General features: G+C 58.1%; 55 protein-coding genes and 1 tRNA gene (1 of these 56 only partly in view). 31 read left to right on the forward strand and 25 right to left on the reverse strand.

The genetic code is table 11. From position 1 onward, the window contains the following. Positions 1–259 precede the first annotated feature (259 nt). The 4 genes from BM155_RS07300 to BM155_RS07315 form a co-directional block, all read right to left on the reverse strand. On the reverse strand, positions 260–490 hold the full coding sequence (locus BM155_RS07300; RefSeq protein WP_074902124.1) for a helix-turn-helix transcriptional regulator: 231 nt from the start codon (positions 488–490) through the stop codon (positions 260–262). A 172-nt stretch (positions 491–662) separates the two neighbouring features. Then, complete coding sequence (locus BM155_RS07305) at positions 663–1,508, reverse strand: hypothetical protein (protein ID WP_074902127.1); 846 nt, start codon at positions 1,506–1,508, stop codon at positions 663–665. A 99-nt stretch (positions 1,509–1,607) separates the two neighbouring features. After that, the gene (locus tag BM155_RS07310; protein ID WP_254773149.1) at positions 1,608–2,900 is read right to left on the reverse strand and encodes a tyrosine-type recombinase/integrase; all 1,293 of its coding nucleotides are present in this window, start codon (positions 2,898–2,900) and stop codon (positions 1,608–1,610) included. Between the two features lie 146 nt (positions 2,901–3,046). After that, positions 3,047–3,123, reverse strand: a tRNA-Arg gene (locus BM155_RS07315). 178 nt (positions 3,124–3,301) lie between these two features. Here BM155_RS07315 and BM155_RS07320 point away from each other — a divergent pair. Beyond that, positions 3,302–3,715, forward strand: a complete 414-nt coding sequence (locus BM155_RS07320; protein WP_067150185.1) for a c-type cytochrome — start codon at positions 3,302–3,304, stop codon at positions 3,713–3,715. Between the two features lie 95 nt (positions 3,716–3,810). On the opposite strand, the gene rep is transcribed toward BM155_RS07320, so the two are convergent. Beyond that, the gene (rep, locus tag BM155_RS07325) at positions 3,811–5,844 is read right to left on the reverse strand and encodes a DNA helicase Rep (protein WP_074902130.1); all 2,034 of its coding nucleotides are present in this window, start codon (positions 5,842–5,844) and stop codon (positions 3,811–3,813) included. 142 nt (positions 5,845–5,986) lie between these two features. Here rep and BM155_RS07330 point away from each other — a divergent pair, with 142 nt between their 5' ends. From BM155_RS07330 to BM155_RS07340, 3 genes are all read left to right on the forward strand, one after another. Beyond that, positions 5,987–6,226, forward strand: coding sequence for a DUF3565 domain-containing protein (locus BM155_RS07330; RefSeq protein WP_074902133.1), 240 nt, complete (start codon positions 5,987–5,989; stop codon positions 6,224–6,226). Continuing rightward, positions 6,223–6,681, forward strand: coding sequence for a YaiI/YqxD family protein (locus tag BM155_RS07335; protein WP_074902134.1), 459 nt, complete (start codon positions 6,223–6,225; stop codon positions 6,679–6,681). Before BM155_RS07330 ends, BM155_RS07335 begins: the two co-directional genes overlap by 4 nt. A 324-nt stretch (positions 6,682–7,005) precedes the next feature. Beyond that, on the forward strand, positions 7,006–7,575 hold the full coding sequence (locus tag BM155_RS07340) for a GNAT family N-acetyltransferase (RefSeq protein WP_074902137.1): 570 nt from the start codon (positions 7,006–7,008) through the stop codon (positions 7,573–7,575). Positions 7,576–7,785: 210 nt separating this feature from the next. On the opposite strand, the gene BM155_RS07345 is transcribed toward BM155_RS07340, so the two are convergent. Then, a complete protein-coding gene (locus BM155_RS07345; RefSeq protein WP_067150198.1) occupies positions 7,786–9,279 on the reverse strand; it encodes a YifB family Mg chelatase-like AAA ATPase in 1,494 nt (497 codons plus the stop codon). Positions 9,280–9,306: 27 nt separating this feature from the next. Further along, on the reverse strand, positions 9,307–9,558 hold the full coding sequence (locus BM155_RS07350; RefSeq protein WP_067150202.1) for an accessory factor UbiK family protein: 252 nt from the start codon (positions 9,556–9,558) through the stop codon (positions 9,307–9,309). 469 nt (positions 9,559–10,027) lie between these two features. Between BM155_RS07350 and BM155_RS07355 the strand changes: the two genes are divergently transcribed. The 5 genes from BM155_RS07355 to BM155_RS07375 all read left to right on the forward strand — a co-directional run bounded on the left by BM155_RS07355 (position 10,028) and on the right by BM155_RS07375 (position 13,512). Then, positions 10,028–10,741, forward strand: a complete 714-nt coding sequence (locus tag BM155_RS07355) for a TorF family putative porin (protein WP_067150205.1) — start codon at positions 10,028–10,030, stop codon at positions 10,739–10,741. A gap of 50 nt (positions 10,742–10,791) precedes the next feature. Next, the gene (locus BM155_RS07360) at positions 10,792–11,130 is read left to right on the forward strand and encodes a P-II family nitrogen regulator (RefSeq protein WP_067150208.1); all 339 of its coding nucleotides are present in this window, start codon (positions 10,792–10,794) and stop codon (positions 11,128–11,130) included. 71 nt (positions 11,131–11,201) lie between these two features. Continuing rightward, entirely contained in the window at positions 11,202–12,461 is a 1,260-nt protein-coding gene (locus tag BM155_RS07365; RefSeq protein ID WP_067150211.1) for an ammonium transporter, read from the forward strand. 85 nt (positions 12,462–12,546) lie between these two features. Continuing rightward, positions 12,547–12,885: a P-II family nitrogen regulator gene (locus tag BM155_RS07370; RefSeq protein WP_043319767.1), complete on the forward strand. Its 339-nt coding sequence runs from the start codon at positions 12,547–12,549 to the stop codon at positions 12,883–12,885. A 402-nt stretch (positions 12,886–13,287) separates the two neighbouring features. Next, positions 13,288–13,512 (forward strand): hypothetical protein, encoded by a 225-nt coding sequence (locus tag BM155_RS07375; protein ID WP_067150214.1) that lies wholly within the window; start codon positions 13,288–13,290, stop codon positions 13,510–13,512. 103 nt (positions 13,513–13,615) lie between these two features. Here the strand turns inward: BM155_RS07375 and xerC are convergent, their stop codons facing one another. The 5 genes from xerC to lptM form a co-directional block, all read right to left on the reverse strand. Next, entirely contained in the window at positions 13,616–14,503 is an 888-nt protein-coding gene (gene xerC, locus BM155_RS07380) for a tyrosine recombinase XerC (RefSeq protein ID WP_083421118.1), read from the reverse strand. 14 nt (positions 14,504–14,517) lie between these two features. Further along, positions 14,518–15,252 carry a DUF484 family protein gene (locus BM155_RS07385; protein WP_074902140.1) on the reverse strand — a complete coding sequence of 245 codons (735 nt, stop codon included), beginning with the start codon at positions 15,250–15,252 and terminating at the stop codon, positions 14,518–14,520. 112 nt (positions 15,253–15,364) lie between these two features. Then, on the reverse strand, positions 15,365–16,195 hold the full coding sequence (dapF, locus tag BM155_RS07390) for a diaminopimelate epimerase (RefSeq protein ID WP_067150217.1): 831 nt from the start codon (positions 16,193–16,195) through the stop codon (positions 15,365–15,367). Positions 16,196–16,206: 11 nt separating this feature from the next. Next, positions 16,207–17,478, reverse strand: coding sequence for a diaminopimelate decarboxylase (gene lysA, locus BM155_RS07395; protein ID WP_074902142.1), 1,272 nt, complete (start codon positions 17,476–17,478; stop codon positions 16,207–16,209). Further along, on the reverse strand, positions 17,475–17,687 hold the full coding sequence (gene lptM, locus BM155_RS17790) for an LPS translocon maturation chaperone LptM (RefSeq protein WP_067150223.1): 213 nt from the start codon (positions 17,685–17,687) through the stop codon (positions 17,475–17,477). Before lptM ends, lysA begins: the two co-directional genes overlap by 4 nt. 89 nt (positions 17,688–17,776) lie before the next feature. Here lptM and cyaY point away from each other — a divergent pair, with 89 nt between their 5' ends. Continuing rightward, a complete protein-coding gene (gene cyaY, locus BM155_RS07405) occupies positions 17,777–18,106 on the forward strand; it encodes an iron donor protein CyaY (RefSeq protein ID WP_074902145.1) in 330 nt (109 codons plus the stop codon). 16 nt (positions 18,107–18,122) lie between these two features. On the opposite strand, the gene argH is transcribed toward cyaY, so the two are convergent. Continuing rightward, a complete protein-coding gene (gene argH, locus BM155_RS07410) occupies positions 18,123–19,532 on the reverse strand; it encodes an argininosuccinate lyase (protein ID WP_074902148.1) in 1,410 nt (469 codons plus the stop codon). 90 nt (positions 19,533–19,622) lie between these two features. On the opposite strand from argH, the gene BM155_RS07415 reads away from it, so the two are divergent. Then, positions 19,623–20,753, forward strand: a complete 1,131-nt coding sequence (locus BM155_RS07415) for a sensor histidine kinase (RefSeq protein ID WP_083421119.1) — start codon at positions 19,623–19,625, stop codon at positions 20,751–20,753. After that, positions 20,750–21,490 (forward strand): LytR/AlgR family response regulator transcription factor, encoded by a 741-nt coding sequence (locus BM155_RS07420; protein WP_437180637.1) that lies wholly within the window; start codon positions 20,750–20,752, stop codon positions 21,488–21,490. The genes BM155_RS07415 and BM155_RS07420 overlap by 4 nt, the downstream gene beginning before the upstream one ends. A gap of 86 nt (positions 21,491–21,576) precedes the next feature. Here the strand turns inward: BM155_RS07420 and BM155_RS07425 are convergent, their stop codons facing one another. Then, positions 21,577–22,728, reverse strand: a complete 1,152-nt coding sequence (locus BM155_RS07425) for a PilT/PilU family type 4a pilus ATPase (protein WP_067150236.1) — start codon at positions 22,726–22,728, stop codon at positions 21,577–21,579. A gap of 144 nt (positions 22,729–22,872) precedes the next feature. Then, positions 22,873–23,907 (reverse strand): type IV pilus twitching motility protein PilT, encoded by a 1,035-nt coding sequence (locus BM155_RS07430; protein ID WP_074902150.1) that lies wholly within the window; start codon positions 23,905–23,907, stop codon positions 22,873–22,875. Between the two features lie 109 nt (positions 23,908–24,016). On the opposite strand from BM155_RS07430, the gene BM155_RS07435 reads away from it, so the two are divergent. The 14 genes from BM155_RS07435 (at position 24,017) to BM155_RS07500 (ending at position 40,315) form a co-directional block, all read left to right on the forward strand. Continuing rightward, positions 24,017–24,712: a YggS family pyridoxal phosphate-dependent enzyme gene (locus tag BM155_RS07435; RefSeq protein ID WP_067150242.1), complete on the forward strand. Its 696-nt coding sequence runs from the start codon at positions 24,017–24,019 to the stop codon at positions 24,710–24,712. A gap of 16 nt (positions 24,713–24,728) precedes the next feature. Continuing rightward, complete coding sequence (gene proC / locus BM155_RS07440; protein WP_231902426.1) at positions 24,729–25,556, forward strand: pyrroline-5-carboxylate reductase; 828 nt, start codon at positions 24,729–24,731, stop codon at positions 25,554–25,556. Positions 25,557–25,695: 139 nt separating this feature from the next. Further along, positions 25,696–26,304, forward strand: coding sequence for a YggT family protein (locus BM155_RS07445; protein ID WP_067150245.1), 609 nt, complete (start codon positions 25,696–25,698; stop codon positions 26,302–26,304). Between the two features lie 329 nt (positions 26,305–26,633). Next, complete coding sequence (locus BM155_RS07450) at positions 26,634–28,604, forward strand: dynamin family protein (protein WP_067150248.1); 1,971 nt, start codon at positions 26,634–26,636, stop codon at positions 28,602–28,604. Positions 28,605–28,737: 133 nt separating this feature from the next. After that, positions 28,738–29,937, forward strand: coding sequence for a homoserine O-succinyltransferase MetX (gene metX / locus BM155_RS07455; protein ID WP_074902152.1), 1,200 nt, complete (start codon positions 28,738–28,740; stop codon positions 29,935–29,937). Further along, positions 29,938–30,528 carry a methionine biosynthesis protein MetW gene (metW, locus tag BM155_RS07460; RefSeq protein ID WP_074902154.1) on the forward strand — a complete coding sequence of 197 codons (591 nt, stop codon included), beginning with the start codon at positions 29,938–29,940 and terminating at the stop codon, positions 30,526–30,528. Positions 30,529–30,710: 182 nt separating this feature from the next. Next, the gene (locus BM155_RS07465) at positions 30,711–31,157 is read left to right on the forward strand and encodes a DUF4426 domain-containing protein (RefSeq protein WP_067150258.1); all 447 of its coding nucleotides are present in this window, start codon (positions 30,711–30,713) and stop codon (positions 31,155–31,157) included. Positions 31,158–31,223: 66 nt separating this feature from the next. After that, positions 31,224–31,844, forward strand: coding sequence for an RdgB/HAM1 family non-canonical purine NTP pyrophosphatase (gene rdgB, locus BM155_RS07470; RefSeq protein ID WP_074902156.1), 621 nt, complete (start codon positions 31,224–31,226; stop codon positions 31,842–31,844). Beyond that, on the forward strand, positions 31,825–33,060 hold the full coding sequence (hemW, locus tag BM155_RS07475) for a radical SAM family heme chaperone HemW (RefSeq protein WP_074902158.1): 1,236 nt from the start codon (positions 31,825–31,827) through the stop codon (positions 33,058–33,060). Before rdgB ends, hemW begins: the two co-directional genes overlap by 20 nt. A gap of 158 nt (positions 33,061–33,218) precedes the next feature. Continuing rightward, on the forward strand, positions 33,219–33,542 hold the full coding sequence (gene trxA, locus BM155_RS07480) for a thioredoxin TrxA (RefSeq protein ID WP_067150267.1): 324 nt from the start codon (positions 33,219–33,221) through the stop codon (positions 33,540–33,542). Between the two features lie 392 nt (positions 33,543–33,934). Beyond that, a complete protein-coding gene (gene rho / locus BM155_RS07485; protein ID WP_067150270.1) occupies positions 33,935–35,194 on the forward strand; it encodes a transcription termination factor Rho in 1,260 nt (419 codons plus the stop codon). Between the two features lie 274 nt (positions 35,195–35,468). After that, complete coding sequence (rbp, locus tag BM155_RS07490) at positions 35,469–35,738, forward strand: RNA-binding regulator (RefSeq protein ID WP_067150273.1); 270 nt, start codon at positions 35,469–35,471, stop codon at positions 35,736–35,738. A 161-nt stretch (positions 35,739–35,899) separates the two neighbouring features. After that, entirely contained in the window at positions 35,900–37,363 is a 1,464-nt protein-coding gene (gene ubiD / locus BM155_RS07495) for a 4-hydroxy-3-polyprenylbenzoate decarboxylase (protein WP_074902161.1), read from the forward strand. A gap of 339 nt (positions 37,364–37,702) precedes the next feature. Then, complete coding sequence (locus BM155_RS07500) at positions 37,703–40,315, forward strand: polysaccharide lyase 6 family protein (RefSeq protein ID WP_175487771.1); 2,613 nt, start codon at positions 37,703–37,705, stop codon at positions 40,313–40,315. Between the two features lie 302 nt (positions 40,316–40,617). On the opposite strand, the gene BM155_RS07505 is transcribed toward BM155_RS07500, so the two are convergent. From BM155_RS07505 to gshB, 10 genes are all read right to left on the reverse strand, one after another. Beyond that, a complete protein-coding gene (locus BM155_RS07505; protein ID WP_074902166.1) occupies positions 40,618–41,343 on the reverse strand; it encodes a FadR/GntR family transcriptional regulator in 726 nt (241 codons plus the stop codon). Between the two features lie 485 nt (positions 41,344–41,828). Further along, positions 41,829–42,833 carry an alpha/beta fold hydrolase gene (locus BM155_RS07510; RefSeq protein WP_067150284.1) on the reverse strand — a complete coding sequence of 335 codons (1,005 nt, stop codon included), beginning with the start codon at positions 42,831–42,833 and terminating at the stop codon, positions 41,829–41,831. Positions 42,834–42,847: 14 nt separating this feature from the next. Then, positions 42,848–44,122 (reverse strand): heme biosynthesis HemY N-terminal domain-containing protein, encoded by a 1,275-nt coding sequence (locus BM155_RS07515; RefSeq protein WP_074902169.1) that lies wholly within the window; start codon positions 44,120–44,122, stop codon positions 42,848–42,850. Next, positions 44,119–45,405 (reverse strand): uroporphyrinogen-III C-methyltransferase, encoded by a 1,287-nt coding sequence (locus BM155_RS07520; RefSeq protein WP_074902172.1) that lies wholly within the window; start codon positions 45,403–45,405, stop codon positions 44,119–44,121. Before BM155_RS07520 ends, BM155_RS07515 begins: the two co-directional genes overlap by 4 nt. A gap of 119 nt (positions 45,406–45,524) precedes the next feature. Then, positions 45,525–46,310 carry a uroporphyrinogen-III synthase gene (locus BM155_RS07525; RefSeq protein WP_083421122.1) on the reverse strand — a complete coding sequence of 262 codons (786 nt, stop codon included), beginning with the start codon at positions 46,308–46,310 and terminating at the stop codon, positions 45,525–45,527. A 5-nt stretch (positions 46,311–46,315) separates the two neighbouring features. Then, positions 46,316–47,233 carry a hydroxymethylbilane synthase gene (hemC, locus tag BM155_RS07530; protein WP_074902175.1) on the reverse strand — a complete coding sequence of 306 codons (918 nt, stop codon included), beginning with the start codon at positions 47,231–47,233 and terminating at the stop codon, positions 46,316–46,318. Positions 47,234–47,299: 66 nt separating this feature from the next. Beyond that, entirely contained in the window at positions 47,300–47,728 is a 429-nt protein-coding gene (ruvX, locus tag BM155_RS07535) for a Holliday junction resolvase RuvX (RefSeq protein WP_067150300.1), read from the reverse strand. Next, complete coding sequence (locus BM155_RS07540; protein WP_067150302.1) at positions 47,729–48,313, reverse strand: YqgE/AlgH family protein; 585 nt, start codon at positions 48,311–48,313, stop codon at positions 47,729–47,731. Positions 48,314–48,352: 39 nt separating this feature from the next. After that, positions 48,353–49,261 (reverse strand): energy transducer TonB, encoded by a 909-nt coding sequence (locus tag BM155_RS07545; protein ID WP_082817340.1) that lies wholly within the window; start codon positions 49,259–49,261, stop codon positions 48,353–48,355. Positions 49,262–49,310: 49 nt separating this feature from the next. Next, a complete protein-coding gene (gene gshB, locus BM155_RS07550; protein WP_067150305.1) occupies positions 49,311–50,267 on the reverse strand; it encodes a glutathione synthase in 957 nt (318 codons plus the stop codon). 284 nt (positions 50,268–50,551) lie between these two features. Between gshB and pilG the strand changes: the two genes are divergently transcribed. The 5 genes from pilG to BM155_RS07575 form a co-directional block, all read left to right on the forward strand. Next, a complete protein-coding gene (pilG, locus tag BM155_RS07555; RefSeq protein ID WP_067084389.1) occupies positions 50,552–50,947 on the forward strand; it encodes a twitching motility response regulator PilG in 396 nt (131 codons plus the stop codon). A 237-nt stretch (positions 50,948–51,184) separates the two neighbouring features. Beyond that, on the forward strand, positions 51,185–51,547 hold the full coding sequence (pilH, locus tag BM155_RS07560) for a twitching motility response regulator PilH (protein WP_067150308.1): 363 nt from the start codon (positions 51,185–51,187) through the stop codon (positions 51,545–51,547). Positions 51,548–51,563: 16 nt separating this feature from the next. Beyond that, positions 51,564–52,103, forward strand: coding sequence for a chemotaxis protein CheW (locus BM155_RS07565; protein ID WP_067150311.1), 540 nt, complete (start codon positions 51,564–51,566; stop codon positions 52,101–52,103). Between the two features lie 164 nt (positions 52,104–52,267). Beyond that, on the forward strand, positions 52,268–54,412 hold the full coding sequence (locus BM155_RS07570; protein ID WP_067150313.1) for a methyl-accepting chemotaxis protein: 2,145 nt from the start codon (positions 52,268–52,270) through the stop codon (positions 54,410–54,412). A 134-nt stretch (positions 54,413–54,546) separates the two neighbouring features. Continuing rightward, on the forward strand, positions 54,547–57,671 hold the beginning of the coding sequence (locus tag BM155_RS07575) for a hybrid sensor histidine kinase/response regulator (protein WP_074902178.1). Its footprint extends 3,127 nt past the window's final position; 3,125 of the gene's 6,252 nt are visible here — the first part of the coding sequence; its start codon is at positions 54,547–54,549; its stop codon lies beyond the right edge, outside the window.

Genomic DNA, 57,671 nt, shown 5'->3' on the forward strand with positions numbered 1-57,671 from the left:
ACGCCGTCCCTGTCGATGTGGCTTACCCGTTCGCACAGAATGGTGATTCCCCTTTGGCGTAGTTGCCTTATGAGTTCGGGGCTGTTGCTGGCTCCGGCTATCCTGTCCAGCTCCTCGCGGCTGCGGGGGCGCTTCAATAGGGCGGATAGTACCCGCCATTGGCGGGGGCTAAGGTGAAGCTGTTCGAGGGTGTTATAATTGGCTGCGCCTACCATTTCGGGGCCGCTCTTTGCTGGGGCGGTTCTGATTCCCTCCATGCTTACACCTCCCCGCTTTGTGCTTCCGCCATTAATTTTTGCTTCAGTTCCAGCAGGTAGGAACCCTCCCAAACGGTAATTTTGGGGCCTAGCTTGGTGCCGCGTTTTGCCTTACCGGTTTTGGTCCAGTGCCACCAGGTGGATAGGCCGATGGAGTAAAAGCGGGCACATTCTTTGGCCCGGTACATGGCGGAGGGGTTGATGGTCTGGGGGTGGGTTGCGTTGTCTTGCATGGTTCAGCACTCCTATAGGTTGTTTGAGGCTGATGCGTAAGATATTTGTGGTGGTGAGGTGGTTGTCCAGCGGTAGTGATTGAGGGCTGCGGTGCTAGCGCTAGGGTAGCACCGGCGGTCTATCAGGCTTTCAGGGGTGAAACTGGGCTTAAAAATTTTTGCGGTGCTACCGCTATTTTTCCTGAAAGCGACCAGAATTTTTATTGCTCTTAGTATTGGTGACCGGAGCTAAGCGTTTTGTTATGGCCGTTGCCGACAGTTCTGACCAATTATCTTTGAACCATGCTTTTACCGCTGTCGTGTGGTCTAAGTGCTCTGGTTTTTTGCCATTCAGATAGAGGGATTCCCATACTTCAATGGCGGCGTGTAGCTCCGGGGCATAGCAGGGGTGGTCTGGATTTTTTGCTGGATGGTCGCGTTGCTCGGTGGCTTTAGCCGTTGTGGCTCCTATAGCGGCTTCTAGGTGAGATGTTTCCTCATCAGCTTGAAGAAGTGCTTCCACGTCTGAGACTAGAACTACAATTTCGCTAAGTTTGGGATACCGCACTGAAGAAGAGTAACCCTTCGGAGCAAGTGCGTCTCCATCCTCGCTTCCCGCGCGGCGGAGCAAGCGCCACCAGGAGCCTTCATTGTCCACGACATAGGCTTCATATGCTGGAGTAAAAAATGGCTTATTAAATAGTTTGTTATGGATATTCGTGATTATGTCTTGGTTCAACCCTGGGAGGTCGTTAGCCACTAACCTATAGGGGCCGGAAAGCTCATCGATGCTATGTCTTGGGGATGGGAGGAAATCCAGAAATGCATCCTTTCTGTGGTAGCCATGGTTATAGAAGAGAGTGAGCGGAGCCGTTTGTGCTGCGGGGTGATTGTGAAGATACCAATACATCGGCAGGGTACCTTCGGAAAGGAGTGCAAGCATATCCGTTTCTCCGAATGGTTCTCCCAGCTGGTTGGATAAGCGCTCTGCGGCTTCTTCCAGAAACATCCACGCGCGGAATTTGAATTTCTTGTTCATGCTCTCCCCCTTTCAGAGAATCCCCTTGTATAGATTCAGCGCCAGGCCGCCAAGGGTCGCGGCTTTTCGGGAGCTACCCTAGGCGCTGAAACCCGGTTGTTACTGAGTGCCGAATTTCACAGTAACCACATTTTCCGCTTTTGCCTGCTCGCGCAGGGCGTCCAGGTAATCCGCCCATCTTTGCATCATGGCCGTGCGCTGGGCTAGGTGCTTGGTGCGGTTGTAGGCGGTGCCGTTGGCGTCTTTCACGGTGTGCGCCAATTGGTGCTCGATATACTCCACCCGCTCATTCAATACTTCATCCAGCAGAGTGCGGGCCATAGCGCGGAAGCCGTGGCCGGTCATTTCTTCGTTGGTGTAACCCATATTGCGCAGGGCTACCCTGATAGCGTTTTCAGACATGCAGCGGCTGGCACCTCTCTCAGAAGGGAAGACATAGCGGAAGCGTCCGGTCAGCGGCTCCAGGTCGCGCAGAATGGCTACTGCTTGGCGGGCCAGGGGGATAATGTGGGGTTCCCGCATTTTCATTTTTTCGGCGGGTATCTCGATTCTCTGTTCCTCCCAGTTGATTTCTTCCCACTCCAGGGCGCGCAGCTCGCCGGGGCGGCAGAACAGCAGCGGGGCCAGCTTCAGGGCCGCGCGCACTGTGGGGGTGCCTTGGTAGTTGTCGATGTTCACTAGCAGCTTGCCCACGTCTGCGGGGTTGGTAATTGCGGCATAGTGCTTTTTCTTCGCCGGTTGCAATTGGTCGCCGACCACTGCGGCGGGGTCATTGGTGGCCCGCCCCCCTGCAATGGCGAAGCGGAAAACGCGGCTTGCGGTTTGCTTGGCGTCTTTGGCGGTGTCTATCGCGCCGCGCTCCTCGATGCGCCTTAGCACCGTCAGCAGTTCCGGTGGGGTTATCTCGGTAATGGGACGCCTGCCCAGGTAGGGAAACAAATCGCGCTCCAGCACGCGCATAATGCGGTAGCGGTAGCTTTCCGACTTGTCGCGCATTTTGATGGTGTACCACTCGCGGGCCAGTGCTTCAAAGGTGTTGGTGGCCGCTTCGTAGTTATCGGCCCGGCGGGCCTTGCGGTGGTCGCTGGGGTCTATGCCGTCCAGCAGTAGCTGGCGGGCTGCGTCGCGCTTCTGGCGCGCTTTCTTGAGGCCGGTTTCTGGATACACCCCCAGGGCCAAAAGGCGCTCCCGCTTGGTGTGGGGGTGGCGGTACTTAAGCCGCCAGTATTTTGCCCCTGCTTTGGTCACTAGCAGGAACAACCCCTTACCATCCCCTAGCTTGTAATCCTTCTCTTTTGGCTTGGCTTGCTTTACCTGAACTTCCGTCAATGGCATGGCGCTATCCCAGTAATGACGGGGGCTGCGGCCAATTTTGGGGGTATCTACTGTCATACCCCCGCCAGATACCCCCAAATGTACCCCCAGATACCCCCGGATTTGGGGGTATCAGCTTAGATTGACTGAGACTTAGGATAACGCGGAAACCTAGGTGTGTCGCGGGGTTGGGGGGCTTTTGGGGATTGCGTTAGAGAGGGGAATGGCCCGCCCCAGAGGATTCGAACCTCTGACCTTTGCCTCCGGAGGGCAACGCTCTATCCAGCTGAGCTAGGGGCGGGAAGGAGGCGGATTATACAGAAGGACGCCCCTAGGGCAAAGTGGGGTGGGCTTGGGGCGGGGCAAAAACGGGCGCCCTTCGCAGTGGAGGCCGCAGCGCTTATAATGCGCGGCTGGTATAGGTACGCGACGGCGTGCCGCTGATCTATGGGTCGCGATTCGGCCCTCTGGGGGATGAGATGAAGATGATTTTCGGTTTTGTGGCGATTTTGGCCGCTGGCGCGGCCACTGCTGTGGCGCAGTCTGTGGACGAGGAGATCGCCCAGCGTATCGCACCGGTAGGCAGCACCTGCATGCAGGGCGACGAGTGTGCGGCGGCAGCTGCGGCGCCGGCAGCGGCTGGCGGCGGCGCCCGCAGCGGTGAGGATATCTTTAACGCCTCCTGTAATACTTGTCACGGTGCAGGTATTGCCGGTGCGCCGAAATTTGGCGATGCGGGTGCCTGGGCTCCGCGGATCGCCCAGGGGATGGATACGCTCTACACCCACGCGCTGAATGGCTTCAATGCAATGCCGGCCAAAGGGCTGTGCATGGATTGCAGTGAGGACGAGGTCAAGGCCGCAGTGGACTATATGGTGGAAAACAGCAAGTAAGCTTGCTTTTCGTCCTTATAAAAAGGCCGCTCATTGAGCGGCCTTTTTTGTAGGTGCCCCTGCAGCAATAAAGGCATACGGGTTGGGGCGGTTTTCTAGTCGAACATGCTGAGCAGCGAGCCAAGGGTTTCCTCGCCCTTGGCTTGGTTTTGCTCGGGCGTAGCTTTGCCGAAACCTTCGAAGACGCAGTCATCCTGCGGCAGTTCATCCAGGAAGCGGCTTGGGGTGGTGTCCTGGGTTTCACCGAACTGTTTGCGTTTGCCGGCCAGGGTCATGGTGAGTGTGCGCTGTGCGCGGGTAATGCCCACGTAGGTGAGGCGGCGCTCTTCCTCGATATTGTCATCCTCGATGCTGTTGCGGTGCGGGAGCAGGTTTTCCTCCATGCCAATCATAAACACGTGAGGGAATTCCAGGCCCTTGGCCGCGTGCAGGGTCATCAGGCTGACTTTGTCGGTGGCCTCTTCCTCTTCCTGGCGCTCGAGCATATCCCGCAGGATCAACTTGGAGATGGCCTGTTCCAGGCGGATATCCTGCTCCAGTTCGTCATCCGTGCCTTCCATGATTTTGTTCAGGGATTCCAGCAGCCAGTAGACGTTCTCCATCCGCTTTTCGGCCACTTTCTCGTTGCTGGCGTTTTGGCTGAGCCAGCCGGCGTAGTCGATATCGTCCAGCATTTCCCGCAGTGCGGCATCCGGACTCTTTTCGCGGCAGTTGCGGCGTACCCCTTCCAGCCACAGGGCAAAACGGTTCAGACGCTCGTAACCCTGCTCGTTCAGGAATTCTTTCAGACCCAGTTCTGTGGAGGCACTGAACATGGAGATTTCGCGCCCTTTGGCATAGTTGCCCAGTGCCTCCAGGGTGCTGGTGCCTATCTGCCGGCGCGGGGTATTGATGATGCGCAGAAAGGCGTTGTCGTCATCCGGGTTCACCAGCAGGCGCAGGTAGGCCATCACGTCCTTGATTTCCGCGCGGGCGAAAAAGCTGGTGCCGCCGGACATCTGGTAGGGGATCTGGTGTTCCTGCAGTTTCATCTCGATAAGGCGCGCCTGGTGGTTGCCGCGGTAGAGCACGGCGAAATCCATAAATTTGCAGCCCCGGCGCACCTTCTGCAGAAAGATCTCGTTGGCCACCCGCTCCGCTTCCTCGTTCTCGTTGGCGACTTTGATGACCCGTATTTCCTCCCCCAGGCCCCGGTCGGACCAGAGCGCCTTGTCAAATTCGTGGGGGTTGTGGGCGATCAGGTGGTTGGCCACTTTCAGAATGCGGCTGGTAGAGCGATAGTTTTGCTCCAGTTTGATCAGCTTCAGGTTGGGGAAATCGACTTTCAGCTGACTCATATTTTCCGGGCGGGCGCCGCGCCAGGCATAGATGGACTGGTCGTCGTCGCCGACTACTGTCAGCCCGCCGCGTCCACCGACCAATTGTTTGACCAGCAGGTACTGGGCGTTGTTGGTGTCCTGATATTCGTCCACCAGTAGATAGCGGATTTTTTTACGCCAGCGCTGCAGCAGCTCCGGGTCCGAGTCGAACAGCTGTACGGGCAGCAGGATCAGATCGTCGAAATCCACGGCGTTGTAGGCCTTGAGCGCGTCGCAGTAGCGGCCATAGGCGATGGCCATGGCCTGCTCCCCGGCACTTTGCGCCAGTTCCAGGGCGCGCCTGGGGGCCAGCATGTCGTTCTTCCAGTTGGAGATCTGGTGCTGTACCCGGTCGAGCAGGTCGGTGTCCAAGTCGCCATCGCGCAGCATCAGTTCCTTGATCAGGGCGCGGGCGTCCTCGGCATCGAAGATGGAAAAACCCGGCTTGAAGCCGGCAGCCCGGTACTCCTTGCGCAGTATGTTCAGCCCCAGGTTGTGGAAGGTGGAAACGGTCAGTCCTCGGCCGGCTGCGGACTTGCCGCCGCCGGGCGCGCTGAGCAGCTTGCCCACCCGCTCTTTCATTTCCCGCGCGGCCTTGTTGGTAAAAGTTAATGCGGCGATATTGCGCGCGCTGTAGCCGCACTCCTCAATCAGGTAGGCGATCTTGCGCGTGATCACGCTGGTTTTTCCGGAGCCGGCACCGGCGAGGACCAGGCAGGGGCCGTCGACGTATTTCACCGCCTCCGCCTGGCGGGGGTTCAGCTTGGTCATTCTGGGTTGATATCTTCGGTTGGCGTTGAGGCGGGGATTCTACCAGTGTTGAAGGCCGAAGCTTGCGGTTGCCGTATTTCGTGTACATATCGGCGTCCTTTGGCTATAACAGCGCCAGAGCATTCAGGGCGGAGCCCACTTCATGCAACAGCCCATCTGCGGTTACCACCGCGACGAAGAAGACCATTGGGTCGCCGAATTGACCTGTGGCCACAACCAGCATGTGCGCCACGATCCGCCCTGGCAGAATCGCCCCTGGGTCACGAGTAGAGCCGGGCGCGATTCCATGCTCGGCCATCTGCTGAACTGCAAGAAGTGCGATGAGGGTGCTCCTCGGGACTGGTTCGACGGGGCGCGCACCGAAGAGGGAAAAGATCAATGACGAAAATCTGGGTCGATGCGGATGCCTGCCCGGTGGCCATCAAGGAAATCCTCTTCCGCGCCGCTGAGCGCACCCATACCGAAATGACCCTGGTGGCCAATCAGCCGTTGCGGGTGCCGCCGTCGCGCTTTATCCGGTCGATGCAGGTGACTGCCGGTTTCGACGTGGCCGACAACGAAATCGTTAAACGCTGTGCCGCCGGTGATCTGGTGATCACCAGCGATATTCCCCTGGCGTCTGAGGTGATCGATAAAGGCGCCGATGCGCTGAATCCCCGCGGCGAGCGCTACACAAAGGCAAATATCCGCGCGCGCCTGAATATGCGCGACTTTATGGATACCATGCGCGCCAGCGGCCTGCACACCGGCGGTCCGCCGCCACTGGGGCAGCAGGAGCGCAAAGCCTTCGCCGATCAGTTGGATCGCTGGCTGGTGGCGGCGCGCAGAAAACGGTGAATGGGGCCAGGCAGGTGAGATAGCCGGCGAAGCGCGAGCAGCAGGGCGCCTCTCTGATTAACTTGGGGCAGCCATTGATTCCGGATGCTCGGCAATGGGGGCTATTTCGAAAATGCACCAGTACTTCTCTGCAGCTCTGCCGGATACGTCCATGTATCTGACGATTTCGAACGATCCATTCCATCGCCTGAGTCCCTCAATTTAGGGGCGGTATCTCTTTGTCGTCAGGCCGTGAATTAATCAGAGGTTTCCTGAGCGCCCGGAACGTTGTAGGTGACGGTAGCGATATGATCGCGCCGACGAGAAATATTATGGTGGTGGAGATTGGTTAGGATTATTCAACCGCAGACAGAGCGTCTGCGACTGCGCCAGTGGCGCGATGAAGACAGTGCACCATTTGCCGCGCTCAATGCAGATCCCCGGGTGATGGAATACTTTCCGGAAACCCTGGACCGGGCCGCCAGTGATGCGGCAATGCGTCGCAACCGCACACATATTGCCGAACGCGGATGGGGGTTCTGGGCGGTAGAGCGCAAGGAGGGCGGCGAGTTTATCGGCTTTGTCGGTATCAAACAGGCGCCCGAAGTGCTGCCCTTTGCTCCCTGTGTTGAAATCGGCTGGCGCCTCGCGGCGGAATTCTGGGGCTGTGGTTATGCCAGTGAAGCGGCACGGGCTTCGTTGGAGGTTGCGTTCGAGATATTGCGCTTATCTGAAATCGTCTCCTTTACTGCGCTACAAAATTACCGTTCACAGCGGGTGATGCAGCGCCTGGGCATGTGCGCGGAACCGCACGCTTTCGATCACCCGCTGCTGCCGGAGAGCAGCCCACTGCGGCGCCACTGCCTCTACCGACTGTCCGCTGCCCAGTGGCGATGCAACAGTGAGCCGGGTTGAAACAACATTAATGGCGTCTAACCGTGTCTTTGATGCATTCGTGTGGGTGCTGTGCGAATTCTGGGGGCTCAGGCAGCGGGGTGGACATTTCGAAACCACACGAGTAGTCCCTCGCTCCCGTTGGTTTTGAAATGTCCATCTCACCAGCTGAGTGCTGCATCCAGGGGTGGAAAAGCATTAAATTTTTGGCGCGAACTAAACCGAGTTTCCCTAGATTTCTGCGGTGAGTTGTCGCCGATCTAGATTTCGGTAGGCCAGCGCTTCGGCAATTTGGCCTGCGCCGATGTGCGCCTCTCCAGCGAGATCTGCCAGGGTGCGCGCGACTCTTAATACCCGGTGGTAACTGCGCGCGGACAGCCCCAGTCTTTCCACCGAGTGCCGCAGCAGTGCTTGCTCGCTTTGTCCCAGTGCACAGAAGCGGTCCAGCTCGGACCCGTTGAGCTGCGCGTTGATTTTTCCCTGTCTGTGCAGCTGCCGCTCCCGGGCGGCAATCACCCGTTTGCGCACCGCCGCCGAGCATTCGCCGGGCGGACTGTCCTGCAGCTGACTGGCCGACATCGCCGCCACTTCCACCTGCATATCGATGCGGTCGAGCAGAGGGCCGGAGAGCTTGTTGCGGTAGCGGTCTATCTGGTCCGGGGTACAGCGGCAGCGGGGCTCGCCCAGGTAGCCGCAGGGACAGGGGTTCATGGCGGCCACCAGCTGAAAGTTGGCGGGATAGGTGACCTGGGCACGGGCGCGGGCGATATGCACCTGCCCGGTTTCCAGCGGTTCGCGCAAGATTTCCAGCGCGTGGCGGGGGAACTCCGGCATTTCGTCCAGAAACAATACCCCGCGATGGGCTAGGGAAATTTCCCCCGGTTTCGGCTGAGTGCCGCCCCCGGCCAGAGCGGTTGCCGAGGCGCTGTGATGGGGCGCGCGGAAAGGGCGCTGTTGTGGCCGCGCCAGACCGGCGCTGGAGTAGACGGCGGCCACTTCGATCAGCTCGTCACCGCCGGGCGGCGGCAGTATGCCCGGCAGGCGGCTGGCGAGCATGGTTTTGCCGGTGCCGGGTGGACCGTAAAAAAGCAAATGGTGGCCGCCGGCCGCGGCCACTTCCAGGGCGCGCCGCGCCTTGAGCTGGCCGCGCACATCGGCGAGATCAGCACAGGCTGGTGCATTGTCTTCCGCCTCGCGCTGCGCTTCCGAGAGCTGTTCGCGCCCGTGCAATTCGGCACAGACCTGTAGCAGGGAGGCGGCGACCTTTACATCTGTTTCCGCCAGCGCCGCCTCGCCGCCGGACTCCCGCGGCAATACCAGCCGGCGCCCGGCGGCACCGCAAGCGATGGCTGCAGGCAGGGCGCCGGGGACTTCCCGCAGTGCCCCGGTGAGTGCCAGTTCGCCGATGAACTCATAGTTATCCAGGGGATCGCGGGGGATTTGGCCGGATGCGGCGAGAATGCCCACGGCGATGGCGAGGTCGTAGCGGCCGCCTTCCTTGGGCAGGTCCGCGGGGGCCAGGTTGACGGTGATGCGCCGCTGGGGAAATTCGAAGTGGCTGTTGATCAGTGCGCTGCGGACCCGGTCGCGGCTTTCGCGCACCGCGGCCTCGGGCAGGCCTACGATATGAAAGGCCGGTAGGCCGTTGGCCAAATGGGTTTCGACGGTGACCAGTGGTGCGGAGACGCCCAGTTGCGCGCGGCTGTAGGTGATCGAGAGGCTCAAAATTTCATCCTTGAAATTCTGTTTGTTCTATTGGCGAGAAGTGGGGCTGTCTTTTTCCTGTTCCGCCAGCTTTTGCTCCAGGAGTTCAACCTGTGCCTCGAGGCGCGCCAGTTTTTCCCTGGTGCGCTTCAAAATTTCCGCCTGCGTATCGAATTCGCGCTGGGACACCAGCGGCAGCTTGCCCAGCGCCACGGCCAGCGCATCGCGCAGGTCTCCGGTGATCACTGTGCCCTGCTGTTGCAGCTCCGCGAGCAGCTTTTGCAATTTGTCTTCGCCCAAGGGCCTTCTCCTGTGATCAGATGACTAAAAATGCCCCTTTTGATAGCACCGGATTGTAACCCAGCCCTTTGGCCGGCAAAAGCGTGCGGCCTTTGCGCCACCTTGGTTCAGTAGCGCCCGCCAGTTCACCACTTCTGTGCGTTTGCGCTCCGCGGGCGCCATTAAGGTGCACACGCTTTTCTCCCCTCGCTGCTATACCGCCCCGCTACTGGCGCAAATCTCCTCTAACTGCTTGATTTTCAGTGCAAATGCGAAATTGGCATTAAGACTGCAAAAAGCTCAATTGCGGAGAGTACTGCAGGAGTGCAGATGTTCCACCGCAGACCACTCACTGCGGCCGGAACGAAAAAGAAAGCTCACGAGGCGAATAAAAAAAGACACCGCCGTCGCCAAACCCACCGCGGCGCACATGATGCATTCAATAACAAATCACCGACGAGACATTCACAGAGTTTTGAGGAGAACCAACGTGGGCACAGCAATTAATAAATTCGCCGCCGTATTGACTTTGGGCGCCCTTGGAGGCATTGCCGCGCAAGCTCAGGCCGAAGCCAGCTTCAGCGCCAACCTGGGGGTGGTCAGCGACTACAAGTTTCGCGGCATCTCGCAGACCGATGGCAGCCCCGCGCTGCAGGGCGGCATAGACCTGGAGTTTGACAATGGGTTTTACCTGGGCACCTGGGCCTCGCAGGTCGATTTCGCCTACGGCGAGGATGAAACCGACTACGAGCATGATTTTTATGGCGGCTACGCCGGCGAGATCAGCGAAACCGTCAGTTACGACATTGGCTACGCCTATTACGCCTACCACGGAAGCGACTGGGATGAGGATTACCAGGAGTTTTTCGGCAGCCTCAGCATTTCCGATCTGACCCTGGGTTTTGTCTACAGCGACGACTACTGGGCCGGGACGGGCACCTTTTACTACCCCTATGCCGAATACAGCTTCGCCCTGCCGGCGGATGTCAGCCTGGACTTTCACCTGGGCGTAAACCTCTTTGATGAGGAGGGCTTTTTGTATGAGGCGGACTCCTATATCGACTACTCAGTAACCGTGGCGAAGGAGTTTGGTGGTCTGAGCCTGAGTGCGTCTCTGGTTGGCACGGACATCAGCGACAGCGAGTGCTACGAAACGGACTGGTGCGAGCCTTCGGTAATCGCCGGAGCCACCTACAGCTGGTAATGCATTCGGGCCGGCTCCAACGGGCCGGCCAACAACCCCGGGGGGGAGACATGAAACTGGTTACAGCAATCATCAAGCCCTTCAAGCTGGACGCGGTGCGCGACGCGCTGGCGGAAGCGGGCGTGAATGGCCTCACGGTTACCGAAGTGAAGGGATTCGGCCGACAGAAAGGCCACACGGAACTCTATCGTGGTGCCGAATATGTTGTGGACTTTCTGCCCAAGACAATGCTGCAGATCGCGGTGGACGACAGCCTTCTGGACGCAGTTTTGGACGCGGTGGGGAGCGCCGCGCAAAGCGGCAAGATCGGCGATGGAAAGATCTTTGTGTCCAATCTGGAGCAAGTTGTACGCATCCGCACCGGAGAGACGGGCGCCGAGGCGATTTAAATCTCGCGTAAACACGAATTTATTTTTCGGAAAAGATTTTTTAGAAATTCTCGGGATTAACGGAGCTAAAGATGGAAAATCAAATTTTTCAATTGCAGTATGCAATTGATACTTTTTATTTCGTCGTATGCGGCGCACTAGTGATGTGGATGGCAGCGGGTTTTGCCATGCTGGAAGCTGGCCTGGTGCGCTCGAAAAATACCACCGAAATTCTTACCAAGAACGTGGCGTTGTTCGCCATTGCCTGCATTATGTACCTGCTGACCGGCTACGCCATTATGTACGACGGCAGCTTTATGCTGAGTGGAATAGAATCCTTCAGTCTGGAAACCGTGCTGGCGGACTCGGCGGAAAACGGCTTTGATGGCGACTCCGTATACTCCGGCGCCGCCGACTTCTTTTTCCAGGTGGTCTTCGTGGCTACCGCCATGTCCATTGTCTCCGGCGCAGTGGCAGAGCGCATGAAGCTGTGGAGCTTCCTGGCTTTCGCGGTGGTCCTGACCGGATTTATCTATCCGCTTGAAGGCTCCTGGACCTGGGGTGGCGCCGACGTATTTGGCCTCTATAACCTGGGCGACCTGGGCTTCTCAGACTTTGCCGGCTCCGGCATCGTGCATATGGCGGGTGCTTCCGCCGCCTTGGCCGGCGTACTGCTCCTGGGACCGCGCAAAGGCAAGTACGGTGCCAATGGAGAGGTCTACGCAATCCCCGGTGCTAACCTGCCCCTGGCGACGCTGGGTACCTTTATCCTGTGGATGGGTTGGTTCGGCTTTAACGGCGGTTCCGTGCTAAAGCTGGGCGATGCGGCCAATGCCCACTCGGTGGCAATGGTGTTCCTGAATACCAACACTGCGGCGGCAGGCGGTGCGGTGGCCGCGCTGATTACCGCGCGTATCCTGTTCGGCAAAGCCGATCTGACTATGCTGTTGAACGGTGCTTTGGCGGGCCTGGTGGCAATCACTGCCGAGCCCTCCACTCCGACCGCGCTGCAGGCAACACTGTTCGGCGCGATTGGTGGCGTGCTGGTGGTTTTCTCCATCGTTACACTGGACAAAATGAAGATCGATGATCCGGTGGGCGCGATTTCCGTGCACGGTGTGGTCGGCCTGCTGGGACTCTTGCTGGTACCGTTCACCAACGACGATTCGACTTTCAGCGGGCAGCTGATCGGTGCCGTTACCATCTTCGCTTGGGTCTTCATCTCCTGCTTTGCCGTGTGGTTCCTGCTCAAGGTCATCACCGGTATCCGCGTCACCGAGGAAGAGGAGCAAGAAGGTGTTGACTTGGTGGAATGCGGAATGGAAGCTTACCCGGAATTTATGAGCAAGTAAGATTGCCCATTGCAAGGGAGCTCGCCCCGCCGCTGAGCGGGGCCCGCTTCCACAAGACCGCGGAAAAACCAGGGGATAACAAAAGATGAAATTGATTACGGCTGTGGTAAAGCCCTTTAAGCTGGATGACGTGCGCACCGCGCTGTCCGAAGTCGGTGTGCAGGGCATGACGGTAACCGAGGTCAAAGGCTTCGGGCGCCAGAAAGGCCACACAGAGCTCTATCGCGGCGCTGAATACGTGGTGGATTTTCTGCCCAAGGTGAAATTGGAGCTGGCGGTGGACGACAGCATGGTGGACAGCGCCGTGGAGGCAATCACCAAGGCCGCCCAGACCGGCAAGATCGGCGACGGCAAGATATTTATCACTGCGCTGGAAGAAGTAATCCGCATCCGCACCGGCGAGACTGGCAGCGAAGCGGTTTAGTCGAGGCCGGTTGCGGTCTCACAGGTATGTGGATGTATTATCCGCCACATGCCCGAAAGCCCCCTCTGTGGGGCTTTTTCTTTTTATGGCCCACGTAAAAACGCAATCCGGATTCAATGAAACCGCATAAGTTGGCATTGTTGGTAGGTGGTGATTTGGCGCCGAAACCAGCATAACCAACGGCAATAACCCGTACTGCTGCCGCAACAAAAAAAACTACTGACTGCTCCAATCGCAGCTGGCGCCCCCAGCAGTGAGTGCCTATATATTATTCGCCGCGGTTAAGCGGGTGCTGAAGGCTGATCACCGCCTGCGGTTGATTGAAGCGAGTCGGCCCCACTGTAATCCGCGGCACAGAGGTACATCCTTTGTAACAGAAGTAGCAGTTACAGGGTTTCAACTATGAACGATGTATTCGAAGATCCGGGCAACAACTACAGGGGCAAGGATACCGAGGAGTGCGCTGAGGAGCGCAGTGTGACTTCCCGTGAGCGGGCCAGATCGCAACTAAATACAGATATAGAGGAATTTCTCGCCCGCGGCGGTGCCATCAACGAAATCGATCCAGATGTTACCGCTGATCCTCCCCGCAAGCCGCAACCTAAATACGGCAGCCGTCCGATCTAGCAAGTCCCAAAGTCGGGGAGCGGGCCTTGTGTTCGCTCCCCGCGCTACCCCCCCCTTTCAGTGAGCTTCGGCATCCGGCGTTTCTCACCTGCAAAGGAGGGTTTTATTTTTTCTCTTTTGCGCGTGGGTGCGCCCTATCGTAGACGCGTGATAAGTGCTGGAAATCCAGATGGGTGTAGATCTGGGTAGTACTGATATCGGCGTGGCCGAGCAGTTCCTGCACTGCGCGCAGGTCACCGCTGGACTCAAGCAGATGGCTGGCGAAGGAATGGCGCAGCATATGTGGATGTACGCGCTGCTCCGATCCCCCGGTGCGGGCCCAGTGAGCCAGGCGCTTCTGCACAGCCCGGTTGCCGAGCCGTTGCCCCTTCATCGAGGTAAAGATGGCGCCGTCTTTTCCACCCGGTGCGGCCCGGCGCCAGGCTTTCAGGGCTGCCAGCGCGTGGCGCCCTACCGGTAGCAGGCGGACTTTGTTGCCCTTTCCGATAACCCGCACTTCGCCGCTGTGCAAATCCAGATCGCTCCAGTTCAATGCGGTCAGTTCAGATAGGCGTAAACCGCTGCTGTAAAAGAGTTCCAGCATCGCCCGGTCGCGCAGGCCGAGGGGGGAATCGTCGGGGAACTCCACAAACTCTGATGCCGCGTCGGCGTCTAGTAGTTTCGGCAGTTTTTTTTCGCTCTTGGGCGCGCGCAGTCCATCCGCGGGATTGGCCTGGAGCCAGCCTTCGCCCAGGGCCCAGTGACACAGGCTGCGCACCGCAGAAAGCCAGCGCTGCAGGCTTTTGGCGCCCAGTCCGCCCCGGTGCAGTTGCGCCAGCCACCCCTGGATTATTGCGGGCCGCAGTTGCTCGATGTGCGTTACGCCGTCCGCGGTCGCCAGCTGCTGTGTTTTGCCGAGATCGCGGCGGTAGGCTGTGAGTGTGTGGGGGGACAGCCGGCGCTCGGTTTGCAGCTGTTGCAGGAAGCGGGCGGTGGCATCTTCCAGGAGCACGTCGAGGTCGCTGTCTAGGGAGCGAGGAGACGGGGCAGCAGCCGCTCGAGTACTTCGCCGATATAGGACAAAAAGAGAGTGCCGAGGCTGGAGCGGTAGTGCTGCGGGTCGCTGGAACCCACTGTCAGCACGCCCAGCTGGTTGGCCAGGGGTACTACCGCGGCGGAGGCCACCTGGGCGCCGTCATCGTCGAACAGGTATTCCCGCTCCGCCGGGCGCAGTACGCCGCACACGGTGCGGCCATTGCGTAGGATTGCGCCGATGGCGGCTTCCGCCGCGGCGCGGGAGCTGGTGCGCACTTCGCCAAGGATATGGCGCCCTTGGGGCAACGGGCCGAACAAGATCAGGCGGGTGTACTCTACTTTGAAATCTTCCGCGAAGCTCGTGTACAGGGCCTCGGTGGCCTCGCCGACGTTCTCCGCTTCCAGTAGTGCCAGTATCAGGCGGCGGCTGTGACGGAATAACTGGTCGTTCTCGCGGGCGTTGTGTAGAAGTTGGTCGAGGCGCTGTCGCATCTCGATATTGCGTTCCCGCAGCAGGTTGGTCTGGTGTGTCATCAGCGACACTGTTTTACCGTTTTCCCGCGGCAGCCGGATATTCTCCAGCAGTTCCAGATGTTCGGTGAAAAAATCCGGGTTCTGGATCAGATAGCGGGCCACTTGGCGCGCAAGCAGCTTTTTGCTGCGCGCTTTCTGTTCGTCGCCGGTGGCGTTTTGCAGGGCGCGGGTGGCGTCGCTTTGTTCCGTCATTGCTAAATCGATGTACCGGGTAGGTGAAGGGAAGAGCGTAGAATAACCGCTCCGGGCATTTTCTGCATTCCCGCCGCCGCGTGAGCCGGACGCAGCCCCGGCGTAGGGCTGGTTACAGTGTGATCTGCCCCTGGTACACAGTGGTGGCGGGTCCCGTCATGGTAACCGCTTGTTCGGGGCCGCCCCAGTGGATTGTGAGTGTGCCGCCGGGCAGTTGTATTTGCAGGCTGTCGTCCACCAGGCCGCGCAGGTGTGCGGAAACCATGGCGGCACAGGCGCCGGTGCCGCAGGCGCGAGTCTCACCGACGCCGCGCTCAAAGACCCGCAGGCGCGCTTTTTGACGTGATTGAATCTGCAAAAAGCCCACGTTGACCCGCTGCGGAAAGCGCTCGTGGCATTCGATTTTCGGCCCCAGGGTGTCGACCGGTGCGGAATCCACATTGTCCACCAACAGCACCGCGTGGGGGTTGCCCATGGAGACGGCACCGATGGTATACACCTCGCCGTCCACCTCCAGCGGATAGGTTTCGGCGCGTCTGTCGGCGCAGAAAGGGATTTGCTCCGGCTCCAGTACCGGCGCGCCCATGTCGACACTGACTTCACCGCTGTCGAGCAGTGACAGTTTCAGCGGGCCGGCCGCGGTTTCCACCGTGAGCTGTTTTTTTCCCGTCAGGCGGCGTTCGCGCACAAACTTGGCAAAGCAGCGGGCGCCGTTACCGCAGTTTTCCACCTCGCCGCCGTCCGCGTTGAAGATGCGGTAACGGAAGTCGGCATCCGGAGAGCGCGGGGCTTCAACTACCAGAACCTGGTCACAACCGATACCGAAATGGCGGTCGGCCAGGCGGCGGATCTTTTCCGGCGACAGCCTGATGCGTTGGCTGATGCCATCGAGCATCACGAAGTCGTTGCCGAGGCCGTGCATTTTGGTGAATTTTAAGCGCATTCCTTTATCCGTCAGTCTTCTTCCCGTGTGGTCAGTCGCGCTGGTACCAGGCTTTCGCCACGCACCAGGTCCGCCAGCGTTTCGCGAGCGCGCACCAGATAGGTTTTATCGCCGTCCACCAGTACTTCGGCGGCGCGCGGGCGCGTATTGTAATTGGAGCTCATGGTAAAGCCGTAGGCGCCAGCGGACAGCATGGCGAGCAGTTGTCCGGCCTGCAAGGCCAGGGTGCGGTGCTTGCCGAGAAAGTCGCCCGTTTCACATACCGGACCCACGATGTCCCAGAGTTCGGCCTCGCCGTCGGCAGGTGTCACCGGCACTATGTCTTGCCAGGCCTGGTAAAGCGCTGGTCGCAGGTTGTCGTTCATGGCTGCGTCGACAATGGCGAAATTGTGCTCTTCAGTGCGCTTGAGGAATTCTACCCTGGTCAGTAGCAGGCCGCCGTTGGCGGCGATGGAACGACCGGGCTCGAGAATCAACCCCAGCTGGCGTTCGCCGAGCCTTTCCATGACCGCGGCGAGGTAGTCTCCGGCCTGTGGCGGCTCTTCGCCGCGGTAGCGCACACCCAAGCCGCCGCCCAGATCCAGGTGTTCCAACTGAATGCCCTGGTCTGCGAGTTTGTCCACCAGGATCAGCAGGCGGTCCAGCGCGTCGAGGAAGGGGGCGATTTCAGTGAGTTGAGAGCCGATGTGGCAGTCGACGCCTATTACCTTGATATGTGGCGAGGCCGCCGCTCGGCGGTAGACCTCGGGTGCGATCTCGATGTCGATGCCGAATTTGTTTTCTTTCAGCCCGGTGGAAATATAGGGGTGGGTCCCGGCGTCCACATCGGGGTTTACCCGCAGGGAGACGGGTGCTTTCGCCCCGCATTCGGCGGCAACGGCCTCGAGCCGTCCCAGTTCCGCCTCGGACTCCACGTTGAAGCAGTGCACGCCCACTTCGAGCGCGCGCCGCATTTCCTCGGCGGTTTTGCCCACACCGGAAAAAACGATCCGCGATGGATCGCCACCGGCCAGCAGTACCCGCTCCAGTTCGCCGCCCGAGACGATATCGAAACCGGCCCCCAGCTGCGCCAGCAGTGACAAAACCCCCAGGTTGCTGTTGGCTTTGACCGCGTAGCAAATCAGACCCGGATGATCTCCCAGGGCGTCGGCGTAGATTTGATACTGCTTTTCAAAATGTGCGCGGCTGTAGATGTAAGTGGGGGTGCCGAACTGTTCGGCAATTTTTTCCAGAGAAACTTCTTCCGCCCAGAGTGTGCCGTTACGGTAGTTGAATTCGCTCATTTTTCTGCCGCCGGCTCCGGAGTTGTCGCTGTGGCTTCACTGTCGCGCGGGGAGGTTTCTTCTTCCTCTGGCGCGGCGGAAACAGGCGCGGAAGCGGCAGTGGCTTGCGCCGGTACAGCAGGGTCCTGCGGCAGGTACAGAGGGCCCTTTTGCCCGCATGCGGCGAGGAGCAGGGTAAGGGGGAGGAGGTACTTATACTTATGCGGCATCGAGGGCTTCCTACAGCGTAGAATTCGGAAAAGCCTGCTAGTATAGCCAGCTGTTTAGTTCAGCACATCCGTAACAGAAGTAACCAAGTATGAGTCAAGCGGAATACGATGCGGCCATTGAGCGCACCCTGATGGCGGTGGAAGATGCTCTGGATAATTGCGAGTGGGATATCGACTATGAACGCGCCGGTGCTGTTCTGACTTTGACGTTGGAAGACAACGGCACCCAGGTGATTCTGTCACGCCAGTCCGCTAACCGCGAACTCTGGGTGGCGGCCAAATCCGGCGGTTACCACCTCGCGTTCGAGAATCCCGGCTGGAAATGCTCCACTACTGGCGAGGATCTGCCGGCGCTGCTCGATCGCGTTCTGACCGAGCAGCAGGGCGAGCCGGTGTCTCTAGAACTCGAGGGCGTCTGATTATACGCCTGCGCCCTCAGCGTGCCTCGAGGGCTTTTCTGGCCCGTGCGCAGGCGGCGCGCACCTGATTCGGCGCTGTGCCGCCGATATGGTCCCGCGCCGCTACCGATCCCTCCAGGGTCAACACTTCGAAGACATCTTCTCCGATCACATTGGAGAACTGCCGCAGCTGTTCCAGGCTGAGTTCCGCCAGATCTTTGTTCTGCGCGATGGCAAATGACACCGACTGGCCGACAATTTCGTGGGCATCGCGGAAGGCCACCCCCTTGCGCACCAGATAGTCCGCAAGGTCGGTAGCGGTGGAAAAGCCTTTTGCCGCGGCGGCGAGCATATTTTCTTTCTTCGGCTTCAGTGCCGGCACCATATCGGCGAAAGCGCGCAGGCAGTCGAGGGCTGTGTCGGCGGCGTCGTACAGTGGTTCTTTGTCTTCCTGATTGTCTTTGTTGTAGGCCAGTGGCTGACTCTTCATCAGTGTGAGTAGGGCGATCAGGTGGCCGTTGACGCGACCGGTTTTTCCACGCACCAGTTCCGGTACGTCGGGGTTTTTCTTCTGCGGCATAATGGAAGAGCCGGTGCAGAATCGGTCTGGCAGGTCGATAAAGTCAAACTGGCTCGAAGTCCACAGTACCAGCTCTTCGCTGGCGCGGCTGAGATGGGTGAGCAGCAGTGCGGCGAAAGCACAGAATTCAATGGCGAAGTCGCGGTCGCTGACTGAATCGAGAGAGTTTTCTGTCGGCGCTTCAAAGCCCAGCAGCTCAGCGGTGCGGGCGCGGTTGATGGGGTAGGTGGTTCCGGCGAGGGCGGCGGCGCCCAGCGGCGAACGGTTGACCCGCTTGCGGCAGTCCATCAGCCGCTCGTAGTCGCGGTTGAGCATCTCATTCCAGGCCAACAGGTGGTGGCCGAAAGTCACCGGTTGCGCTGACTGTAGATGGGTAAAGCCGGGCATAATGGTGTCCGCCTCACGCTCTGCCAGATCCACCAGGCCGCCTTGCAGTCGGGTCAGTTCTGCGGCGATCAGATCGATGCGGTTGCGCAGCCACAGGCGGATATCGGTTGCCACCTGATCGTTGCGGGAGCGGCCAGTATGCAGTTTCTTGCCGGTGTCGCCGATGCGCTCGGTCAGGCGCGCCTCGATGTTCATGTGCACATCTTCGAGACCGACTTCCCAGGGAAATTCACCGGCTTCGATCTCCGCGGCGATGGCTTTCAGGCCCGCGGCGATTTTGCTGTATTCCTCGTTCGTGAGAACGCCTACTTCCGCCAGCATCTGCGCGTGGGCCAGGGAGCCCTCTATATCCTCCCGCGCCATGCGTTGGTCGAAGGTGACCGAGGCGGTAAATCTTTCCACAAAGGCGTCGGTGGCTTCTGAGAAGCGGCCGCCCCAGAGTTTGGCGGCGGGGTTGGAGGAGGGATTGTCTTTGCTCATGGTGTCCCTGACAACTGGTTGGATGAAAGGCCGTGGCGCTGGTGGTATCTTCCCGCTTGGACTATGGAACCAGGAAGAATAATAAGTGGCATGTCTTATCCCAGGCCGGCCGGCATTATAGCGCAGCAGAATCGCGAAATTGCCGGCGGCGGTAAAGATTCTGCGCCTCTCACCCGCCCTCCCTTTCTGCCCGACCTGTGCGGCATTTCCGCCCTGGCGGCACTGGTATTGATGGGGGAATTGCTGGCCCTGGTGCTGGTGCTGGCCGTGGATGGCCTGCGCGCATTCAGCTGGGAGCGCCTGGGACTGTTGTCACTGGTGGTGCAGTGGGTGATATTACCTTCAGCCGCGCTGCTGTGCCGGTTGCGCCCGCGTCTGTCGGCATTGCCCCACAAGTTGGCCGGCGCCTTCAGCTTTGCCGTGGTGCTGGCGGTCCTGCTTACGGTAATGGTTGCCCAGCATTGCTGGCGGGCGCTCCTGTCTCAGGCTCCTTTCGACTACTGGCGTTTTCTCAGCGACTGCCTGATCGGCGCCATTTGCGCCGGGGTGGTGCTGCGCTACGCCTATGTGCAGCAGCAGTTATACAACCAACAGCAGGCGGAGCTGGGAGCGCGGATAGACGCGCTGCAAGCGCGCATACGCCCGCATTTTTTATTTAACAGCATGAACAGTCTCGCCAGCCTGATCGCTGTCGATCCGGACAGGGCCGAGCGGCTGGTGGAGGACCTCTCCGCGCTTTTCCGCGCCAGCCTGGCGGAATCCCGCCTGGTGCCTCTCGGGCAGGAGCTGGCGCTGGCACGGCGCTACCTGGAGATCGAGGGGCTGCGCCTCGGCGATCGCCTGCGCACCCGCTGGGAAGTTGCCGCGGGGCTGGAAGATCTGCAGGTGCCCAGCCTGCTGCTGCAACCGCTGCTGGAAAACGCCGTACTGCACGGGGTGGCGCGGTTGCGCCAGGGCGGCGAAATTCGCATACAGCTCGTGTCGGCCCAGGGGAATTTACAGGTGAGCATCGACAATCCGGTACCGGAGAACTCGGAGGCGGTGCGGCATGGCGGCAACGGATTGGCACTGGATAACATCCGCCAGCGGTTGGCGGCCTATTACGGTAACCGTTTCAAATTTTCCGCCGCTCGCGAGGGAGGGGACTACCGGGTACGCCTGCAATTGCCGGTCACTGCGGGTGTTCCGGGACAGAGGCAGGAGAAGGAGGCGGTGGCGTGAACCCGTTGAAAGTTCTGATCGTTGATGATGAACCCCTGGCACGCGGGCGCCTGGCCCGGCAGCTGCGGTCACTGGATGATTGCGAACTGGTGGGAGAGGCGGGCGATGCTCTGGATGCGCTCGCACAGGTGGACGGGCTGGACCCGGACCTAGTGCTGCTGGATATTGAAATGCCCGGAGACAGCGGCTTGGAGCTGGCGCGTCGCCTGTCGGCACGGGACACGCCCCCGGCGCTGATTTTTTGCACTGCCCACGCCGAGTTTGCCCTGCCGGCGTTCGCCACAGCCGCGGTCGGTTATCTACTGAAACCGGTTAGCGCAGCACAGCTGGCGGAGGCCATTGCCAAGGTGCGAAGGCTCAGCAAGCCACAGCGCAAGCTGGTTGAGAGTGATGAGGCACCGCAGGGGCGCAGTCGTATCAAGGCGGTCAGCCGCCGCGGCGTGGAGCTGGTGGAGGTGGATTCCATCCGCTGTTTTATCGCCGACAGTAAATATGTCGTCGCTCACCACAGCGACGGTGAGACCATTTTGGATGAGTCTTTGAAGGACCTGGAGGCCGAGTTCGCCGGGCGCTTTGTGCGTGTGCACCGCAATGCACTGGTGGCGGTGCAGCATATTCTCGGTCTGCGCAAGGACGGCAACCACTATCGTGTAACGCTGCAGGGGGTCGCCGAGCAGCCGCTGGTCAGCCGCAGAATGCTGGCCGGGGTCAAGGCGCTGCTTCAGGAGCTGGCCTGAGCCCGCCTGCCAGCGTCGGCGGCCATTACAGCGCCATGATCGGCTTGCACCAATATCCGCGGCCGCGCAAAAGGTGCCGCAATCTCTCAGTACAATTGCGGCCCGCCATCTCCGTATTCGGAATCGTTTTGCAGGCTCAACCCTCCCGCCGCGCTGTTTAAGTACTCGGCGTCCGATTCGGATTTGAGTTTGATCATCAGGCGCAGATCGTTGGCGGAATCGGCGTGGGCGAGGGCGTCTTCGTAGGTGATTTCGCCGCGGTCGTAGAGCTCGTACAGAGCCTGGTCAAAGGTCTGCATACCCTGCTCATTGGAGCGGCTCATCAGCTCTTTCATTTTGTGCACTTCGCCTTTGCGGATCAGATCAGCCATCAGTGGCGTATTGATCATGATCTCGAGACAAGCGCGGCGGCCATCGCCGTCGGGAGTCGGCACCAGTTGTTGTGCCACCATGGCTTTCAGGTTGAGCGACAGGTCCATCCACAATTGTTGATGGCGGTCCGCCGGGAAGAAGTGAATGATGCGGTCCAGGGCCTGGTTGGCGTTGTTGGCGTGCAGAGTGCAGAGGCACAGGTGGCCGGTTTCGGCGAAGGCGATGGCGTGTTCCATGGTTTCACGGGAGCGCACCTCACCGATCAGTATGACGTCGGGTGCCTGCCGCAGGGTGTTTTTCAGAGCCACCTCGAAAGACTCGGTATCCAGGCCCACTTCGCGCTGCGTAACGATACAGCCGCGGTGCGGGTGGATGAATTCGATCGGGTCTTCGATGGTGATGATGTGCCCTTTGGCGTTTTCATTGCGGTGGCCGATCATCGAGGCCAGGGAGGTGGATTTACCAGTACCGGTGGCGCCGACGAAAATAATCAGGCCGCGCTTGGTCATCGCCAGATCCTTGAGCACATCCGGCAGACCCAGGTCATCGATGGTGGGGATTTTTGTCTCGATACGGCGCAGCACCATGCCCACCAGGTTGCGCTGGAAGAAGGCCGAGACCCGGAAACGGCCTACATTGCGCACGGCGATGGCGAAGTTGAGTTCTTTTTTGTCTGCGAACTCCTTGCGCTGTTTGGCATTCATAATGCCGACCACCAGCTCCCGCGCCTTTTCCGGTGTCAGCGAAGTGCTGCTGGCGGGCACTACCCGGCCGTGAACTTTGATGGAAGGAGGCACACCGGCGGTGACGAAGAGGTCGGAAGCCCCTTTTTCTACAACCAGTTGCAAAAGTCTTTCAATATCCATTGTGTTGTAACCGCTTTAGGTTTATGTCGGCCGGCGGCTGAGGGGCGAGGCCCCGGCTCTGGGCCGGCTGCAGTGCATCTGCGATTCGTCCTATTATCCGAGCTGCTCACACGGGCCCGCGGGAGCGAATGAGTCGGAAGTTCCTTAGAAATTTTCCGGCATTTTGGCCTTCTCGCGCGCGGCCTCTCGACTGATGATGCGCTTGCCCACCAGGTCTTGGAGGCACTGGTCCATGGTCTGCATGCCGACGTTGGCACCGGTTTGAATGGCGGAGTACATCTGTGCGACCTTGTCCTCGCGGATCAGGTTCCGGATCGCCGGCGTGCCGCGCATGATTTCGTGGGCGGCCACGCGGCCGCCGCCGTTTCTTTTCAGCAGTGTTTGCGAGATGACCGCCTGCAGGGATTCCGACAGCATGGAGCGCACCATGTCCTTTTCTTCCGCCGGGAAAACGTCCACGACGCGGTCGATGGTCTTGGCGGCGGAGGTGGTGTGCAGGGTGCCGAATACCAAGTGGCCGGTTTCGGCGGCGGTGAGCGCCAGGCGGATGGTTTCCAGGTCCCGCATCTCACCCACCAGAATAATGTCCGGGTCCTCCCGCAGGGCCGAGCGCAGGGCTTCGGCGAAACCGTGGGTGTCCCGGTGCACCTCGCGCTGGTTGACCAGACACTTTTTGGATTCGTGCACAAATTCGATCGGGTCCTCAATGGTGAGGATGTGTTCGTATTTGTTGTCGTTGATGTAGTCGATCATTGCCGCCAGGGTGGTGGACTTACCGGAGCCGGTGGGGCCGGTTACCAGAACCAGGCCGCGGGGCGTGTCGCAGATCTGACGGAATACCGTGCCCATCCCCAGGTCATCCATGGTCAGGACCTTGGACGGAATGGTCCGAAAAACCGCGCCGGCACCGCGGTTGTGGTTGAAGGCGTTGACACGGAAGCGCGCCACACCGGGCACCTCGAAGGAGAAGTCGGTCTCCAGGAACTCCTCGTAATCCTTGCGCTGTTTGTCGTTCATGATCTCGTAGATCAGAGAGTGCACCTGCTTGTGCTCCATAGGCGGCAGGTTGATGCGGCGCACGTCACCGTCCACACGGATCATGGGCGGCAGTCCCGCGGACAGGTGCAGGTCGGAGGCGTTTTGTTTGGCGCTGAAGGCGAGGAGTTCTGTAATGTCCATACTGCTACCTTATTGTTCTCTCAAGCCTGGGGTATCTGTCGGGCTGTTTTGTGGTTCTTGCGGGGGCCTCGGTTAGAATTGCCCGCCTCGCGGATAAGGGGCCCAGTATATGCGCAAAGAGACTATCGTCGAAAACTTGAATCGCGTGCGTGAGCGCATCGTCACAACTTGCGCCGCCTGCGGCCGCGATCCGGGCGCGGTGAGCCTGTTGGCGGTATCCAAGACGCGCCCGGCGGAAGACCTGCGCGCGGCCTATGTGGCGGGTCAGCGCCATTTCGGTGAGAACTATTTGCAGGAGGCGCAGGAGAAGCGACAGCAGTTGGCGGACCTGGATATCTGTTGGCACTTCATCGGGCCGCTGCAGTCGAATAAAACCCGCGCGGTGGCAGAGGGCTTCCACTGGCTGCATACGGTGGATCGCTTGAAGATTGCCCGGCGTTTGTCCGCGCAGCGGCCGCCGGAGATGCCGCCTTTGAACATCTGTCTGCAAGTGAATGTTGACGCGGAAGAAAGTAAGTCCGGCGTGTCTGTGCAAGCGCTGCCGGCATTGGCTGCGGCGGTGGCGGAGCTACCGAATCTGCGCCTGCGGGGACTGATGGCTATCCCCGCACCGAGAGAAAGCGCCGCCCGACAACGGGAGCCCTTCGCGCAGTTGGCACAGCTGCTGCGCCAACTGCGGAATCAATTGCCGGGGCAACCGCTGGACACCCTCTCCATGGGCATGTCTGGCGATATGGAAGCGGCCATCGCCTGCGGCGCGACCATTGTGCGAATCGGTACTGATATCTTCGGTGCCCGCAATTAATAAAGAGGAGGCCAGTGTGACAGAACCCAAAATGGTATTTATCGGCGGTGCCGGCAATATGGCCGGGGCGGTAATCGAGGGCCTCCTGGCCAGCGGCTATCCGGCGGAGCGAATTATTGCCACTGGTGTCAATGAACGGAAGCTGGCGGATTTTTCCGCGCGGACCGGAGTGCGGGTGACAACCGACAACAGTGCCGCGGTGGCCGAGGCCGATGTTTTGGTGTTGTCGGTGAAACCGCAAGTTATGAAGGATGTGTGCCTGTCTGTGGCCGAAGCGGTAAGCGCCCGCGCACCTCTGGTGATTACCCTCGCCGCCGGTATTCCCCTCGCCGCTTACCGCCGCTGGCTGGGTACCGGCGTGCCCCTGGTGCGGGCCATGCCGAATACGCCGGCGTTGGTTGGAACTGGCGTCACCGGCCTCTATGCGGCGGAGGACGTGTCGGCGGAACAGCGGCGGATCGCCGAGCAGTTGGCGGAAGCGGTGGGTATCGCTCACTGGGTCGATGACGAGTCGGGGATAGATCAGGTGATCGCCGTATCCGGTTCTGGTCCCGCCTATTATTTCCAGTTTATGGAGTCGATGATCGATGCGGCGGAAAAGGCCGGCATGCGGCGCGAGGATGCGGAGCGGCTGACCTTGCAAACCGCCCTGGGGGCGGCGAAACTGGCGGTTGCCAGCGATGTGGACGTGGCTCAGTTGAAACGGAATGTTATGTCTCCGAAAGGCACTACCGAGCGCGCAATACAACGTTTCCTGAACGGCGGCCTGCCGGACCTGGTCGAGCGGGCCATGGGTGACTGTGCCGCGCGCGCGGCGGAGATGGCAAAAGAGCTGGATAACTGAGGCGCTTCCAGCGCCCTGGGGAACTAACACAGCGCGTACGCGAATTAATCAGCCGCTCCTGAGCACTGCCGGCCCCTTGCTCCGGATTTTTTTCGCTCCGACAATTTTTGCGGCTGCTTCCACTAAACAAGGATTTTCGATGGTCAACACTTTCAGCAATATCGGTGTCTTTCTGCTCGCCTCACTGGGCATTCTCTATCTCTTCGCGGTGCTACTGCGCTTCCTGCTGCAGTTGGCCCGGGCGGATTTCTACAATCCCATTTCCCAGGGCATAGTGAAGGTCACCAACCCGGTGTTGCTGCCGCTGCGCAAGGTGGTGCCGGGGCTGTTTGGCGTGGATATGGCGTCGGTGGTGCTGGCGCTGCTGGTGGGCTGGGTGATGATTCTCGGTTGCGGCCTGCTGGCGAGTGGAGGCCTGTACAACCCGGCTTCGGCACTGCTGTGGTCGCTGATCGGCTGCGCGATGACAGTGATTGCCATCGCCTTTGTCGGTTTGTTGATTTCCATTGTTTTCAGCTGGATAGCGCCGCATAGCGGCCATCCCGCGCTGCTGTTGCTGCACCAGCTGCTGGAGCCCTTTTGCGGTCCGGTACGCAAGTTGATACCGCCGCTGGGTATGATCGATATCAGCCCCATATTCGTGTTTATTTTGCTGACGGTGGCGGACAAGCTACTGTTGGGGTTTGCGCAGATGGCCAATATGCCCGCGTTTGTCTACAGCCTCTTTTGGCATATCCCCGGCTTTTAAGGAACCTCTGATTAAATCACTTTCTGGTGGCAGAAGTTCTTCAGGGGCGGATATGAAGCTCAGGTGATAGGACGGATATTTCGAAACCGTCGGATACAGGGATGTATCCGTCGGAGCTACAGGGAAGCACTCGTGCGTTTTCGAAATGGCCATCCTATTGCCTGAGCGCCCCGGAAGCTACCATAGTGTTCACGCGAATTAATCAGAGGTTCCTTAATTCAATTTCCCGCGTACTAGGTCGCAAAACTGTGCTTCAGGCGCTTCTATAATCTGTCGGTCGGCTGTCAGGGCCGACCCCGAACGGCAGTAATAAGAAGAACACGGATTACATGGAAGACGCCATCTTGCGCCAGCACATCGCCGATTACGACCGCTGGAAAAAGGCCCTGGACCACCAGTTTGCCAGTTTCAACACTTGGCTCCGGGAGCATTTCCCCAATTCCGCCGGGGCGCGCCAAGTGGTGCAGCAGGCGCGCGCGCTGCTGGCCGAGGATCAATTCACCCTTGCGCTGGTGGGCGAATTCTCCCGCGGCAAGACAGAACTCATCAACGCCCTGTTGTCGGATACCTACGGCAAGCGGTTGTTGCCATCCAAGCCCGGGCGCACCACCATGTGCCCGACGGAGATTTTCAGCGATGGCGGCGAGCGGGCGAGTCTGCGCCTGTTGCCAATAGAGACGCTGGCCACCAACACCAGCCTGGAAAGCTTTCGCCGCATACCGCAGAAATGGGTCACGCACGAATTTGATGCCGATGACCCAGATGCCACCCGCGAGGCTCTGGCCAAAGTCGCAGCGAGCAAGTCGGTGACGCCGGAAGAAGCCGCCCGCTACGGATTTGATCGCCGCCACCTGGACAGCAAGGGCAAGCTGGTTGAAATTCCCGCCTGGCGCTACGCCCTTATCTGCCTGCCACACCCGCTGCTGGCCCAGGGGTTGCGGATTATCGACACCCCCGGATTGAACGCCCTCGGCAATGAGCCGGAATTGACGCTCAGCACCCTGCCCAGCGCTCAGGCGGTCGCCTTTTTGCTGGCCGCTGATGCGGGTGTCAGCGGCACCGATTTGAATATGTGGGAGACCCACCTGGTGCCCCTGCGCGAACACCGAGACACAACGGTGATGGCGCTGCTGAATAAAGTCGATGTGCTCTGGGACGATCCGGATGAAGACGCGGAGATGCTGCTGCGGCGCATGCGGGCCCAGGTGGCCAAGTTGCTGGCACTGCCGCAGGAGAGCGTCGTCGGCGTGTCCGCCAAAAAGGCGCTTTTGGCGCGTTCGCAGGGGGACCAGGAGCTGCTGCAGGCGAGTCGCTTTCCCGAATTCGAGAGTTTGCTGGTACAGCGGCTAATGGAGCACCGCCAGAAAATGGCCGAGAACCGCTCCCTCCACCAGGCTTTGACCCTGATGGCGGATACTCGTGACTTGCTCAAGCGCCGGCTCAACAGTGGGCGGGCGGCGCTCGGTCACCTACAGCGCAATAGTGCTGCCAATGGCGATCAGCTTGCGGAACTGGCGCAGCTGCAGCAAACGGTGCGTGAGCAGCACAAAGTCTGCCATCAGGAGCTGCTGACGCTAAAATCCAGCCAGCGCATGCTCTCCCGCCAGCGGGCATCACTGTTGGCTCCTATTTCCAGCCAGCAGCTGCAGTCCCTGATTGATGACACCAGCCGCGCGTTGCATCAGCGCTGGACACCGCTGGGGCTGGCTAAGGCCATCGACGGTTTTATGGAGGGGGTTGATCACCAGTTGTCCAACCTGGAGCGGGAGGTGGCCCAGGTCAATCGCTTGCTGGACGCCATTTTTGAACGGGCCAATCTCGGAGAGAAAGAAGCCCGGGAGCAGCATTTCAGTATTCACAAATTCCGCATCGCGCTGCGTGGCCTGCATCGCCAGGCTGCACAGTTGCGGCGTTCACCGCAACTGTTGCTGGCGCGCCGCAACCGTCTCACGGAGCGTTTTATCGCCACACTCGCCAGTGAGGTGGGCCGCCTCTACAGTCAGCTTATTTCCACCGCCGACGGCTGGCTCGACCAGGCCCTGGAACCGCTGAAGCAGCATGTGCAGTATCAGAAGCACCTTCTCAACCGGCACCTGATTAAGTTGACAGAGCTTAAACAGAAGACGCGTAACAAGCGCAGCGACTTGCGCACGCTGGAGGAGGAAGTGCTGCGCAATGAAAGTGCCCTGGCAGCACTCGAGGAACTTTTGCGCCAGAGTAGCGCCGCCCCGCAACCGCTGGCACCGGCACCAAAACCGCATAACGTCACGCCGCTGAAGAAGGTGCCGGCTGTGCACTAAAGTACGGGTCCTTTCCACCGGCGGTGCGTGGCCGTCCGCCGGTGGGTGTCATTTGTCTTCTACTGTCCTAGTCCCGTAAACTCCCCGAATCCCTATCCGTTTACATCCGCCAACTCCGGAAGTTACGACAGCCTTGTCCACCGAAAAACTTTCACCGCCTTTCGAGCGCGACACTGCTGAACCCGGCTCCGTCGGTATCGTAGTGCCGCAGAGCCACACTTTCAGTGAGCCACTGACGCTTGCCTGTGGGCGCACGCTGAAGGAATACACCCTGGTCTATGAGACCTATGGAAAGCTGAACGCGGACAGAAGCAACGCGGTGCTGATTTGCCACGCACTGTCCGGTCACCACCATGCCGCCGGTCGCCATACGCCGGAAGACAAGCGCCCGGGGTGGTGGGATCACTACATAGGCCCAGGCAAGCCGATCGACACCGACAAGTTCTTTGTGGTGTCTTTGAACAATTTGGGGGGCTGTCACGGTTCTACCGGTCCTGCCTCCGTCAATCCGGAAACCGGCAAACCTTGGGGGCCGGATTTCCCTCCCCTGCGCGTGCGCGACTGGGTGCACAGCCAGGCGCGCCTGGCGGATCTGCTCGGCATAGAGCAGTGGGCCGCAGTGGTGGGCGGCAGCCTCGGCGGTATGCAGGCAATGCGCTGGTCACTGGAATATCCCGAACGCTTGCGCCACTGTGTGGTGATCGCCTCGGCGATGAAACTGTCCGCGCAGAATATTGCCTTCAATGAGACCGCCCGGCAGGCGATTATTTCGGACCCGGATTTTTGCGGCGGCCGCTATCTGGAGCAGGGAAAACTGCCGCGCCGGGGTTTGGCAGTGGCGCGAATGATAGGTCACATCACCTATCTGTCCGACGACGGCCTGGGGCGGAAATTCGGCCGCGAGCTGCGCTCCGGTTCCTTCCAGCTGGGGGTGGAGGAAGAAGTGGAATTCCAGGTGCAGAGTTACCTGCGCTATCAGGGCGACACCTTCTCCAACAGTTTTGATCCCAATACCTATATCCTGATGACACGCGCACTGGATTATTTCGATTTGGCAAGAGAATACAGCGACGACCCGGTGCAGGCCTTCTCCCACGCCAAATGCAAATTCCTGTTGATTTCCTTCACATCTGATTGGCGCTTCGCCCCGCAGCGTTCACGTGAGATTGCGGATGCACTGATGCACGCCAATGTGCCGGTCAGCTACGCCGAGATTGAGTCTCCCATGGGGCACGATGCCTTTCTGTTGCCGAACGAGCGCTATCAACGCGTGTTCGCGACATATATGCACGGTGTGGCCGCGGCACTGACAAAAGCAGGGGAGGCGAACTGAATGCGCATAGATCTGGATGTCATCCAGGACTGGATAGCACCGCGAACCCGGGTGCTTGATTTGGGTTGCGGCGATGGTGAGCTATTGGAGCAATTGAGTCGCAACAAGCAGGTCAGCGGCTATGGCCTCGAAATCGATCCGGCGCAGATAGAGCGTTGCATGGCGCGCGGTGTGAGCGTGGTGGAGCAGAATCTGGACAAGGGGCTTGGCAATTTTGCCGACGGCAGCTTTGATACCGTTGTTATGACCCAGGCGCTGCAGACCCTGCGCTACCCCCACTTGGTGGTGCGGGAAATGCTCAGGGTGGGGCGCCAATGCATCATTACCTTTCCCAACTTTGGGCAGTGGAAGGCGCGCTGGCACCTGGCTTTTTCCGGACGTATGCCGGTATCGGATTTATTACCCTACGAATGGTATGACACACCCAATATTCACTTTTGTACTTTTCGTGATTTTGAGGTCCTCTGCCGCGAGAATCATTGGACGATTTTACACCGCCAAGTAGTATCCGAATCCAGGGTGGGAGCCGCTCTTAAGGATTTTCTGCCCAATCTGTTTGGCGAGACGGCCATCTACCATCTGACGCGCTAAACTTTTTCTTTGGGACATGCAGTTCCCGCGCCCGGTCGCCGCCTTATTCGCGGTGCTTGGTTTTTTGCGGAATGACGTGCCGGTAAACTGCTACCGGACAGGCGGCTTGCTCCGGCCGGCAGTCATAGGTGATTCATCCGCGTGCCGATTCGGTATCCACTGATAACGATTGGAGGTAAATAGTGAAACAGATTCTAGCCGCCGCATCGCTGCTGCTTATGTGGGCCGCCGGCGCCGCCGCGCAAGAGGCCAAGGTTATCAAGAGTCACGAGGATTTCGGTGACTACCGGGTAATCTTTACGGTGTTCAACAGTGAATTTATCAAGCCGGCAATTGCGCAGAACTACCAATTGGTACGCGCCAAGGACCGGGCCTTTGTCAACGTATCAGTGGTGGAAAAGGTGGGGGGCAAGCGCGGGCTCAGTACAGAGCTGTCTGGGACCGCTACCAACCTGATCCAGCAGTCGAGGCAACTGAAGTTTCTTGAAATCCGCGAGGGTGATGCCGTTTACTACTTGGCGCCGCTGCGCTTCGAAGACGAGGAAACTCTCACCTTTGACATAAAGGTCAAGCTGCCCAACGGCAGGACCGAGACCATTACATTCCGCCGCAAATTGGAAAAAGACTGACATTTTCCCTGCGATATCCGTATAAGCTGCCGCGGGCCTGGCGCCCGCTTTTTTTATTGAACCGAGATGCTACAAAAAATCGTGCTGGCCAGTGGAAATGCTGGCAAACTCCGCGAGTTTTCCCAGTTGTTCGCCAGCTGGGATATCGAAGTTGTGCCCCAGTCGGCGTTCAAAACCCCGGATGTCGAGGAGTCGGGCCTGAGTTTTATCGAAAATGCATTAATCAAGGCGCGCCATGCCAGCCGTGTCAGCGGCCTGCCGGCGCTAGCAGATGACTCTGGCCTGGCGGTAGACGCCCTTGGTGGCGCCCCGGGCATCTACTCCGCTCGCTACGCGGGCCCCGGTGCCAGCGACGAGGAAAACAACCGCAAGTTGCTCGATGCTATGGAAAGTGTCGGGGACAGTCAGCGCCATGCCAGTTTTCACTGTGCTCTGGCGTTTGTGCGCCGCCACGACGATCCGGTTCCGCTGGTGTGCAGCGCTCAGTGGCGCGGCAGTATTTTGCAATCGCCGCTGGGCGAGCAGGGGTTCGGTTACGATCCCCTGTTTTACGTTGAGTCCCATAAAATGACTTCGGCACAGTTGCCGCGGGAAGTGAAAAACCGCATCAGTCACCGAGCCCGGGCGGTGAGGCTGTTTGAAGCCATGTGGCGGGAACAGATGCAGGATGACAACCGGCTTGAATGATTCCGCCTTGCGGCTGCCTCCGCTCAGCCTGTATGTACATATTCCCTGGTGTGTGCGCAAGTGCCCATACTGCGATTTCAATTCACATGCGGTAGCTACAGGCGCTGGCAGTCGGGAGGCGGATGGCGGCCGCAGCGCTTACGGTTTGCCCGAAGCTGCCTACGTTGAGCAGTTGCGGCGCGATTTGCAGAGCCAATTGCCCTGGGTACAGGGGCGCAGGCTGTGCTCTATATTTTTCGGTGGCGGCACCCCGAGCCTGTTTTCTCCGGCGTCCATTGGTGAGATTCTCGAGACAGCGGAGAAAATGGTGGGCTTCGCCCAAGATATTGAAATTACCCTGGAGGCCAATCCCGGCACTTTCGAGCAGGAAAAGTTTTCCGGCTACCGGGCCGTTGGGGTCAACCGCCTGTCCATCGGTGTGCAGAGTTTCGACCAGCGCCAGCTGAAGAACCTGGGGCGTATTCACACCGGGGAGGAGGCCGAGGCTGCGCTGGGGATGGCGCGTCGCGCGGGCTTCGATAATATCAATCTGGATCTGATGCACGCCCTGCCGGGGCAGACGGAAGCGCAAGCGCTCGCCGATCTTGAGCGCGCTGTATCCCTGGGACCGGAACATATTTCCTGGTATCAGCTGACCATAGAACCGAATACGGCTTTTTACAGTGCGCCGCCGACTGTACCTGGATCTGGCCTGGTTGCGGCCATGCAGGCCAGTGGGCGGGAATATCTGGCCGCGCAGGGTTATGCGCGCTATGAAGTGTCCGCATACAGTCGCGCCGGTATGGCGTCGCGTCACAACCTGAACTACTGGTCTTTTGGCGACTACCTGGGCATCGGCGCCGGCGCCCACGGCAAGGTGACACTGCCGGACCAAGAGCGGATATTGCGCAGCCGTCGCACCCGCGCGCCGCATCATTATCTGACAGCGGCTTCGCCTGATCTGATCGCCACCGGGCTGGCCCCACCACAGAGCGATCCGGTGGCGCCGGAGGATCTGCCGCTGGAGTTTTTGATGAATGCCTTGAGACTGGTGGGTGGGGTACCGTCGGACAGTTTCAGCCGCTACACGGGGCTGCCGCTGACGGCGTTGAAACGCCAGTGGCCGCTGTTGCAGGCGATGGATCTGGTGCAGCCGTTGGAAGGGCATATAGCCGCGACGCCTTTCGGTTTTGACTATCTTGATGAGATATTGCAGCGCTTTCTCGAACAGTGCTGAGGGGCCTTGAAAGCTTCGCCTGCGTCCCCATTTAGCGGAAAACGCCCCGCGGAATGACAGCGGCACCCACAATATCGTGTATCATGTCGCCCACCTCCGCGGAGACCGCGAGGCCGGTAACGGCCCAACAATGAACGAGCAAAGAACAGGTAAGCAATATGAGCGAGATCGTCAACGTATCTGACGCCGAATTCGAAGCCGAAGTCCTGAAGGCCGAGGGCCCGGTATTGGTGGATTTCTGGGCTCAGTGGTGTGGCCCCTGCAAGATGATCGCGCCGGTACTGGAAGATTTGGCCAAGCACTATGGCGACAAGCTGAAGATCGTCAAAGTTGATGTGGACGCGAATAAAGAGGCTCCGGCCAAGTACAATGTGCGCGGTATTCCCACTCTGCTGCTGTTCAAAGGCGGCAATGTGGAAGGAACCAAGGTCGGCGCGCTTTCCCGCGCTCAGCTGACTGAGTTCATCGACAGCCAACTGTAAAGTGTGGCGCCAATCCTGCATGGGGGAAAATCCCCTTTGCAGGATGGGAAACAGCCGTTATACTGTTCGTTAATCTGTAATTATTCAGACGAGTCGCAAATCAGAGAACTGACGACGAGCTGACGAAGACGCCCCTCCGTAAGGTCGCTGACCATCCCCGGCGCGAATACTCCTTAGAGTCGAACTCGAAGAGCTGAATTAATCCGGTCAAAGCTGCTCCTCCCATTGTGGAATCAGGGTAGACGGTGAGTTCCCTTGAGGTTTTCGTTTGGCAGGCAACGGCGTTGCGATATTTCGGGTAACAATGAGCAAATTTTCAAACCCCTAACCCCTCCTCAATGTTTCCGGCGCGTCCGCGCCAACTGGTATGAAACCTTAATAAAGCAATTGGTATGAATCTCTCCGAACTTAAAACCAAACCCATTGAAGAACTGATTGAAATTGCCAAGGGCATGGGCCTGGAAAATCTGGCCCGATCGCGTAAGCAGGACATTATTTTCAATATCCTCAAGCGCCACGCGAAAAGCGGTGAAGATATTTACGGCGACGGCGTATTGGAAATTCTTCAGGATGGTTTTGGTTTTTTGCGCTCCGCCGATTCCTCATACTTGGCGGGCCCGGATGATATCTATGTTTCGCCCAGTCAGATCCGTCGATTCAACTTGCGCACTGGCGACTCCATATCTGGCAAAATACGTCCGCCGAAAGAGGGTGAACGCTACTTTGCACTGCTGAAAGTCAGTGAAATTAATTTTGACAAGCCCGAAAACGCCCGCAACAAAATCCTGTTTGAAAACCTCACCCCACTCTTCCCCAACGAACGCCTGACTCTGGAATGCGGAAACGGTTCCTCCGAGGACCTGATCGGCCGCATCATTGATCTGGTGGCTCCTATTGGCAAGGGACAGCGCGGGCTGATTGTGGCGCCGCCTAAGGCCGGTAAGACCATTATGTTGCAGAACATGGCGCAGGCCATTACCCGCAACAACCCCGAATGTCACCTGATCGTGCTCCTGATTGACGAGCGACCCGAAGAGGTGACAGAGATGCAGCGCTCCGTGCGCGGTGAAGTGGTGGCTTCCACCTTTGATGAACCGCCGGCCCGCCACGTACAGGTGGCCGAGATGGTGATCGAGAAGGCCAAGCGGCTGGTGGAGCACAAGAAAGACGTAGTGATCCTGCTGGACTCTATCACCCGCCTGGCACGTGCCTACAACACCACTGTGCCCTCGTCCGGCAAGGTGCTGACCGGCGGCGTGGACGCACATGCGCTGGAGCGCCCCAAGCGTTTCTTTGGTGCGGCGCGCAATATCGAGGAGGGCGGCAGCCTGTCCATTATCGCGACTGCGCTGGTAGACACCGGCTCAAAAATGGATGAAGTGATCTTCGAGGAGTTTAAGGGCACCGGCAATATGGAGCTGCAGCTCGACCGCAAGATCGCTGAAAAGCGTGTCTACCCTGCCATTAATGTCCGTCGCTCCGGCACTCGCCGCGAGGAATTGTTGATGCCAGAGGGCGAACTGCAGCGGGTGTGGATTTTGCGCAAGCTGCTGCACGACATGGAAGACTTGGCCGCCACTGAATTCCTGATTGATAAATTGAAGGATTTCAAGACCAACGACGAATTCTTCTTGTCCATGAAACGGAAATAATCATGGTTTATAACCGGTGTCGCTTGCGCGGCGTCGGTTATGGACAGCTGTGGAATAAGACAGCCATTTGCGCCAATTTCAGTTGAAAAGGTGCGCCTTTAGGCATATAAGTTCCACATTGTGGCGCTGGAAGTGTACGACGCCCAACCGAATTGACCCTGGAGTTCCCAATTGGGGAGTCTCTATATGGGGTCAATCTCAAATGGATGATCTGGTGGAGCTGGTTATCCATTTGTGACTGCACGACAGCCCACGTATCTAGTGAGACTTTTTTGTGAATATCTATATTGGAAATCTGGCCTACGGCGTTACCTCTGACGAACTGCACGAAGCTTTTGGTGCTTTTGGAGAAATCTCCCGGGCTACTGTGATCACCGACCGGGAGACAGGCCGCTCCAAAGGCTTCGGGTTTGTAGAAATGCCGAATGACGACGAAGCGCGCAAAGCGATTGAGGAGATGAACGACAAGCCGCTGTCTGGCCGTAACATCCGTGTCAACGAAGCCAAGCCGCGAGAAGATCGTCCGCGTCGTCCCCGCTTCTAAGAACTCCGTTCTTTCGCGGTCCCGCGAAAGAGCTGCTTAATCGCCCCTGGTCCGCAGCGTTTGCTGCGGGCCGTTTTTGCTCCTTGTTCCAAGGGGCCGTTCCCTATTTTGCTCCCGCTGTTTTAAACTGGCGCGAATGACTATTCGGTGCCAGAAACCAGATGAAATACAAAGACCTCCGCGACTTTATCCAGCTGCTGGAAAAACGCGGCCTTCTCAAGCGCATTCAATACCCCGTAAACCCCAAGTTGGAAATGACGGAAATAGCCGACCGTGTGCTGCGTTCCGGTGGCCCTGCGTTACTGTTTGAAAACCCGGTAGGTTTCAATATCCCGGTATTGGCCAACCTGTTCGGTACCCCTGAGCGGGTGGCGCTGGGGATGGGCCGCGAACGGGTAAGCGAACTGCGAGAGGTGGGGGAGCTGCTCGCATTCTTGAAAGAGCCCCAGCCCCCGGAAAATCTGCGCGATGCCTGGGAGAAACTGCCGGTATTCAAGCAGGTGATGAATATGGGCCCGCGGGTAGTAAACAAGGCTCCCTGTCAGCAGGTGGAAATCAGCGGAGGGGGTGTGGACCTGACCAAATTGCCGATCCAGACCTGCTGGCCGGGCGATGCGGCGCCACTGGTCACCTGGCCATTGGTGATTACCCGTGGCCCCGAGAAAAAACGCCAGAACCTGGGTATCTACCGCATGCAGCTACTGGGTCGCAATCGTCTGATTATGCGCTGGCTTTCCCATCGGGGGGGAGCTCAGGATTTCCGCGACTGGTGTAAGCGCCATCCCGGTGAGCCCTATCCGGTAGCGGTTGCCTTGGGGGCAGATCCCGCCACCATTCTCGGCGCGGTAACACCAGTGCCGGATACCCTGTCGGAATATGCGTTTGCCGGTCTGCTGAGAAGCGATAAAACTGAAGTGGTCAAGGCCAAATTGAGCGACCTGCAGGTGCCCGCCAGTGCAGAATTCGTATTGGAGGGCTTTATACACCCCGATGAGATGGCCGATGAGGGACCTTACGGTGATCACACCGGATACTACAACGAAGTGGATCGCTTCCCCGTATTCACCGTGGAAAAAATCACCCACCGCAAAGATCCGATCTATCACAGCACCTACACTGGTCGGCCGCCGGATGAGCCGGCGGTACTGGGCGAGGCTCTAAACGAAGTTTTCGTGCCGATATTGCGGAAACAATTCCCGGAAATTGTCGACTTCTATCTGCCGCCGGAGGGATGCTCCTACCGTCTCGCGGTAGTGACCATGAAAAAACAGTATCCCGGTCATGCCAAGCGGGTGATGATGGGAGTTTGGTCCTTTCTTCGACAGTTCATGTATACGAAATTTGTGATCGTTACCGATGATGATGTCAATGCCCGTGATTGGAAGGACGTTATCTGGGCCATAACTACCCGTATGGATCCCGCACGGGACACTGTAATGGTGGAAAACACACCCATCGATTACCTCGATTTCGCTTCTCCGGTTTCCGGTCTTGGTTCCAAGATCGGCTTTGATGCCACAAACAAATGGCAGGGAGAAACCGCCCGGGAGTGGGGCAGACCAATTGAAAGAGATCCCAGAGTGGTTAAAAAAGTAGATGAAATATGGGCCGAGCTCGGCCTGTAAAAAGCACCCAAGTTACCCTTCAGCCTTCAACGATTCTCGTGTGCACCTTAGCGGATGCGGGGTGCACAACTCTCTCCCCCTCTTATCCGCAAAGAATCTAATCCCTCGGGCGTAATCTGTTAAGCGCTCCTGCGAATGTTAAATCAACCTGTATTTCCTCTGTATCAGAACAATTTATTGTTTTTATATTGTCTTCTAGAAGCCAAATCTGTAATAGCGCATAAATTAAAATAATAATATTGTTCGACAAATATGGCTTTGCTAGCATGCTGTGGCCCCGCTCGGTCCGTGCGATGGGCGCAACAATAAAACAGATAAATGCGAGATGAGGGAATCACAGTGCATATCAAATACCTGCTCGGAGTGCTGGTATTGCTCTCCTTTCTCCCCGGATGTGGAGGCAACTCCAATAGCGACGCTAAAACTAACTTCAATGGGATCGTATCTACGGAACCCGCCCCAGAACCTGATCCCGAACCCGATTCAGAACCCGATCCAGATCCCGAACCCGATCCCGAACCCGATCCCGAAGGTCCAAATTTTGCTCGCGGTAGCCTGGGAGATAACGATACCGTTCCAGCAATCCATTGCACGGAGACGGTCGCAAGCATTGGGGCCCTGGAAGATGCTGTCAGTTACGATATGGCACCGGGGACTACTGTATGTCTCGCCGCGGGTGAATACAGAAATCTTGAGTTGCAATTCGGTGGTGTTGGAAGCCCCGAAGCGCCGATAACCGTCGCCGCCGAGCGTTCAGGTACTGTTACTGTAACAGGTGAAGTGAGCGTCAATATGAGCGGGGAATACGTTGTCTTGCAGGGATTGATTTTCAAAGACGGCTATGCGGCCAATAGCGATGTCATTCAAACCCGCGGCAACGGCAATATACCTTGCAATTACTGCCGGATTACGGAAATTTCCATCATTGATTTCGATGTGGACAGCACGGAATCGAGCAAGTGGATCAATATTTACGGTTCAAATAATCGCGTGGATCACAGCTGGTTCGCTGGAAAGAATAACCGTGGTGCTTTGCTGGTGGTTGACCGCTGGTTGGACTCAGAAAATGGAATGACCGTGGATACCATGGAGCAGGATAGGGCAACAATCGATCATAACTATTTCGGAGATCGCCCTCCTGTCAATGGCAAGGCTTATGCCGACAGTAGTGACAATGAGTATGAGGCGATACGCTTGGGGACAAGCGATTCTCATACCGGCGATTCTTTCTCCGTGATTGAATACAACTACTTTGAAAGAATTCAGGGAGAAGCGGAGATTATTTCCAATAAATCTGGAAATAATACTATTCGCAATAATACAGTTCGGGATAGTCATGGATCGATAACAACCCGGCACGGCTCCAGCGCAACGATCAGCGGTAACTTTATTCTCGGTGACGATCACCCCTTTGCTGGAGGGCTGCGGATTGTCGATGATGGACACACCATCATAAACAACTATATTCAGGGTGCTCGCTACCTGGATACCCTTCACCACGGTGGAATTGTCTTGTTGGGAGCCGATGGAAACGATACCAACGGATACCAGCAAGTGGAAAATGTATATATTGCGCACAATACCATAGTTGACAGCGTCAACAGTCTCAACGTAGATGGTGGAGGCAAGTCGACAAATCCACGGAATATCTACCTGCACAATAATATTATTGCCTCAGGCATTGGTCCGGTTATTGTTCAGGCAGAAGATGGAATGCCAGTGAATTCAGTCATTGGTGGGAATATCTTTTACGGTGGAACATTTTCCGACAGTGAGCTTCTGTCCTCAGTAGAGGGAATACGTTTTGAGGATGCCAGCCTGGTAGAGGATTCAAAGGGTATTTACCGGCCTGATGGAAGTGTTGATTTGTCGGCGGTGGATGGCCTCGAGCGGGGGGACTTTGATGGTGTTGTAAATGATATGGATGGGCAGGTGCGCTTAGGGAATACACTTGCCGGCGCGGACGACATATCCACTGATCCAGTGACCAGCGGTTTGTTGAGCGCCGAAGATGTCGGTCCAATCAACTACCGGCCACCAATGAGCCGTGGATTCGTAAAAAAAGTCGCCATTGTGAATCACGACTTTGATAGTGGGCTGGATGGATGGATCAATAACGGCGCGATACTGACAACAGATGTGGGAGAAGTATTCTCTCGTGGTAGAAGTGTGAGGTTGGACTCCCCCGCGGCCAGTGTTTCCCGGAGCGTGAGCCTCAATCAGAATACCAATTACACCCTATCAGCCTTTGTAAAGGGGCATGCGACTTTACTAGTTGATCTTGGCACAGAAATCTACCGTAGTGACTTGAGTAGTACCGATAAATACAAGTTGTCTACATTGAGCTTCAATTCTGGTACTGCAAACAGCGCGCAGATTTTCGCCTTAATCGATGACTATATTGCCGAAGAGGCGGAAATTATTAATGCGGATTTCACAGACGGACAGTATGGTTGGGACGTCTACGAGGGCGTGGGAATCGGTCAGGTGCAGGATTCCAGTAACTCCGCCAGCGGTGCCGATGGATCGATTAAATTCAAATACAATGCAGAGGACTCGGGCTCACCCAGTGAGCCCCGAATTTCTCAAACTGTGAATGTTGTGGCCTACACGGACTATACGCTGTCAATGTACATCCTTGAGAAGAATGGCAGTGACGCAAAAGTAAAATTTGGTGTCCTGAGCAGTGATGGATCAACGGTAGTTGCAGAAAAACTATCTGACTACAGCACGCTGTCCGGAGCTCCAAAGGGGGACGACAGCTTTAGACAGGATTTGATTACATTCAACAGCGGCAACAATACCTCACTGACAATTTTTGCCGAGTATCAAGGAAGTGGCAGTGAAGTTCGGGTGGATGATTTCAGGCTGACGTATTTAGGCCAGCCGCCGGCCGATACTGTGACTTTGTTTGACAGTTTTAGGCTTGTGTCTCACAAAGGCTCCGAATAATTCGGAGATTGGGTTTTGTACGTTATCAGTACAAAACCCAATCTGATGCTCATAATAAGAAAAGGCTTGCTTCAGGAGGCGGATATGAAGTTTTTGACAAATGGACAACTGGATATTGTCTGGTTGTGGGTAGGATTGTGGTTGGTGGCCTTTATCCTCGATGTGGTTCTGTAACTTTAAGCTAGGTAAGATTTTCCTGGAGCTTGCAAGTTACCTATTGGTGGCGTGTCCCAAAAACAACGACAGCGACCGGGTTAATTAATCAGAATTCCCGAAGCTGGCAGAAAATACCGCCGGCACTCTTATATTGGTACAGATTGCGGTTCGCTGAGACGGTGATTGTGGTTTTCCATCAGCGACATGCTGGCCTGCATCGCACGTACTGGATCTCGGTCCATAATGGCTTCATAAATCTGGCGGTGTTCCTCGATACATACACCGCCATCCTTGGATGAAAAGCGGATAAACCATTTAAGCATGGTCGCCATTACATTGCCGAAGGGCCTGTAGAAGCTATTATCGGTGGCGAGGAAAATCAGGTGGTGAAACTGGGTGTCCACTTCGGTCCAGGCTTGTTGATCAAAATCTTTGGCAATGGCTTTCATTTGCTGAAAAATAGTGGTGAGCTCAGTGCGTTGCTCTTCAGTTGCGCGGACGGCAGCCAGCGCCGTCGCCTGGGGCTCGATGGCGCGACGTAGTTCCAGGAATTGCAGGTATACATCTTCGGGTGTTTCAACTTCGGTCATCCATTCCAGCAGTTGCGCATCGAGGAAGTTCCAGCGCGTTTTACAGCAAACGCGGGTCCCCACTTTGGGTTTGGACTCGAGCATGCCTTTGGATTTAAGCAGCTTGATCGCTTCACGGAGAACTGTGCGACTGACGCCGAACTGGGAGCACAGGTACACCTCACCGGGAATAATGCTTCCTTGAGCCAGGGTTCCGGAAAGTATCTTCTGGGCAATTTCCCGTGCAATCTGGATATTTAGATTTCTGTTAGATTCTGCAATTGCCTGAAATTGCGTTGGCATTACGGTCTCATGGCTTGCGATATGTTGGTGGGTTAGTGTATCGGCTATCAGCCAATAAGTGAATTTGCCTTTTTCTTCTACCCAGAGGGAGGGAGAAAATCATAATACTGTAACAGTTTACGGTTTGCTGAGTTTTAGAAACATTGCTGAGTAGCGAATGGCAATTGCGATGCCACGCAGGGAAAGTGATGTATTGAGAGATGCATCACAATAGTTTGCGGATCGTTATTCATCGTTCGCCCTCCGCAACAGGGTTTTTGGGAACACTGAAGGCGCTGTTTGTTTTATTCGCCCGGTTGCAAAGATTTGTTGTGTTACAAAAGCAATGTGGCTAAAGATTTCCCCAGTCTTTATATTCTATAGGTAATTGTTTTCAAATGCTTACTGGATGATTGTTAAAGGGTTTGGGTGATTACATGCGCGTAGGAAGCGGCCGGACAAGATTCAGGGAATTTAGAATAGGGGCGCAGAGCCCCCATTGGCCACTATGATTTTTGTAAAAATTCAAGAAACGCGCGCATATAGCGGTCAAAGGCTTCGTATTGCGGTACGTGGCCGACACCTTCCAGCTCCACTAGAGTGCCATTGGGAATGGCGTTGGCGGTTTTCTTACCCAGCTGATCATAACGCCCCAATTTGTCCTTGAGCGCTTGCGGTGCGCGGTCTCTGCCGATGGCGGTTCGATCGCGGGTTCCGATGATCAGCAAGGTGGGAGCTTTAAGATCGGGGAACTCATAAACGACCGGCTGAGTGAAGATCATATCCGTGGTCAGAGCATCTACCACGGCAATGGTTTTTGCGTCTGGGCCAATGGTCCATCCCCCCTGGATATCCACCAGTGGGTTGTAGGACGGGCGCCACTTGCCGTCAAAGTAGGCGCGTGTCATATAGCGTTTGACGGCGTCCGGTGTCTGAGCCTCCTCCCGTGTTATGGATTTATCGAGAGGAAGATAGGGCACGTAGCGCTTGTAGTCCTCCAGGCCGATCGGGTTGATCATAACCAGTTTTTCCACCCGCTCTGGATACATAAGCGTAAAGCGTGTGGCGAGCATACCGCCCATGGAATGGCCGGCGACAGTCACCTTGTCGGCATCGAGCTGATCGAGTAGTGCGCGGGTGGTGTCGGCGAGGGCGTGAAAGCTGTATTGAAAGTTGAGTGGTTTGCTGGATTTGCCGAAGCCGATCTGGTCCGGCACTATGAGCCTGTAGCCCGCACTACTCAAGGCGTCGATAGTGTCCTTCCAATAGGCGCCGGAAAAATTTTTGCCGTGTAAAAGCAATACTGTGCCCTGGGCTTTTTTCCCCGCTGCTGGCGGTATGTCCATGTAGGCCATGGTGAGCGGCTGTTGTTGGGCTTGCAGATCAAACTGTTTGACGGGGTAGGGGTAAGAGTAGCCGCTCAGCATGGCATCTTGCGGTTGCACCTCGGCGATGGCGCCGGTGGCGAGCAGTGTGCTGCATATCAAAAGCAAAACCGCAGGGAGGCGCATACTTTTCTCCTTGTCTATGCGGGGTTGTGATTGTCGAATTTGGTAGTGGATCCCAAGAGCGCGCGCTCTTCACTCGGAAGCGGCAATGAAGGCAGGTCGCTTACCGCCTGCATCAAGCCTTCTTTGTAGCGTTCGGCGGCCTCATCAGTTTCGCCCAGGGCGTATAGCAGTCGCGCCAGTTCCGCGGAAGTGGCGGGTTCTGATCTGAGCAATAGGCTTTTTTCAAAGTATTGCCGAGCCTTGCCCCAGAGTTCATTGCGGAGACACAGGCGGCCGATACAGGTGAGCAGGTCGGCGTTTTCGCCGTATTCCTTGAGCCATCCGTCGGCAACAGTGAGTTGGGTACTGGCATCGGCACCGGTCAGGCAGCCGTACAAGCGGGCCAGCTCCGGTTGCCATTCGCGGTTGAGCAGCCAGCGCAGGTGCTTTTCCGCTTCTACGTCTTCGCCAACCTGATGAAGTAATCTGGCGTAAAGGCCGCGCAGTTCCATATTGCGCTGCCAGCGGCCGCTGAGGCTTTGCCACAGTTCGCGCAATTTGGTTTTGTCGCGGCGATCGGCGGCATCTGTAAGCAGGTGTTGGTAAACCTCAAGTTCTAACTGTTGCAGCTCTTCCTCGCGCATATTGGCGTGTTTTTCAAGCTGGGGCAGCAGCTCCCGCAGACTGTTCCAGTCGCCCAGACGGTAGTAAGCCTGTTTGAGTAGTTGCAGCAGTGCCGGGTGTTTGGGCTCCACCTGCTTCGCGCGCTCGAGACTGGCAATGCACTGTTCGTAGTGTTTGTCCAACAGTTGCATGCGCGCTTGGCTGAGAGCGACGGCGAGCCGGGTATCTTCTCCGCTGGCTTCGGCCCGGGCCAGCAGCTCGTTTGCCTCGTCGCGATAACCGAGCTCGAAGGCACTGCGTGCGGCGGCCAGATAATTGATCAACGGGGCCTCGGAGCGTGGGGCGCTTTTAAGTAGCTGGCGCCGCGCACGGGCCCAGTTGCCTTCCATAAATTCCACCAAACCATTGGTGAGGCGTCGGCGCGCCACTCGCTGGCGGCCAAAGCGGATACGGCTGACGCTACCGCCGACTGCGCGCAGCAGGCTGCGCGCGAGCCACAGGACGACGAAGAGGGCGAGCACACCCAACATTAGTGCGATGATGGCGACCCAAAGGTTCAACTCTATACGCTTGTCGATACCGCCACCAATGGCAATCAGCAGATAGCCGGGATAGGTACGGATTGCCTCCACGAGGAAGGCACCGAACAACAGCAGTGCGAGAGCGGCGAACAGGAAACGTTTCACTGGCTGTCGCCTCCCGGCACGTCAGTGCTCTGAGAGGTGGTTTTGTGTAACCGTTCGATATAGTCGTGCAGTGCCCGTTGCGAAGCGGCAAGGCTCGGTAGGTCGGCCTTGATGGTCACTTGGCTGAGTTGCCGCAGCTCCTCCATCAGGGCATCCCGCCGCTTACCGGGAACAGCGTATTCCAACAGCAACTGTCGGTTGCGATTGAGGGAGTCCCGATACACATTGGTGTCTTCGCGTAGCAGGGCCAGTTCGGCTTGCTCCATATTGAGACGCAGGCTCTGGCGGAAGCGCGCTTCACTTTGCGGGGAAAGCAATACCGGGTCTATATTGCCATCGCGGATACGCACCGATTCATGCAGGAATTGTGTGAAGCTATCCCAGCCGCGCTGCAAAGGGGATGAATCCGCGTCGCTTTCGACCTGGGTATCAACGGTGCCCTGGGTGGTGATGTCAAATTCCGGCTGGATATTGACTCTGATCAGCTGATCTTCCAAGGCGCGTAGTTGTGCATAGAGCCCCTCGCGATCGATGTTCTCCACCAGTTTCAATGCCGTGATGTCATTGGCCAGCTGTTGGCGTACGCCGTAGAGGTCCGGCTGATCGAGCCGGCGGAGGATTTTGTCCACTTCTTCCAGCAGTCCGAGAGCGGCGCGGCTGTCGCGTTCCAGCAGCAGCCGTTGGTTGGCCAGGCGCAGCAGATAGTCGGCTTCGGCCAGTTGCCAGTCGCTGCGGTTGACATTGCCCAATTCGCTGAGGCGATTGGCCTGGGAGGTCATTTCCCGTTGTAGGGCCGCCAGTTGCTGTTGCAGCAGCGCGATGGTGCGACTTTGTTGTTGTACCTGGTTGCGCAAGGCGCTTTCGGCTTGACGCTGTTCCTGCGCGGCGGTATCAGCGTCTCTAGAGGGAGCCGGTGCTTCCGGTGCCTGTGCACCGGAGGGTGGCTGCGGTGTTGCCGGCTGCCGGGGTTGTCCGGCGGGTTGCGGGGCCTGGACACTTTCTGTAGGAGAGGCGGAATCTTGCGTCAAAGGGGTGAGGCGGAGGTGGCTGCTTACGTGGCTCCGCAGTTGTGGCCAGCTGAGCCAGCCCCAGGCGCCGAGGCCGCCGATGGCGGCGAACACAAACAGCCACAGCCAGCCCTTTCCGCCCTTGGCCCGCCTTTTTCCTTTGCGGTCTCCTGTTTGCGTGGATTTTTCCTGCGTGGCTTTGGCGAAGTTACTTTTTTTCTCCCCTTCAGGTGGGGTGGATGCCTGAGCGGTGTCTTTAGATGTTTCGTCAGTCATAGGCGTGGCTGGCGCGGAAGATGGAAAATGTCGTCAGATTATAGCGAGTGCAGGCACGCTTGATACGAAGTCTGGCGTGCTTTTGAAATATTTTGTCTGCGGTTTGTAGCGAAATCGCCTCAGTCATTCGCAAGTAACGCTTGCAGTGCCGCCAGCATGGCGGCGTCGCCGGCATTGCGCGCGGCGGTGGCACGCTGAAAGCCAAGTTCGCCGGCCAGGCCGGCGACGCGGACACTAGGGCAGACCACGGGAACCTCAAACAATGCGGGGCGGGTTGCCTGCTGTATACAGTGCGCCAGGTTGGTGAGAGTTTCGCCACTGTGCACACTGATGGCATCCGGCTGCACATTGTATTGTTGCAGCTGCGGGAGGGCGTCTGCGGGCAGTACTCGTCGGTAAAGCTCACAGTAGTCGACACGCGCGCCGCGCGCGCGCAGGGTGTCTCCCATCAAGGTGCGTCCGCCGCTGCCGCGAAAGATCAAAACCCGCTGGCCGGTCACATTTTGCAGTGAAGGCAGGGATAACAGGGCCTCGCTGTCCATGGTATCGGGTATAGATTCACTAGTGACGCACTCAATGCCGCGGCTGCGCAAAGCGCTCGTGGTTGCAGCACCTATGGCGTAGTAGCGGGGGCCCTGAGGCAGTTGCGGCCAGTAGTCCTCCAGCCAGTCGCAGCCTAGCTGCACGGCGTTGCGGGATACAAAAATAGCGTGATCTACCTGATCGAAGTCGAGCACTTGCGCTTTGAGTACCTGCCACCCCGGTCCTTTCTCGATAGGCTCTATGGCGAGCATCGGAATACTGTCCACCCGCGCGCCGGCAGATTGCAGCAACGCGAGCCAGTCGCCGCACTGGTGTTCCGGGCGGGTGATCAGTATGCGCTTGCCCTGCAGTACCTTGTTCACGGGGGTCAGAGTGCTGCGAGTATCTTGTCTGCGCCGGCCGAAAGCAGTGCTTCCGCCAGGCCCTTGCCCAGCGCCTCGGCTTCGGCGGCGGCCCCGCGCCGTTCTGCGCGGATCAGGCTGCGACCGTCGGGGCTGCCAACCAGTCCGCGCAGCCACAGCTGGTCCTTTTCAAGCTCGGCGTAGCAGCCGATGGGTATCTGGCAACCGCCGTTAAGGCGTTTGACCACCGCGCGCTCCGCAGCCAGGCGGGTGGCGGTGGCCTCGCAGTGCAGTGGCTGTAGCAGTGCTTCCAGCTCCCTATCTGCGCGGCATTCGATACCTACTGCCCCCTGGCCGCCCGCTGGCAGGGATACGTCCACCGGCAGGAACTGGCGGATGCGCTCACGCATTTCCAAGCGCAGCAAGCCGGCAGAAGCGAGCACAATGGCGTCAAACTCACCAGCGTCCAGCTTGGCTAGACGAGTGTTGACGTTGCCGCGCAGGAATTTCACTTCGAGATCGGGGCGGTGTGCGAGTATCTGGCACTGTCGGCGCAGACTGGATGTACCCACAATTGCGCCTTCGGGAAGTTCGTCCAGGGATGCGTAGTTGTTGCTGACAAAGGCATCCCGCGGGTCTTCCCGCTCGCAGATCACGGGCAGGTGCAGGCCTTCGGGGAATGCCATCGGCACGTCTTTCATGGAGTGCACGGCGATGTCGGCGCGGCCCTCGAGCATGGCTACTTCCAGTTCCTTTACGAACAGTCCCTTGCCCCCCACTTTCGTCAGGGGGATATCCAGCAACTTGTCGCCGCGGCTGGTGAGTGGCAGCAATTCAATGTGCAATTCGGGATGTTGCTGCTGCAGGCGTTCTTTCACATAGTTGGCCTGCCAGAGTGCTAGCGCGCTCTCGCGGGTGGCGATGCGGATGCGGTCAATGGACATGCGGTTTGTTCACTCGGGAAATGGGTGGGGCATTCTATCAGAGTGGGCCGGCTGGCGGCGCGCCATTCATGAGCGGGCGCGCAACCAGTCTTCCAGAATGATGCGCGCGGCGATGGAGTCGACAGGATCGCGCGCATAGTTGCCTTTGTGGCCGCGCTCGAAGGCTTCCTGTTTGGCGGCGCGGGTGGACAGCCGTTCATCGACATAGTCCACCGGCAGGCCGGTTCGCCCGTGCAGCCGCTGCCCAAATTTGCGCGCGCGGTTGCCAAACTCACTCTCGCTGCCATCCATATTCAACGGCAAGCCTACCAGTAATCTTTGTGGCTGCCATTCTCGGATCAGTTTTTGCACCGCCTCCCAGTCGGGCGTGCCGTCTTTCGCTGCCAGCGGTTGCAATTCGCGGGCGCTACCCGTCAAGCTCTGGCCGAAGGCGACACCGATAGAGCGGGTGCCGAAGTCAAAGGCGAGAGCGGTTATGGGCTTGTTGGTGTTCACTTATGCGTGTCCTGCCTGGGAGCCGAGACCGCTCATATCGATACCGTGGCGTGCGGCAGCCGTCTGCCAGCGTTTCTGCCAAGGCGTGGCGAAGAGGATTTCTGGCTCGGCCGGCAGCGTCAGCCAAGCGTTTTGAGCCAACTCTCCCTCAAGTTGACCCGGTCCCCAACCCGCATAGCCCAGGGCCAAGAGTATGTCGTCGGGGCCGCGGCCGGCGGCGAGAGATTCGAGGATGTCCTTAGAGGCGGTGAGGCTGATGTCATCACTGACCTCCAGGGTTGAGTCAAATGTCACTCCAGCGCCGTGCAACACGAAACCTTGCTCCGGGGACAAGGGGCCGCCCAGCAGCACGGTTTCGTCCCCCCGCTGGCTGTTGTCGTCCAGAGATAGCTGTTCAAAAACTTCTTTCCAGGTCACCTTGCTGGGCGCGTTGATAACAATGCCCATGGCGCCCTCGTCGGTGTGTTCCACCATAAAGGTGATGGTCTGTTTGAATCGCGGGTCCTGCATGCCGGGCATGGCCAGCAGGAACTGGCCGCGCAGGCTGCCGGACGTCAGGTCGCTGTCGATATTGGTGTTATGCATGGTACCAGTGTAATCGTATTGCGAGCGCGAAATTGAAGTTTAGCCGCGCTTGGGGTCCCGTCCTGCGGCAGTGGAGAATCCAGTCATCTCAAAGCGCCAAGTACGGATGATTTCCAAGCGGTCCGCCTCTTTGCGGATTTCCGGTGGGAAAGGCGCGAAGGGGGCGGCCAGGCGCACGATTTGCTGGGCGGCATCATCGAGAATAGGCTCGCCAGATGACTCCAGTATCACCACTTTCTCCACCGCGCCGGTGGGAAGCAGGCGCACCATCATGCGCAGGCTGCCGGTAATCTGTTTGCGCAGTGCTTCCTCGGGGAAGTTGTCGTTGCCCACAGTTTCCACTTTTTGGCGCCAGTCGTGCAAATAGGCGGCATCGGTGGAGGCCTTGGTGGCCACTGAAGTCAGGCGGCGTACGCGGGGGCGCTGTGCGATGGTTTGGCGGATTTTGTCCAGGCGTGCCTGCAGGCTGGCGATTTCCGGATTGGTGAGCGGCAGGTCACTGGGCGAGTCGCCACGCTTTTCTTTGGAGGGCTTGTCTTCCGCGGGGAGCTCCGGTGCCTGCTGCGGGCTTTCGCCGACAGTGGTAACCAGCTGACGGCGCTGCTCCGCAGGGCGAGCGGCCTGCTGTTGCGGCAGCGGATTGACCGCGCGGATAACGGTGTCGGCGATGTCGGCGCGGCGGTTGCTGGACAGCTCTCTCGGGTCTTCCGCCGTGCCGCTGGCCTGCTGGTTATGCTGGGCCAGATAATCAGCATTCTCGGGCGTCTCCATCTCGCGGTGTTGCGCCAGTGTCACCTCCAGGGTGGGCGGTGTCTGTCTGGCTTCCGGTATGGTAAATGAGACGCCGAAGATAAGCAGCGCGTGCAAGGCGCAGGCGAGGAACAGGGCGAACGCAAAGCGATCCTGTTGAGCGGCCTGGAATTGCATGGTGTCGGCGGTGGAATTCATTGTCGCTTATTTAGTTACTGCTCAGCTTCCCGCAAAGTGGGGCGCGAGTTTACTCTTTTTTCTTTAATCGGTCTGTGATCGCGCGCATCAGCAGCCCGCCGATATCGGTACCGTAGGCAGCGTCTATTTCACGCACACAGGTGGGGCTGGTGACATTGATCTCGGTCAGATATTCGCCGATTACATCCAGGCCGACAAACAGCAGCCCTTTCTCTTTTAGCGTCGGCGCTACTTGCTCGACAATCCAGCGGTCGCGATCGGAAAGTGGGCGGGCCTCACCCCGTCCGCCAGCGGCCAGATTGCCCCGGGTTTCGCCGGCCTCGGGAATGCGTGCGAGACAGTAGGGTACCGCCTGTCCATCCACCACCAGAATGCGTTTGTCACCGTTAGTGATTTCCGGAATATAGCGCTGGCCCATAATTTGTCTGCGGCCATTATCGGTCAGCATCTCTAGAATGGTGCCGAGATTAGCTCCGTCCGGCTTGCAGTGAAAGATACCGCTGCCCCCCATGCCGTCCAGCGGTTTAAAAATGACGTCTTTGTGACTTTTGTGAAATTCGCGCAGTCTCTGCATGTCGCGACTGACAATAAGTGGTGGGCAGCACTGAGGAAAAGTGGTGGCGAATATTTTTTCATTGCAATCGCGCAGCGCCTGTGGTTTGTTCACTACCAGTGCGCCTTCGCGCTCTGCGGCTTCAAGGATATAAGTGGAGTAGATGTATTCGTTGTCGAAGGGGGGATCGACACGCATTAACAGTACATCGATTGTTCCCAGCGGCATGTCGGCGACATCCCCGGTTTCGAACCAGCGCGCGGGATCATTGAAAACGCGCAGGGGGCGGCCGCGACCCATGGCGCGGCCGCGATCCAGATAAAGATCGCTCTGTTCGAAATAGTAGAGATCGAAACCTTCGCGCTGTGCGGCCTGCAACAGTGCCAGGGTGGTATCTTTTTTAAAATGTATCTCAGTGATGGGATCCATCACGACGCCGAGGGAATAACTCATGCCGGTATCCGTAGGGTGGAAAGTCTTTGGTGTCTAAGTTAAGAGCTGGCAGCTGTCTGTGCAACTGTTGCTACCGCTGTTTCAGTCTGGTGATAATTTGCTTTAGCAGGCGGTGGGCAGCGCCTCATGTAGATTCACATAGTCTTATGTGGTAAAAGTTTCCACCTATGTGCGGCCTCAACCCAACGAGGCGCCCAGACCCTGCTAGTGGTTGGACGAGGGGCATTCCCGACAACGCTTTCAGGCGTGCCCGAAAATAAGTAATCAGGGGATTCGATAACACTATGGAGCTCAACTGGGAAAGCCTGACGGTGATGGTGATCGACGACAGCAAGACGATTCGTCGCACCGCGGAAACTCTGTTGCAAAAAGCGGGTTGTACGGTCGTTACCGCAACAGACGGATTCGATGCGCTGGCCAAAATCGCCGACTCCCGCCCGGATATCATCTTTGTCGATATCATGATGCCACGCCTGGATGGCTATCAGACATGTGCATTGATCAAGAATAACAGTGAATTTCGCTCCACGCCGGTGGTGATGCTTTCGAGTAAGGATGGCTTGTTTGACAAAGCCAAGGGGCGTGTTGTCGGCTGTGATCAGTATTTAACCAAGCCGTTCAGTAAAAGTGAGTTGCTCGGGGCTATTTCCGCGCATGCCAAGCCGCATCATGCAGCTTAAAATTTGAGTATGCACAGTGCTGTGACTTTGGCCCCAATACTGGCGTAAAATGTTTTTTTACAGCCTGTAATAGGCAAAATAAATTGAATAAGGTGCCCTTCGGGGTTTGCCGGAAAATCAATCAAGGGGGGAGCGAAAAGGGCCGCAGGCACATCGCTCACCTATAACGACAACAATTCTCGCAGTGCCCGCACGTGGCGGTATATCTGCGAGTTGCCAATAAATTGCGGGGGAATAATGGCAAGAGTATTAATCGTTGACGATTCGCCGACGGAAACACACAAACTGACCACCGTTCTGGAGAAAAACGGCCATGCTGTTATTGTGGCCACCAATGGTGAAAGTGGTGTGGAGGTGGCGCGAGCGCAGCGTCCCGACGTAATTTTGATGGATATAGTGATGCCTGGTCTGAACGGATTTCAGGCCACCCGTCAGCTGAGCAAAGACGACAGCACGGCGAATATCCCGATTATTATAGTGACTACTAAAGATCAGGATACCGATCGCGTCTGGGGAATGCGCCAGGGGGCTCGCGCCTATCTGACCAAGCCGGTGGATGAGAGCCAGTTGTTGGGCACCATCGAGGAGGTGTTGGCTTAGGCCAGCTGCAAGTCGAGTGCAGTCACATAGTCCTTATCTCGCACTGGTCGATATCGCAAAGCGCGCCAAAGCGCAGGCGGCGGGTTTGCCCGGCCGCCAAGAGGTGAAGCCTTATTGGACCGGTATCGGATTTTCTCTTTTGGGGCACCGTTTCGTCGCGTCGATGGATGACGTGACGGAATTGCTTGAAGTGCCCCAGTACACATTTGTTCCCGGTGTCCAGCCCTGGGTGCGCGGCGTAGCCAATGTGCGTGGCCGTCTTCTGCCGTTGTTTGATCTGGCGGCCTTTTTCGGCGGGCAGCTCACTAGTCAGCGCCATCGGCGAAGGGTCTTGGTGGTGGAGCAAGAAAAGGTCTATGCGGGACTGATAGTCGATGAGTTGCACGGCATGCAGCACTTGGCGTTGGAGTATGCCAAGAGTGCACCCAGCGGCCTGATGGAACCCTTCGCGCCCATGGTAAACGGCCAGTTTGTTCTGCAGCAGGACCGCTGGCTGGTTTTCGATATACAGGCACTGGTTAGCGATTTTCAGTTTATGGATGCCGCGGCTCAGTAAGACCGCGGCATTCTGTTTTCCCGCAGGGGGAGGATTCCGGGGGGCTTTCGCCGCTCCGTGATCAAGTGTCACGAGTGGATTTGAGGGCTGTTCCGGAAAAAGCGTTGGATAAACGTGGTAATAAGAAAAATTGGCCTAATGCACAGGTCCGCCAGGAGTAAATTATGAAAACAGGCTCCCAGAGTTCCTTTTCCGCGCTGCGCAGTAACCCCGCAGCGTTGTTTATGGGCCTGCTGGTGCTCGCCGCACTGGCGGGGCTGATTGTCAGTATCTACCTGGTGCAAACCCAGGGCGACCGAGACAAGCAGTATCTGCAGCAGGTTGCTGAGCTGCGGGCTCTCTCGTACCAGGTGGTGTCACACGCGCCTGCGGCTACCGCCGGTGACGAAGAAGCCTTTGCCGAGCTGGAAAAGGTGATTGGCCAGATGGCTAGCACCTGGAACCAGCTGCAGGGGGCAGACCCGGGCACCCGCCGCGCGCTGGAGTCGGAGTTGACGGAGTTCGGCCTGGTGTGGCGTCAAGTGCGGGAGCAGGCGGACACCATTATCGGCAACAAGGACTCGATCATATTCCTGAACGATGTGGCCAGCACTTTGAATGACTCTCTGCCGGAGCTGCAGGCGGAGCACAACAACATCGTGGAAATCCTGCTCGCCAACAATGCACCCGCCAACCAGGTGGAGCAGGCACAGCTGCAGGTGTGGCGGGCTGAGCGTATCGGCCGGAACATCGACAAAATGCTGCAGGGTGGCGACGACGCCGAGGCCGCCGCGGACCAGTTCAATACCGACGCCAGCCTCTTCGGTAAAGTGGTTGAGGGTATGAAGAATGGCGACGTGGTTATGGGCATCTCTCGGGTGACCGATGAGGAGGCGCGCCAGTCGCTGGAAGAAATCACCGAGCTGTTTGAGTTTGTAAGTTCCTCGGTGCGGGAAATTTTCGAAGCCACTCCGGCACTGTTTGCCACCCGGCAGGCGGCGGACGGTATTCTGGCGTCTTCACCGGAGCTACTGGAATCGCTCTCCAAACTGAACGACCGCATCGTAAGCTTGTCCGGTGAGCGCCAGCCCAACAACCAGACAATCGCGATCTTTGCCGGTATTTTCGTGATGCTGATTTTCGGCATGATGATCGTGGCCTTCTCCGGTACCCGCCGCAGCCTGCGCGAGGAATCCGAGACCAACGAGCGCAACCAGCAGGCAATTATGCAGCTGCTCGATGAGTTGGCCGACCTCGCGGATGGTGACCTCACCACTCAGGCAACGGTGACCGAGGCCTTTACCGGTGCCATCGCGGACTCTATCAACTACACCATTGACCAGCTGCGTGTGCTGGTATCTCGAATCACTACTGCGGCGCAGGAAGTGTCCACCCTGTCGCAGGAAACCCAGCAGACCGCGTTGCACCTGGCCGAGGCCTCCGAGCACCAGGCGCAGGAGATCGCCGGCGCCTCGGCGGCGGTAAACGAGATGGCGGTAACCATTGACCAGGTATCTGCCAACGCCGCGGAGTCCGCTCAGGTGGCGGAGCGCTCGGTGCAAATCGCGAGTAACGGCGCCAAGGTGGTGCAGAACACCATCAAGGGCATGGATAACATCCGCGAACAGATTCAGGACACCTCCAAGCGTATCAAGCGTCTGGGTGAATCCTCCCAGGAGATTGGCGATATCGTGAGCTTGATTAACGATATTGCCGACCAGACCAACATTCTTGCATTGAACGCGGCCATTCAGGCGAGCATGGCCGGTGAGGCGGGCCGCGGCTTCGCGGTGGTAGCGGACGAGGTACAGCGGCTGGCGGAAAGATCTGCTGCTGCGACCAAGCAGATTGAAGGCCTGGTAAAAGCTATTCAGTCCGACACCAACGAGGCGGTGATCTCGATGGAGCAAACCACCACCGAGGTGGTGCGCGGTGCCCGTCTGGCACAGGACGCGGGTGTTGCCCTGGAAGAGATCGAGAGCGTATCTACCAACTTGGCGACATTGATTCAGAACATCTCCAATGCGGCGCGCCAGCAAGCGTCGTCTGCGGGTCACATCTCGAATACGATGAACGTGATTCAGGAGATTACCTCCCAGACCTCCGCCGGTACCCAAGCTACTGCTCAATCGATTGGTAACCTGGCCAAAACTGCGCAGACACTGCGTGAATCTGTTGCCGGCTTCAAGCTGCCCAGTGAAGAGAGCGCTGAGGAGAGCGGCGATCTGTACGATGTGGAATTGCCGGAAGTCGGTAATGAAGACTTCCCGCTGCTCGATACCGAGGACAGCCAAGCCATGGAAGCCCGTGAAGACCGGGCTCTGGCCTGAGCCCCGTAACCGAGTGCTATGTCCGGTTCCACCGAGTGCAAAAAGAAGGTGGGTAAGAGGGAAATATCCCTCTTACCGGACGGAGTTCCGGGCGCGTTGCGCTCGCGTACAGATTGAATTACTGAGGACTTGGCGTGAGTCACGACAATCCGAACTTTCTCGCCCTAGGCTGGCTGACTGGTGAAATCAATGACACGCTGGCGCAGGCGCGCCAGCAACTGGAAGCTTTCGCCTCAGCCTCCACTGAGGGAGCGTCAGCCGCGGACAATGGTCTGCTGAAGCACTGCCTGGAATTGATCCACCAGGTGCACGGCAGCCTCCATATGGCCGAATTAAGCGGCGCCGCTATGCTCGCCGAGGAAATGGAGCAGCTGGTTCAGGCGCTGGCTGGCGGTGAGGTGGAAAATAGTGACGAGACGCGCGAATTTCTCATGCGCGCCCTGCTCGAACTTCCCCTGTACCTGGAAAAAGTATCCTTTCAACGGCGCGATAACCCCATACTTCTGCTCCCTTTATTGAACGACCTGCGAGCAGTGCGCCGTGAGCGCCTGATTACCGAGGGGGCTCTCTTCGCTCCGGACTTGTCGCCACTGGAACAGGTGCGCGGTAAACGGCAGGCCCTTACTGGAAACAACGCCAAGTTGCAGGAGCTGGTTGGCAAGCTGCGCAAGATGTATCACGTGGCGGGCGCAGGACTAATCCGCGATGTCAACAGTAAAGAGAGCCTCGCTTACCTGGTAAAGGTCGCGGAGAAGATGTCACTGCTGTACAGCGGCAGTGTGCGTCGGCCGTTATGGGAGATCTTGCTCGGCATTTTCGAGGCGGTTGCTGAGCACCGTATCAGCGTAATGCCCGCTCTGCGCCAGTTATTGCGGCGCATCGACGTGGAATTCCGCCTGCTCGCCGGGCGCGGAGCCAAGGTGCTCGACGCGCGCCTGGACCGCGACCTGGTGCGTAATCTGTTGTTTTATGTGTACCTCGCTGGCCCCAACGGCCCGCGTTGCCAAGCGCTTTATCAAACATACGCACTCGATAAGGCGGTGCCCGGTACACCGCGTCCGGATACTGAAAATGCTCTGGCCATGGGGCCAGAGGCCCTGGGCACGGCAGTGGAAGCACTGCGCGAAGAGTTGCGGCTAGTGCGCGAGGCACTGGAACCCGAAACCGCCAGCACCGAACGGCCGCCCCTGTCCGATACTGCCGCCATCGCCAAACGAGTGGCGGATACACTCGGTGTGTTGGGCCTGGAAAACCAGCGGGCCCGTGCCCGTACCGTGTACGAATGTCTTCGTGACGCCGCGCGCGGTCAGGATGTTGACGAGCTGTTACTGCGCGCCGCGGGCGATCTGGTGCAATTAGATACTGCCCTGGCATCTACTGCCGCGCGCAATAAGCAAGTCAACGACGATCAGCCGCTGATGGGCGATGCCACCAACACAGTGTTGCGCGAGGCGCGCCTCGCCCTGGAGGTGGTCAAGGAGGCGGTGGTGGAATACATCGCCAGTCACTGGGATATCAGCTATTTGAGCCGGGTGCCGGAGCGCTTGCAGGAGGTCTGCGGCGGTCTGGAGATGGTCGGTTATCAGCGCGCCGGAAAAATAGTCGATGCTTGCAAACGCTATGTGAGCGAGCGGCTGATCGAGGCTGAGGAGCAACCTGAGTGGAAGCTGCTCGACACACTGGCAGATGCGATTACCAGTGTCGAATACTACTTGGAGCGCCGCTCTGATGGTATTGAAGATGCCGACATGCTGCTCGCGCTGGCCGAAGATAGTGTAGCGACTCTCGGCTTCGCGGTGACTGACGAAGCTCTTGAGATTGAGGCCGAGCCCCTGTCCGTCGGGGACGCCGCTACCGCCGATGAAACCGAGGCAACAGCGGACTTCATTGCGGAATTGCCCGATGAGCCAGTTCAGGAGCCGATTTCCGCTGCAGAAACTACCGCGGTAGAAGAGGGTGACTACACTGCTGAGCTGCAATTGGCGGGCACGCAGCCGACCGCGGTTGAGACTGTGGAGTTCGAGTCCGAGTCCGAGCCCGACACGACTTTATCCGCCGACGCTGATGCGCATGCCGAGCCGGTTGAAACTGCACCGGCTGCGAGTCTCGATGACGACGACAACCTGATCGACGATGAGATTGTCGAGATATTTTTGGAAGAGAGTGCCGAGGTACTCGAAACTATCGGTCAATACTTCCCCCAGTGGGCTGCCAACTTCGGTAATCGCGACGCGCTGGTAGAGTTCCGCCGTGGCTTCCATACGCTCAAAGGCTCCGGCCGTATGGTCGAGGCCGTGGAAGTCGGCGAGCTGGCCTGGGCTGTCGAGAATATGCTCAATCGGGTGATTGACGACACGGTGCAACCCACCCGTGCCCATGTGGAGCTCGTGGAACAGGTTCGCCGCAAATTGCCATCGATGATCGAAGGCTTCCGGTTGCGCACCGGAGATCCGGATCCGCAGCGCACTGCACAGTTGGAGGCTTGGGCCCAACAACTGGCCAATGGAGAAGAACCGGAAGATTTGTTGGCCGCCTCCGAATCGCAAATGCCGGAAATCCCGGCTGCGGAAGAGGCGGCAGATGCGGGCGAGGATATTGATCAGCTGTGGGAAATTTTCGCTCAAGAAGCGGAGACCCACTTGGCAGTGGTGGATGAATTCCTCGCCGAGATGAGGGATGCCGCGCCCCTGTATGACGTGCCGTCCGATCCAATGCATCGCGCTCTGCACACCCTCAAGGGGTCAGCGCATATGGCCGAGGTAACGGCCGTGGCGCAGCTTGTTGCCCCCCTGGAACGGTTTGCCAAGGAGCTGCGCACCTACCAGGTATCCATTGATGCGGACATATTCGAACTGTTCAGCGATGGCGCGGACTATGTCCGCCGTGCACTCGAACAGATCCGCGCCGGAGAAGCGCCGGTAATCGAAAAGTCTGAACAGTTCCTCGCTCGTGTGGCTGAGCTGCAGGAACGGTCCGTCGGTCAGATGATCCGCGAGCGCGAGGCCAATCAACCCAAATCGGTGGATCCCCAGCTGCTGGCGGTCATTATGGCCGATGGCATGAAAGTACTGCTGGACGCGGACCAAATGCTGAAGCAGTGGCGCTCAAATCCCGCTGACAAGTCGCTGTTGGCTCCGGTTGCCGAAGAGCTGCAAGTACTGGAAGAAGCCGCCAGTCGTGCACAACTACCGACATTAGCCGAATTGTCGCGGCTACTGCTGAATGTCTATCGCAAGGTGATCGATGGCCGCCTTGAGGT

Origin of the sequence: Microbulbifer thermotolerans, from assembly GCF_900112305.1 — a bacterium.
GTDB classification, from domain to species: Bacteria; Pseudomonadota; Gammaproteobacteria; order Pseudomonadales; family Cellvibrionaceae; genus Microbulbifer; species Microbulbifer thermotolerans.

Bases quoted from the DNA above. Each gene is read 5' to 3' on its own strand.
- cyaY (WP_074902145.1), top strand. From the start codon at position 17,777: ATGAGTCAAGCGGAATACGATGCGGCCATTGAGCGCACCCTGATGGCG.
- BM155_RS07335 (WP_074902134.1), top strand. From the start codon at position 6,223: ATGACGAAAATCTGGGTCGATGCGGATGCCTGCCCGGTGGCCATCAAG.
- gshB (WP_067150305.1), bottom strand. From the start codon at position 50,267: ATGAGTTATTCCCTCGGCGTCGTGATGGATCCCATCACTGAGATACAT.
- BM155_RS07310 (WP_254773149.1), bottom strand. From the start codon at position 2,900: ATGACAGTAGATACCCCCAAAATTGGCCGCAGCCCCCGTCATTACTGG.
- BM155_RS07435 (WP_067150242.1), top strand. From the start codon at position 24,017: ATGCGCAAAGAGACTATCGTCGAAAACTTGAATCGCGTGCGTGAGCGC.
- lysA (WP_074902142.1), bottom strand. From the start codon at position 17,478: ATGAGCGAATTCAACTACCGTAACGGCACACTCTGGGCGGAAGAAGTT.
- hemC (WP_074902175.1), bottom strand. From the start codon at position 47,233: ATGTCCATTGACCGCATCCGCATCGCCACCCGCGAGAGCGCGCTAGCA.
- trxA (WP_067150267.1), top strand. From the start codon at position 33,219: ATGAGCGAGATCGTCAACGTATCTGACGCCGAATTCGAAGCCGAAGTC.
- BM155_RS07385 (WP_074902140.1), bottom strand. From the start codon at position 15,252: ATGACGGAACAAAGCGACGCCACCCGCGCCCTGCAAAACGCCACCGGC.
- BM155_RS07370 (WP_043319767.1), top strand. From the start codon at position 12,547: ATGAAATTGATTACGGCTGTGGTAAAGCCCTTTAAGCTGGATGACGTG.
- BM155_RS07375 (WP_067150214.1), top strand. From the start codon at position 13,288: ATGAACGATGTATTCGAAGATCCGGGCAACAACTACAGGGGCAAGGAT.
- BM155_RS07415 (WP_083421119.1), top strand. From the start codon at position 19,623: ATGTCTTATCCCAGGCCGGCCGGCATTATAGCGCAGCAGAATCGCGAA.
- rep (WP_074902130.1), bottom strand. From the start codon at position 5,844: ATGACCAAGCTGAACCCCCGCCAGGCGGAGGCGGTGAAATACGTCGAC.
- rdgB (WP_074902156.1), top strand. From the start codon at position 31,224: ATGCTACAAAAAATCGTGCTGGCCAGTGGAAATGCTGGCAAACTCCGC.
- BM155_RS07365 (WP_067150211.1), top strand. From the start codon at position 11,202: ATGGAAAATCAAATTTTTCAATTGCAGTATGCAATTGATACTTTTTAT.
- ubiD (WP_074902161.1), top strand. From the start codon at position 35,900: ATGAAATACAAAGACCTCCGCGACTTTATCCAGCTGCTGGAAAAACGC.
- BM155_RS07360 (WP_067150208.1), top strand. From the start codon at position 10,792: ATGAAACTGGTTACAGCAATCATCAAGCCCTTCAAGCTGGACGCGGTG.
- BM155_RS07430 (WP_074902150.1), bottom strand. From the start codon at position 23,907: ATGGACATTACAGAACTCCTCGCCTTCAGCGCCAAACAAAACGCCTCC.
- hemW (WP_074902158.1), top strand. From the start codon at position 31,825: ATGACAACCGGCTTGAATGATTCCGCCTTGCGGCTGCCTCCGCTCAGC.
- BM155_RS07520 (WP_074902172.1), bottom strand. From the start codon at position 45,405: ATGACTGACGAAACATCTAAAGACACCGCTCAGGCATCCACCCCACCT.
- BM155_RS07445 (WP_067150245.1), top strand. From the start codon at position 25,696: ATGGTCAACACTTTCAGCAATATCGGTGTCTTTCTGCTCGCCTCACTG.
- BM155_RS07330 (WP_074902133.1), top strand. From the start codon at position 5,987: ATGCAACAGCCCATCTGCGGTTACCACCGCGACGAAGAAGACCATTGG.
- BM155_RS07570 (WP_067150313.1), top strand. From the start codon at position 52,268: ATGAAAACAGGCTCCCAGAGTTCCTTTTCCGCGCTGCGCAGTAACCCC.
- BM155_RS07505 (WP_074902166.1), bottom strand. From the start codon at position 41,343: ATGCCAACGCAATTTCAGGCAATTGCAGAATCTAACAGAAATCTAAAT.
- BM155_RS07450 (WP_067150248.1), top strand. From the start codon at position 26,634: ATGGAAGACGCCATCTTGCGCCAGCACATCGCCGATTACGACCGCTGG.
- BM155_RS07545 (WP_082817340.1), bottom strand. From the start codon at position 49,261: ATGAATTCCACCGCCGACACCATGCAATTCCAGGCCGCTCAACAGGAT.
- BM155_RS07320 (WP_067150185.1), top strand. From the start codon at position 3,302: ATGAAGATGATTTTCGGTTTTGTGGCGATTTTGGCCGCTGGCGCGGCC.
- lptM (WP_067150223.1), bottom strand. From the start codon at position 17,687: ATGCCGCATAAGTATAAGTACCTCCTCCCCCTTACCCTGCTCCTCGCC.
- pilH (WP_067150308.1), top strand. From the start codon at position 51,185: ATGGCAAGAGTATTAATCGTTGACGATTCGCCGACGGAAACACACAAA.
- rho (WP_067150270.1), top strand. From the start codon at position 33,935: ATGAATCTCTCCGAACTTAAAACCAAACCCATTGAAGAACTGATTGAA.
- pilG (WP_067084389.1), top strand. From the start codon at position 50,552: ATGGAGCTCAACTGGGAAAGCCTGACGGTGATGGTGATCGACGACAGC.
- BM155_RS07305 (WP_074902127.1), bottom strand. From the start codon at position 1,508: ATGAACAAGAAATTCAAATTCCGCGCGTGGATGTTTCTGGAAGAAGCC.
- BM155_RS07425 (WP_067150236.1), bottom strand. From the start codon at position 22,728: ATGGATATTGAAAGACTTTTGCAACTGGTTGTAGAAAAAGGGGCTTCC.
- metW (WP_074902154.1), top strand. From the start codon at position 29,938: ATGCGCATAGATCTGGATGTCATCCAGGACTGGATAGCACCGCGAACC.
- dapF (WP_067150217.1), bottom strand. From the start codon at position 16,195: ATGCGCTTAAAATTCACCAAAATGCACGGCCTCGGCAACGACTTCGTG.
- BM155_RS07540 (WP_067150302.1), bottom strand. From the start codon at position 48,313: ATGCATAACACCAATATCGACAGCGACCTGACGTCCGGCAGCCTGCGC.
- BM155_RS07300 (WP_074902124.1), bottom strand. From the start codon at position 490: ATGCAAGACAACGCAACCCACCCCCAGACCATCAACCCCTCCGCCATG.
- argH (WP_074902148.1), bottom strand. From the start codon at position 19,532: ATGAGCAAAGACAATCCCTCCTCCAACCCCGCCGCCAAACTCTGGGGC.
- BM155_RS07510 (WP_067150284.1), bottom strand. From the start codon at position 42,833: ATGCGCCTCCCTGCGGTTTTGCTTTTGATATGCAGCACACTGCTCGCC.